General features: G+C 47.1%; 55 protein-coding genes (2 of these 55 only partly in view). 26 read left to right on the top strand and 29 right to left on the bottom strand.

Going from position 1 to position 57,352, the window contains the following annotated elements; translation table 11 throughout:
• Nucleotides 1-99 carry the 3' portion of an MOSC domain-containing protein gene (locus ABD031_RS10700; protein WP_343851216.1) on the top strand. The gene continues 537 nt to the left of window position 1, outside the view, so the window shows 99 of its 636 coding nt (coding positions 538-636); its start codon lies off the left edge, out of view; the stop codon is at nt 97-99.
• 84 nt (nt 100-183) lie between these two features.
• Here the strand turns inward: ABD031_RS10700 and ABD031_RS10695 are convergent, their stop codons facing one another.
• Nucleotides 184-933, bottom strand: coding sequence for an NIPSNAP family protein (locus ABD031_RS10695; RefSeq protein WP_343851214.1), 750 nt, complete (start codon nt 931-933; stop codon nt 184-186).
• Between the two features lie 30 nt (nt 934-963).
• On the bottom strand, nt 964-1,326 hold the full coding sequence (locus ABD031_RS10690) for a transmembrane 220 family protein (protein WP_343851212.1): 363 nt from the start codon (nt 1,324-1,326) through the stop codon (nt 964-966).
• 226 nt (nt 1,327-1,552) lie between these two features.
• Between ABD031_RS10690 and ABD031_RS10685 the strand changes: the two genes are divergently transcribed.
• Entirely contained in the window at nt 1,553-2,152 is a 600-nt protein-coding gene (locus ABD031_RS10685; protein WP_343851210.1) for a GNAT family N-acetyltransferase, read from the top strand.
• A gap of 346 nt (nt 2,153-2,498) precedes the next feature.
• Here the strand turns inward: ABD031_RS10685 and ABD031_RS10680 are convergent, their stop codons facing one another.
• A complete protein-coding gene (locus ABD031_RS10680; protein WP_343851208.1) occupies nt 2,499-3,947 on the bottom strand; it encodes an arylsulfatase in 1,449 nt (482 codons plus the stop codon).
• Between the two features lie 65 nt (nt 3,948-4,012).
• Here ABD031_RS10680 and ABD031_RS10675 point away from each other — a divergent pair, with 65 nt between their 5' ends.
• The 3 genes from ABD031_RS10675 (at nt 4,013) to ABD031_RS10665 (ending at nt 8,746) form a co-directional block, all read left to right on the top strand.
• A complete protein-coding gene (locus ABD031_RS10675) occupies nt 4,013-4,963 on the top strand; it encodes a nucleoside hydrolase-like domain-containing protein (RefSeq protein ID WP_343851206.1) in 951 nt (316 codons plus the stop codon).
• An 810-nt stretch (nt 4,964-5,773) separates the two neighbouring features.
• Nucleotides 5,774-7,093: a Gfo/Idh/MocA family protein gene (locus ABD031_RS10670; RefSeq protein ID WP_343851204.1), complete on the top strand. Its 1,320-nt coding sequence runs from the start codon at nt 5,774-5,776 to the stop codon at nt 7,091-7,093.
• A gap of 363 nt (nt 7,094-7,456) precedes the next feature.
• Nucleotides 7,457-8,746, top strand: a complete 1,290-nt coding sequence (locus ABD031_RS10665) for an IS110 family RNA-guided transposase (protein ID WP_343851202.1) — start codon at nt 7,457-7,459, stop codon at nt 8,744-8,746.
• 171 nt (nt 8,747-8,917) lie between these two features.
• Here ABD031_RS10665 and ABD031_RS10660 read toward each other — a convergent pair whose 3' ends face one another.
• Complete coding sequence (locus ABD031_RS10660; protein WP_343851200.1) at nt 8,918-9,940, bottom strand: SMP-30/gluconolactonase/LRE family protein; 1,023 nt, start codon at nt 9,938-9,940, stop codon at nt 8,918-8,920.
• Between the two features lie 39 nt (nt 9,941-9,979).
• Between ABD031_RS10660 and ABD031_RS10655 the strand changes: the two genes are divergently transcribed.
• Nucleotides 9,980-11,416 carry a sulfatase gene (locus ABD031_RS10655; protein ID WP_343851198.1) on the top strand — a complete coding sequence of 479 codons (1,437 nt, stop codon included), beginning with the start codon at nt 9,980-9,982 and terminating at the stop codon, nt 11,414-11,416.
• 248 nt (nt 11,417-11,664) lie between these two features.
• Here ABD031_RS10655 and ABD031_RS10650 read toward each other — a convergent pair whose 3' ends face one another.
• The 3 genes from ABD031_RS10650 to ABD031_RS10640 form a co-directional block, all read right to left on the bottom strand.
• Nucleotides 11,665-12,912 carry a sugar isomerase gene (locus tag ABD031_RS10650; protein ID WP_343851196.1) on the bottom strand — a complete coding sequence of 416 codons (1,248 nt, stop codon included), beginning with the start codon at nt 12,910-12,912 and terminating at the stop codon, nt 11,665-11,667.
• Between the two features lie 104 nt (nt 12,913-13,016).
• Nucleotides 13,017-13,214: a hypothetical protein gene (locus tag ABD031_RS10645; protein ID WP_343851194.1), complete on the bottom strand. Its 198-nt coding sequence runs from the start codon at nt 13,212-13,214 to the stop codon at nt 13,017-13,019.
• Complete coding sequence (locus ABD031_RS10640) at nt 13,211-14,614, bottom strand: purine-cytosine permease family protein (protein WP_343851192.1); 1,404 nt, start codon at nt 14,612-14,614, stop codon at nt 13,211-13,213. The genes ABD031_RS10645 and ABD031_RS10640 overlap by 4 nt, the downstream gene beginning before the upstream one ends.
• 269 nt (nt 14,615-14,883) lie before the next feature.
• Between ABD031_RS10640 and ABD031_RS10635 the strand changes: the two genes are divergently transcribed.
• The 6 genes from ABD031_RS10635 (at nt 14,884) to ABD031_RS10610 (ending at nt 22,369) form a co-directional block, all read left to right on the top strand.
• Nucleotides 14,884-17,004 (top strand): bifunctional aldolase/short-chain dehydrogenase, encoded by a 2,121-nt coding sequence (locus ABD031_RS10635; protein WP_343851190.1) that lies wholly within the window; start codon nt 14,884-14,886, stop codon nt 17,002-17,004.
• 51 nt (nt 17,005-17,055) lie between these two features.
• On the top strand, nt 17,056-18,093 hold the full coding sequence (locus ABD031_RS10630; RefSeq protein ID WP_343851187.1) for a GntR family transcriptional regulator: 1,038 nt from the start codon (nt 17,056-17,058) through the stop codon (nt 18,091-18,093).
• A gap of 261 nt (nt 18,094-18,354) precedes the next feature.
• Nucleotides 18,355-19,683: an FGGY-family carbohydrate kinase gene (locus tag ABD031_RS10625; protein WP_343851185.1), complete on the top strand. Its 1,329-nt coding sequence runs from the start codon at nt 18,355-18,357 to the stop codon at nt 19,681-19,683.
• Nucleotides 19,684-19,698: 15 nt separating this feature from the next.
• On the top strand, nt 19,699-20,457 hold the full coding sequence (locus ABD031_RS10620) for a (Fe-S)-binding protein (RefSeq protein WP_343851183.1): 759 nt from the start codon (nt 19,699-19,701) through the stop codon (nt 20,455-20,457).
• Nucleotides 20,454-21,812 (top strand): lactate utilization protein B, encoded by a 1,359-nt coding sequence (locus ABD031_RS10615; protein WP_343851181.1) that lies wholly within the window; start codon nt 20,454-20,456, stop codon nt 21,810-21,812. The genes ABD031_RS10620 and ABD031_RS10615 overlap by 4 nt, the downstream gene beginning before the upstream one ends.
• Nucleotides 21,809-22,369 (top strand): LutC/YkgG family protein, encoded by a 561-nt coding sequence (locus ABD031_RS10610; protein ID WP_343851179.1) that lies wholly within the window; start codon nt 21,809-21,811, stop codon nt 22,367-22,369. The genes ABD031_RS10615 and ABD031_RS10610 overlap by 4 nt, the downstream gene beginning before the upstream one ends.
• Before the next feature lie 141 nt (nt 22,370-22,510).
• Here the strand turns inward: ABD031_RS10610 and ABD031_RS10605 are convergent, their stop codons facing one another.
• From ABD031_RS10605 to ABD031_RS10595, 3 genes are all read right to left on the bottom strand, one after another.
• A complete protein-coding gene (locus tag ABD031_RS10605; protein ID WP_343851176.1) occupies nt 22,511-23,803 on the bottom strand; it encodes a sensor histidine kinase in 1,293 nt (430 codons plus the stop codon).
• Nucleotides 23,804-23,863: 60 nt separating this feature from the next.
• Nucleotides 23,864-24,244 carry a VOC family protein gene (locus tag ABD031_RS10600; RefSeq protein ID WP_343851174.1) on the bottom strand — a complete coding sequence of 127 codons (381 nt, stop codon included), beginning with the start codon at nt 24,242-24,244 and terminating at the stop codon, nt 23,864-23,866.
• Nucleotides 24,245-24,552: 308 nt separating this feature from the next.
• Nucleotides 24,553-25,542, bottom strand: coding sequence for an NHL repeat-containing protein (locus ABD031_RS10595; protein WP_343851172.1), 990 nt, complete (start codon nt 25,540-25,542; stop codon nt 24,553-24,555).
• 152 nt (nt 25,543-25,694) lie between these two features.
• On the opposite strand from ABD031_RS10595, the gene ABD031_RS10590 reads away from it, so the two are divergent.
• The 3 genes from ABD031_RS10590 (at nt 25,695) to ABD031_RS10580 (ending at nt 28,183) form a co-directional block, all read left to right on the top strand.
• Nucleotides 25,695-26,522: a sugar phosphate isomerase/epimerase family protein gene (locus tag ABD031_RS10590; protein ID WP_343851170.1), complete on the top strand. Its 828-nt coding sequence runs from the start codon at nt 25,695-25,697 to the stop codon at nt 26,520-26,522.
• A 107-nt stretch (nt 26,523-26,629) separates the two neighbouring features.
• Complete coding sequence (locus tag ABD031_RS10585; protein WP_343851168.1) at nt 26,630-27,463, top strand: OmpA family protein; 834 nt, start codon at nt 26,630-26,632, stop codon at nt 27,461-27,463.
• A gap of 126 nt (nt 27,464-27,589) precedes the next feature.
• On the top strand, nt 27,590-28,183 hold the full coding sequence (locus ABD031_RS10580) for a DUF2911 domain-containing protein (protein WP_343851166.1): 594 nt from the start codon (nt 27,590-27,592) through the stop codon (nt 28,181-28,183).
• A gap of 31 nt (nt 28,184-28,214) precedes the next feature.
• Here ABD031_RS10580 and ABD031_RS10575 read toward each other — a convergent pair whose 3' ends face one another.
• Entirely contained in the window at nt 28,215-28,427 is a 213-nt protein-coding gene (locus tag ABD031_RS10575) for a hypothetical protein (protein ID WP_343851164.1), read from the bottom strand.
• Here ABD031_RS10575 and ABD031_RS10570 point away from each other — a divergent pair.
• The 5 genes from ABD031_RS10570 (at nt 28,426) to ABD031_RS10550 (ending at nt 32,297) form a co-directional block, all read left to right on the top strand.
• Entirely contained in the window at nt 28,426-29,331 is a 906-nt protein-coding gene (locus ABD031_RS10570) for a DnaJ C-terminal domain-containing protein (RefSeq protein ID WP_343851162.1), read from the top strand. The two genes, ABD031_RS10575 and ABD031_RS10570, sit on opposite strands and share 2 nt — an antisense overlap.
• A gap of 1 nt (nt 29,332) precedes the next feature.
• A complete protein-coding gene (locus tag ABD031_RS10565; RefSeq protein ID WP_343851160.1) occupies nt 29,333-29,632 on the top strand; it encodes a chaperone modulator CbpM in 300 nt (99 codons plus the stop codon).
• A 108-nt stretch (nt 29,633-29,740) separates the two neighbouring features.
• Nucleotides 29,741-30,841: an acyltransferase family protein gene (locus ABD031_RS10560; protein WP_343851158.1), complete on the top strand. Its 1,101-nt coding sequence runs from the start codon at nt 29,741-29,743 to the stop codon at nt 30,839-30,841.
• A 165-nt stretch (nt 30,842-31,006) separates the two neighbouring features.
• Entirely contained in the window at nt 31,007-31,708 is a 702-nt protein-coding gene (locus ABD031_RS10555) for a hypothetical protein (RefSeq protein WP_343851156.1), read from the top strand.
• 154 nt (nt 31,709-31,862) lie between these two features.
• Nucleotides 31,863-32,297 (top strand): hypothetical protein, encoded by a 435-nt coding sequence (locus ABD031_RS10550; RefSeq protein ID WP_343851154.1) that lies wholly within the window; start codon nt 31,863-31,865, stop codon nt 32,295-32,297.
• Between the two features lie 35 nt (nt 32,298-32,332).
• Here the strand turns inward: ABD031_RS10550 and ABD031_RS10545 are convergent, their stop codons facing one another.
• Both ABD031_RS10545 and ABD031_RS10540 read right to left on the bottom strand, forming a co-directional pair.
• Nucleotides 32,333-32,959, bottom strand: coding sequence for a TVP38/TMEM64 family protein (locus tag ABD031_RS10545; RefSeq protein ID WP_343851152.1), 627 nt, complete (start codon nt 32,957-32,959; stop codon nt 32,333-32,335).
• A 391-nt stretch (nt 32,960-33,350) separates the two neighbouring features.
• Nucleotides 33,351-34,592 (bottom strand): PepSY-associated TM helix domain-containing protein, encoded by a 1,242-nt coding sequence (locus ABD031_RS10540; protein WP_343851150.1) that lies wholly within the window; start codon nt 34,590-34,592, stop codon nt 33,351-33,353.
• 246 nt (nt 34,593-34,838) lie between these two features.
• Between ABD031_RS10540 and ABD031_RS10535 the strand changes: the two genes are divergently transcribed.
• Nucleotides 34,839-35,615 carry a DUF6503 family protein gene (locus tag ABD031_RS10535; protein WP_343851148.1) on the top strand — a complete coding sequence of 259 codons (777 nt, stop codon included), beginning with the start codon at nt 34,839-34,841 and terminating at the stop codon, nt 35,613-35,615.
• Between the two features lie 6 nt (nt 35,616-35,621).
• Here ABD031_RS10535 and ABD031_RS10530 read toward each other — a convergent pair whose 3' ends face one another.
• The 4 genes from ABD031_RS10530 to ABD031_RS10515 all read right to left on the bottom strand — a co-directional run bounded on the left by ABD031_RS10530 (nt 35,622) and on the right by ABD031_RS10515 (nt 40,748).
• Nucleotides 35,622-36,485, bottom strand: a complete 864-nt coding sequence (locus tag ABD031_RS10530) for a transglutaminase family protein (RefSeq protein ID WP_343851146.1) — start codon at nt 36,483-36,485, stop codon at nt 35,622-35,624.
• 210 nt (nt 36,486-36,695) lie between these two features.
• On the bottom strand, nt 36,696-37,688 hold the full coding sequence (locus ABD031_RS10525) for an alpha-E domain-containing protein (RefSeq protein WP_343851144.1): 993 nt from the start codon (nt 37,686-37,688) through the stop codon (nt 36,696-36,698).
• 11 nt (nt 37,689-37,699) lie between these two features.
• Nucleotides 37,700-39,127, bottom strand: coding sequence for a circularly permuted type 2 ATP-grasp protein (locus ABD031_RS10520; RefSeq protein WP_343851142.1), 1,428 nt, complete (start codon nt 39,125-39,127; stop codon nt 37,700-37,702).
• A gap of 157 nt (nt 39,128-39,284) precedes the next feature.
• Nucleotides 39,285-40,748, bottom strand: a complete 1,464-nt coding sequence (locus ABD031_RS10515; protein ID WP_343851140.1) for a potassium/proton antiporter — start codon at nt 40,746-40,748, stop codon at nt 39,285-39,287.
• Between the two features lie 49 nt (nt 40,749-40,797).
• On the opposite strand from ABD031_RS10515, the gene ABD031_RS10510 reads away from it, so the two are divergent.
• The 3 genes from ABD031_RS10510 (at nt 40,798) to ABD031_RS10500 (ending at nt 42,884) form a co-directional block, all read left to right on the top strand.
• Nucleotides 40,798-41,760: a YitT family protein gene (locus ABD031_RS10510; protein ID WP_343851139.1), complete on the top strand. Its 963-nt coding sequence runs from the start codon at nt 40,798-40,800 to the stop codon at nt 41,758-41,760.
• A gap of 105 nt (nt 41,761-41,865) precedes the next feature.
• Nucleotides 41,866-42,486, top strand: coding sequence for an FMN-binding negative transcriptional regulator (locus tag ABD031_RS10505; protein WP_343851137.1), 621 nt, complete (start codon nt 41,866-41,868; stop codon nt 42,484-42,486).
• Between the two features lie 113 nt (nt 42,487-42,599).
• On the top strand, nt 42,600-42,884 hold the full coding sequence (locus ABD031_RS10500; RefSeq protein ID WP_343851135.1) for a sll1863 family stress response protein: 285 nt from the start codon (nt 42,600-42,602) through the stop codon (nt 42,882-42,884).
• A gap of 67 nt (nt 42,885-42,951) precedes the next feature.
• Here ABD031_RS10500 and ABD031_RS10495 read toward each other — a convergent pair whose 3' ends face one another.
• The gene (locus tag ABD031_RS10495) at nt 42,952-44,556 is read right to left on the bottom strand and encodes a hypothetical protein (protein ID WP_343851133.1); all 1,605 of its coding nucleotides are present in this window, start codon (nt 44,554-44,556) and stop codon (nt 42,952-42,954) included.
• A 212-nt stretch (nt 44,557-44,768) separates the two neighbouring features.
• Here ABD031_RS10495 and ABD031_RS10490 point away from each other — a divergent pair, with 212 nt between their 5' ends.
• Together ABD031_RS10490 and ABD031_RS10485 are read left to right on the top strand one after the other, a co-directional pair.
• The gene (locus ABD031_RS10490; protein ID WP_343851131.1) at nt 44,769-45,569 is read left to right on the top strand and encodes an endonuclease/exonuclease/phosphatase family protein; all 801 of its coding nucleotides are present in this window, start codon (nt 44,769-44,771) and stop codon (nt 45,567-45,569) included.
• Nucleotides 45,566-46,423, top strand: coding sequence for a 3-keto-disaccharide hydrolase (locus ABD031_RS10485; protein ID WP_343851129.1), 858 nt, complete (start codon nt 45,566-45,568; stop codon nt 46,421-46,423). Before ABD031_RS10490 ends, ABD031_RS10485 begins: the two co-directional genes overlap by 4 nt.
• Nucleotides 46,424-46,619: 196 nt before the next feature.
• Here the strand turns inward: ABD031_RS10485 and ABD031_RS10480 are convergent, their stop codons facing one another.
• The 11 genes from ABD031_RS10480 to ABD031_RS10430 all read right to left on the bottom strand — a co-directional run.
• On the bottom strand, nt 46,620-48,023 hold the full coding sequence (locus ABD031_RS10480) for a Gfo/Idh/MocA family protein (RefSeq protein WP_343851127.1): 1,404 nt from the start codon (nt 48,021-48,023) through the stop codon (nt 46,620-46,622).
• Nucleotides 48,024-48,283: 260 nt separating this feature from the next.
• The gene (locus ABD031_RS10475) at nt 48,284-48,391 is read right to left on the bottom strand and encodes a YgaP-like transmembrane domain (protein WP_343851125.1); all 108 of its coding nucleotides are present in this window, start codon (nt 48,389-48,391) and stop codon (nt 48,284-48,286) included.
• 107 nt (nt 48,392-48,498) lie between these two features.
• Nucleotides 48,499-49,536, bottom strand: coding sequence for a glycoside hydrolase family 113 (locus ABD031_RS10470; protein ID WP_343851123.1), 1,038 nt, complete (start codon nt 49,534-49,536; stop codon nt 48,499-48,501).
• A gap of 23 nt (nt 49,537-49,559) precedes the next feature.
• Nucleotides 49,560-50,309 carry a DUF6503 family protein gene (locus ABD031_RS10465; protein ID WP_343851121.1) on the bottom strand — a complete coding sequence of 250 codons (750 nt, stop codon included), beginning with the start codon at nt 50,307-50,309 and terminating at the stop codon, nt 49,560-49,562.
• A gap of 153 nt (nt 50,310-50,462) precedes the next feature.
• Nucleotides 50,463-51,191 carry a DUF6503 family protein gene (locus ABD031_RS10460; RefSeq protein WP_343851119.1) on the bottom strand — a complete coding sequence of 243 codons (729 nt, stop codon included), beginning with the start codon at nt 51,189-51,191 and terminating at the stop codon, nt 50,463-50,465.
• On the bottom strand, nt 51,188-52,492 hold the full coding sequence (locus ABD031_RS10455; RefSeq protein ID WP_343851117.1) for an MptA/MptB family glycosyltransferase: 1,305 nt from the start codon (nt 52,490-52,492) through the stop codon (nt 51,188-51,190). Before ABD031_RS10455 ends, ABD031_RS10460 begins: the two co-directional genes overlap by 4 nt.
• 29 nt (nt 52,493-52,521) lie before the next feature.
• Nucleotides 52,522-53,430, bottom strand: a complete 909-nt coding sequence (locus tag ABD031_RS10450; RefSeq protein WP_343851115.1) for a hypothetical protein — start codon at nt 53,428-53,430, stop codon at nt 52,522-52,524.
• Nucleotides 53,431-53,497: 67 nt separating this feature from the next.
• A complete protein-coding gene (locus ABD031_RS10445; RefSeq protein WP_343851113.1) occupies nt 53,498-54,190 on the bottom strand; it encodes a glycosyltransferase family 2 protein in 693 nt (230 codons plus the stop codon).
• Nucleotides 54,191-54,199: 9 nt separating this feature from the next.
• On the bottom strand, nt 54,200-55,669 hold the full coding sequence (locus ABD031_RS10440; RefSeq protein WP_343851111.1) for a cellulose synthase family protein: 1,470 nt from the start codon (nt 55,667-55,669) through the stop codon (nt 54,200-54,202).
• Nucleotides 55,670-57,214 (bottom strand): 4Fe-4S binding protein, encoded by a 1,545-nt coding sequence (locus ABD031_RS10435; RefSeq protein ID WP_343851109.1) that lies wholly within the window; start codon nt 57,212-57,214, stop codon nt 55,670-55,672.
• Nucleotides 57,211-57,352, bottom strand: partial view of an NAD(P)/FAD-dependent oxidoreductase gene (locus tag ABD031_RS10430; protein ID WP_343851107.1) — the 3' end only. Its footprint extends 1,214 nt past the window's final position; the window shows 142 of its 1,356 coding nt (coding positions 1,215-1,356); its start codon lies off the right edge, out of view; its stop codon occupies nt 57,211-57,213. The genes ABD031_RS10435 and ABD031_RS10430 overlap by 4 nt, the downstream gene beginning before the upstream one ends.

Here is a 57,352-nt window from a genome sequence, read left to right as displayed (position 1 = left end):
CATGCCAAGGAGAAGAACCCAGAATTGCTCAAAATCGCCGCCCGGAGTAAAGCCATTCCAGCTAAAAAGCGGATGTGGCTGGAGACCTTTCTCCCATAGAAAAAATTCAACCAAAAGAAAAAGGGAGTCGACACACCGTCGGACTCCCCAATTTTTCAATCTTTCAATCTTCTAATTTCTCTCTCATTTCATCGGAGAAAAAGGCAAAGTCTTGAAGAAAACGGCATCGACTTTCTCGACAATCTTGCCTGACTCTTCGGAAGCGTCACGGGCTTTGATCCAATCAGGATCTGCTCTGAATCGCTCAAAGGCGGCGTTGAAGGCATCCTCGGAATCATGGCCCAGCAGATAGACCAGCTTTGGCTGTGAGCCATCCTTCTCCACGGTCAGCCAATAGGGATAGTTTTTCAACCCCTGCTTTTTAAACAGATCCCGGGTATGGTCGCGGAATCGAGCTTGGATGTTTTCGATCTTGTCAGGAAAGCAATGGTAGGTTCGCATCTGAAAAATCCCGCTTCCGGTCGGAATCGGCGTATCATTGAGTTCGGGTGCCAAGACCATAAAGGTGGACTCCACCTTGGCCACCAGAGGACCATTGGCATGGGATGCCTCATATGCCTTTTTCCACTCAGGATCATTCATAAAAGAAGCCCACATAGTATCTCTTGCCTCTGCACTGGGATAGCCTAAAATATAGGTCATCGAATTGTCCGTGTTCTCATCCGGAACGAAATAGACGATGTTTTCCATCCCAGCTTTTTCAAACAACTTTAGGGTATGATCTTCAAAGCGCTTGAGCAAGTCAGGAAGCTTGTCGGGATGTGCATAGTACTTGCGAATTTCGAAATACTTGGATTTCGAGACTTTTGGCAGCTGGGCAAAAGCCCCCAATCCAATGGTCATAGCGAGCAGAAACAGGAAGATTTTTTGCATAGGTTAATGGGTTTGGTGTAGGTTTTGAATTTATTTTTTCCAGGCCTTGTACAAGGCCGGACTTAAAACGATGGCGACGATCGCAAGCCCGAAAGTTTCACGGTTTTCCTCCATCTGTTGGGTTTTCATGGTGAGGTCGTGTTGAGCAATCTCATCGGAGACCCATTGTCCTACTCCTCCTGGAAAGAAATAGATCGCTCCCAAGATGGCCAAGACTACGACAAGCGTCAACGGAATTTTGGGAAAAATTCCTCGAAAACCCAGCAGACAAAAAATCATCGCAACGCCATAGATGCTGATCCATACTTCGGGATCGGGGTCGTTGAACTGCCAATAGGCAAAAAGCGCGAAGAGAAAGAACCAGATTCCGAAATAGTACTTGTTAAAACTCATATGACAATAGATTTTTCTAACAGGCCATAGGTAATCTTGCAGCTTGAACAAGCATCCCAAATTGAGAAGCGATTCGTCATGCTCGATTTCATGGGCTATATGGGTTGACGCTTAAAACTAAGCAAAATTGGCTTGAAATCGTACCGCATGTGACAGAAGGCTGCACTTGGGAAAAACCGTGGGAAAACGGGCTTTTTTCGGCTAGCTTTCGCAAAACTTCCAACCCATGATCCAATTCAAACCGGCAGAATCACCGGAGGAACTGCAAGGCATCTTAGGTCTTCAGCATAGCAATCTACCGAAAAACATCTCAGCGACGGAAAAATCCGAGCAAGGCTTTGTCACGGTCAACCACAGCTATGAGCAGTTGCTGGAGATGAATGCAATCGCGCCTCATCTGATCGCAAAAGAGGACGGGCGGGTCATCGGCTATGTCTTGGCGATGACCAAAGCTTCCAAAGCCTTGGTGCCTGTACTGGTTCCAATGTTCAGGCAGTTTGACCGAGTAAATTTTGGAGGAAAATTGGTTGCAGACTTCGACTACATGGTGATCGGACAAATCTGTGTGGACAAAAATCACCGAGGTCAAGGGATCTTCGACCGAATGTATGAAGCCTATGGAGCGCTATTTTCAGAGCGCTTCGACTTTGCGATCACTGAGATTGCCGTATCGAATGTCCGCTCGATCAAAGCCCATCAGCGGGTGGGGTTTGAGGTCATTCACGAGTTTTCGGACGAAACCGAAGATTGGGTCATCGTGGCTTGGGATTGGAAAAATAAAACGAGCAGGTCAGAGAAGGACAGTTTGGATAGTAATAAGAAATAATTTCATCCTACTTATAGGGTAATAAGTAAATGATTGGGTAAGGGAACGGGGGCCATTGGCTCCCGTTTTTTCGTTTTAGCGAGTTGGCACCCAAGCTTGAAGTGTACCCAAATGGCTTGCGGAACTTCCAAATTTTCGGTTATCTCCATTGTTTGCGACACAAAACATCTCGCCTTTGCCGGTTGACCCCACTCATTTTCTTTAAGATTTTGAAAAAGAAACAAGTAACATCATAAGGGTAGTTAATAGCCAAATCTTGCGATTAGTAACACCACGTTATTACTTACACATCAAAATAATCGAGTCTCAAACCCAGTAATTTTTATAGGCCACTGGCTCCCGCTCTTTATTTATCAAAAAGGGTGAAGATCGGATTCGGCTTGTGCGACTTGGCGATCAGGGCCTCCAGTTCTTTTACTTTTTCGGGATTTTGGTCCGCCAGATCGTTTTGCTCTCCGGGATCCTTTGACAGATCAAAAAGCTCCAAGGTAGTTTTGGTTGAGTCGATCACCTGGTACTTGACCAGCTTCCAATCTCCTTGGCGCACCGCCTGCCGGCCTCCCAATTCATGAAACTCCCAATAGAGGTAGTCATGCGAAGTTTGTTCCTTGGAGCCAGTCAGGCTAGGCAAAAACGACACACCGTCGATCCCGTCCGGGGTTTTCTCCCCAAGGATATCGGCAAAAGTCGGCAACCAATCCCAGAATGCAGAGACATGGTCCGAAGTGCTTCCCGCATTCACTTTACCAGGCCACTTTACGATCATCGGCACATGGACGCCACCGTCATAAAGATCCCGCTTGTAGCCACGGAATGGCCCATTGGAATCGAAAAAGTCAGGATCTGCTCCCCCTTCCCGATGCGCTCCATTGTCTGAAGTAAAGACAATGATGGTGTTTTCTGCAAGTCCCAGTTCGTCCAGCTTGTCCAGCACTTCACCCACATACACGTCGATCCGCTCGACCATTGCCGCAAAAGCAGCATGTGGATTAGGGTGGGATTGATAGGCGGAGATCTTCATATCCGGCCCATAGTCTCCGCCCTCAGGTGCGACATGAGGTTTTTCGTCTCCAAACTTTGCCACGTATTTTTGCAAGATCTCGTCATCAGGTGCGGCCAATTCCGCATGGGGCGTGACGATCGGCATAAAGAGGAAGAAGGGCTTTTCCTTGTTTTGCTCGATGAATTCCAGGGTCTTTTCCTGTATCAAATCCGGCGCGTAAGTTGTCTTGGCAGTCCAATCGTTGCCCGGCATATCCACTTTCTGCCCATTTTCCCAGAGGTACGCAGGATAGTATCGGTGCGCATAGCGCTGGCAGAGGTAGCCGTAAAAGTCTGCAAATCCTTGATTCACCGGTTCGCCCGAGGTCTCATTCATCCCCAAGCCCCATTTTCCAAAAGCACCGGTGACATAGCCAGCCTGCTGAAAGATCTTACTCATGGTCTGAACAGAATCGGTCATCGGCATCTGTCCTTCAGGCTGCACTTCGGAATTACCCCGGATCGGCGTATGCCCCGTGTGCAGACCAGTCAACAGAGCAGATCGCGACGGCGCGCAGACCGGCGAACCGGAATAGTGCTGGGTAAAAAACATCCCTTCTTTTGCCAGGCGATCGATGTTGGGAGTCTCGATATATTGCTGTCCCAAAAAGCCCAAATCCCCGTAGCCAAGGTCATCGGCCAAGATAAAGACGACATTGGGTTGGGAGCGGTGTGAATCATCCTGCTTTTCTTCTGAACCGGAGCAACTCCAAAAAGCAAACGCAACAAAAAAGGATAAAAGCCAAGGTTTCATAAGAAGGGGATTGTTTTCAAAAACAAGAAAGTACCCCTAATTTGATTTTCCAAACCTGTCGTCAAATGAGGTCAAAAAAGCTCCTTCTAATCCTCCTGCTTCTTGGTGTCGGAGAACCTGTGTTTTCTCAGGAAAAAATTCCGGTCATCATCTCCACGGACATCGGGGGCGATGATCCAGACGACCACCAATCCCTGATACATTTTTTGGTGTATGCGGACCGGTTTGAGATCTTGGGTATTGTCTCTTCCCCTCCGGGTAAAGGGCGATTGAGCGATATTAAGGAAGTTTTGGAAGCTTATGAGAAAGATTTTCCAATGTTGAAAGCAAGCGGTTTGGATTACCCGATGCCCGATCGACTCAGAACAGTTTCCCGTCAGGGAGAAACAGAAATCCAAAAGACCGAAACTCCGGAGCGAATCAGTCCCGGAGCAGAATTCCTCGCCCAGCAGATCTTGGCCTATGGTAAACCAGTGTATATCCTAATCTGGGGCTCAATCACAGACTTGGCGCAAGCGGTGCATTTTTACCCAGAGATCAAGTCTTTCCTCCAAGTCTATTCCATCGGTTCGTGGAACACCCAACAAGATCAAAAGTCGAGAGATTTCCTTTGGTACAATCATCCGGACTTTTGGTGGATAGAAAGCAACACGACTTTTCGTGGGATGTATATGGGAGGAGTCCAGAATGACCCTTGGGGAAATAGCTCTTTTGTAGAGACCTCTGTCAAAGAATTCGGAGCTCTAGGAAAACTTTTCTTTGAAAAAAAATCCGATATCAAGATGGGAGACACACCGAGTGTGCTTTACCTGCTAAATGGCGATCCCGAGAATCCCGAAGGAGAAAGCTGGGGAGGATCGTTTCAAAAAAATCCAGACCGACCTCAGTATTGGACGGACCGGCAAGATCCAGAATTAATTGAAAATCAAAGGCCGGGTGCAAAAACCATAAATAAATTCCGGCTCGAATACCTTGACAACTGGAAAAACAGGATGAAGGCATTGAAGAAGCCGTAAAACAGAAACGGGAAGAATTTCTTGCGAAATCTTCCCGTTTGTCGAACTGAAAATCATAACCTTCAACTCGGCTCAAGCTACAGTTCATCGACTCTTTCCAGTTACCCAGTCAGAAATCCATTTTTTCAAGTCAACCCCCGAGGGGATTAGTCCCAAATTGAAGTACCACGATGACCGTTCTGCGGTTGCCCGTCTCAGACTTTCGTTGCCGAAAGCCCCTTTGTGTCTGGCTATCCGAAGATACCCAATGGCGTATTCTTTTTGAGCCGATCTGTTTTTGCACTTCTGCGGATGACCCGTTGCAAACGAAGCTGTGAAGCTGTCGTTCCTTTGTGCCGATGGCGTTCTCCCGAGGGAGGCAGCACGCTGACCTGATCTTTTTGACGCTTCTGGAGTTACCTCTTTCAACTCTTCGGCTTACGCTTTGGAGTCCTTTCTGTCAGATCATTTGCAATTCCCGAGGGAATCTTTGATCAACATCATCGTTGGTTGCACGTCTGCGGTAATCCGTCTCAGAAATCCATCCGTTGATGAACTCCCCTTTGTGCCCGATCTCAAACTTTCAAACTGGATCCGAAATCTTACTTTCGGTCTTTTATCTCTTACTTGATGAATCGAAGTTGCCTGATATTCAGCTCGATTCCAATTTTTTCCAAGCTTTTTTCCCCACTTTTTTTCCACCGATAAATAAGAGATTTCCACACCTTATAAACATTTTGATTGTTTTCGCCCATTGGAAAAATCTGAATTCCGCCTTTCTTCACTGGACTTTTGAACCTAATTTGGTAGACCCCACAACCCAAGACAACCATGTTTGATCGCAGAAACTTCCTGAAATCCTCAACACTTCTTGCAGGAGGACTTTGGCTCAGCCCAAATCTTATCCAAGCACGCAACAAAATCGCTCCCAGTGACAAAGTCAGGGTTGCGCTCTTCGGGGGCAAAAACATGGGGTTTAACATCCTAAAACATCACCTGGCCCTGCCCGAAGTCGAGTGCGTCGCTCTGTGCGACATAGACCAAAATATATTGGACAGTCGAATAAAGGAAGTGGAAGAAATCACCGGGAAAAAGCCGGATCGATTCACCGACTTTAGAAAACTGCTGGAAAGAACAGACATCGACGCCGTCATTATAGGCACGCCGGATCATTGGCATTGCCTGATTGCCGTCGCAGCTTGTCAAGCAGGAAAGGACGTCTACGTCGAAAAACCCATGGCCAACTCCATCGGAGAATGCGACCTCATGGCTCAGGCTGCGAGCAAATACGATAGAATCATGCAAGTCGGGCAGCAGCAGCGATCCGGGCAGACATTTATTGAGTCCCGGGATCTGGTGAAAAGCGGCTACTTGGGTAAAATCCGAAAAGTGAATATTTGGTCAAATTTTAACTATGGACTAGGCAACCTCATTGCGCCACCCACATCCGTCCCTACCGGAGTGGATTACGACTTTTGGCTGGGCCCAGCTCCGAAGCGGGATTTCAACCCCAACCGATTCCATGGCAGTTGGAGACATTTTTGGGATTATGGCGGAGGATTGATGTCAGATTGGGGAGTACACTTATTGGATATGGCGATCTGGGTCGAACAAAATCCCGTCGCCCCGGCGAAAGTGTTGACCTACGCAAACAATGTGGACATGGAAAATCGAGATCGGGACACCTTTGACACCATGAATGTCCTCTTTCCCAAAAAGGACTTTCTGATCAACTACGACATGAACGGAGGCCTACAAACCGGCCCCTATGGAAAGCCCTATGGGATCGCCTATGTCGGAGAACAGGGTACGCTGGTCGTCAACCGAAGCGGCTACGAAATCTATCCGGAATGGGATCCCGAAGCCAAAGCACCTAAGATCGAATCCAAAAAACTGGAAGGTGCGAAAGAGTCCCACAACCTCCACGTGGCTAATTTTGTGGACTGCATCAAAACCCGAAATCAACCTATCTGTCCTCCTGAAGCGGGGCGGATCGCGGCACTGCATGCGCACATTCCCAATATTGCAGCGAGAGTCGGTGCGGAAGAGCTGGTCTGGGATGATACCAAACGGGAATTTGTCGGCAATGCTGCCGCAAACGAGCTGATCTGGCCAAGCTATCGGGAACCTTGGGTCTTACCTAAGGTTTAGCCCATATTGCCAGAGGTAGTTTTCTCGTCAAAATCCAGAAGTAATCCGGTTACGCTGCTTCTGGAGAAGCAGCATAGCGTGGAGCAGCAAAACCGGAGAAGCAACACAACATGGCATTTATCTCACTCTTTGCGGCTCACCGTCTTTGCGAGTCGGAAAAATTTGGATTTACAAAAGAGAAATGACGGTATTAACTTGCGTTAACCTGAACAGTGTGGCCGTCTAGCTGTATAGAGCAATTGCCTGTCTGCGAGTTTGGTTCCAAGTGGTTGAGCATAAAAGAGTGGTACAGTTTTGAACTTGTCCGAATGGTAGGCTGCCAGATTTCATTTCCAGTTGGGTTCAGAGTTTCTAATTCAGAGTATGGAAAAGATACATCTTCATTCAGCAGGAATCGATATAGGCTCAAGGAGTATTTATATCGGTGTGGAAGGGAAACCGGTTAGGAGTTTTGGGACTTTTACTTCCGAGTTTCATCAAGCGGTCGACTATCTCCGTGAAAACGGAGTTCTAACTGTAGCCATGGAGGCGACAGGGAGTTACTGGATTATTCTTTATGATATTCTTAGAGCAGCAGGATTTGATGTTTGGTTGGTAGATGGAAGACAGACTAAACAGGTTCCGGGAAGGAAAACCGATGTAAAAGACTGTCAATGGATCAATCAGCTTCATTCGTTTGGTTTGTTGAACCGTTGTTATGTTGCCGAAGGATTGGTTAAAGAGCTTCGGGGGTATCAACGGTTAAGAGAGGATCACATCAGGAGTATGTCGATGTATATCAACCATATGCAAAAGGCCTTAATCGAGATGAATATCCGTCTTCCGGAGGTGCTCAGCCAGATTCAGGGTGCGAGCGGTCTAGCGATGATAGATGCGATTTTATCGGGTGTGCGAGATCCACATCAACTCGTTTCACTTTGTCACAGCAGTTTGATTAAGAACAAAGGTGAAGAGTTGGTCAAGGCTCTTGAAGGATTTTATACCCAGATCGGTCTGTTCAGCTTGGGACAAGCCCTTGAGGGATATAAGTTTTACAAAAAACAGATTCAGAACTGCGATGCCAAAATTGGGGAAGTCCTCAATGAATATCATGATACGCTCCCTGAAAATCCTTCCAAACAACCTAGAAAGCCGATTCGTCATAATAAACCTGACGTGAAAGGACTGGACCAATATCTATTGAAGATTTTTGACGGAAAAGATGCAACTGCACTTTCGGGAATTACCGATTACAACTGGCTTCAGATTTACACCGAAACAGGGGCAGATCTCTCCCGATGGCCAAGCGAAAAGCACTTTACCAGTTGGCTAGGACTTTCACCCGGACAGAATAATTCAGGAAAAAGACAGAAGAGTAAATCAAAAGGAAGGCCCAAGGCCGGCCATCTATTTAGAGTCACCGCGCAAAGTCTCCTACAAAGCAAGCATATTGCCTTAGGGGCATTTGGGAGGCGATTAAGAGCAAGAAAAGGACCTAGTATTGCAATAAAAGCTGTGGCTAGAAAACTTGCGGAGCAATACTGGAGATTAATGGTGAGAGGAAAAGAATATGTCGAAAAGGGAGTCGAACATTACATTCAACAGCTCAATCATCAAAAAATGAGACAACTTCAAAAGCTAGCAATTGAACTTGAGGTGGAACTGATCGCATAAAAAACCTACAAAGGGGTACTTAATAGGTAATACGTCATTGGTAGGGAACTGAAAGCAAACGTCTCAAAACAGATTTCTTCTTAAGAGAAAAATTTTCTCGCGAAATCACAAAGGAGAAATTGATCTTCTTAACCAACAAGAGTTTTCAGGAGCCAGGAAGAGAGTCAGGATCTATTCCGTCCCATTTAGCTTTATTCTCAAAAGGAAGCCGTCCGCAGTCATGTAGAGGTATTTTTCTTCGGAATCCAAGCCACAGTTGGCCGTTCCGTTTTCTGTCAGGATCGTACCTAAGTGCTTTCCCTCCGGGCTGATGACCAGCACCCCTCCTGGGCCTGTGGCAAAGAGAATCCCACTGGAATGCACCTTTAATCCATCAGGCAGGCCTTTTTTGCTTTCGCTTTGAAGCGAGGTAGCATCAAAAAGAACCTTACCGGCAAGCACATTTCCGTATTCATCGAGTTCAAATGAATAATACCTAGCCTTCTTTGGATCCGACTGGGCGATGTAGAGCGTCTTTTGGTCTGGGCTCAGGCCGATGCCATTGGGCCGACTGAGGGAGTCCAGCAGCAGCGACACCTTCCCGTCCGGATCCAGCCGATACACACCCTGCCAGTCCAACTCCTTTTCGTCCCAAGGATCCATGCCATAGGGCGGATCGGTGAAGAACAGCTGCCCCTTGGAATTGAAGACCAAATCATTCGGACTGTTGAAGCGCTTGCCCTCATATCCGGTTGCCAGCGCTTCATATTCTGCCTCCGGAGCCTCTGTAGAAGCTCGCATCTTCCCAATCTGCCGGTCGCCGTGCTGGCAAAGGATCAGATTTCCAGCAGCATCCAAAGCCAAGCCATTCGCCCCAGGCTCATTCTTGTCAGTTCGGTCGCCAAGATAGCCGGATGGTTCGAGGTACAAACCCAAGCTGTCTTGCTCCGTCCATTTCCAGATTTTATTCGTCGGAACATCAGTAAAAATCAGCGCCTGTTGATCCTCAAGCCACAACGGCCCCTCCGCCCATTCAAAGCCGGAAGCCAAGATTTCGATCTGCGCATCGCTAGACACCAAGGTCTCCATCGCTGGATCGAGTTGCTCTATGGAGCCGATGGATTGATATGAACTGCTTTCCAGACTCGCTTCTTCTTTGGGGGAAGCACAGGACAGTAAAATCAGGAAAACAAGGGATTTTGGGATAACTTTCATTTTTCTGGAGGTTCTTTTTACCCAATTTAATCTAAAGCGATGGAGACAGCTAGCTATTTGATTCGAAAATCCATTTGGAATCTGACTTTCACCTTGGTTCTTTTTTCTGGAGGGAAAGGCTATTCCCAGTCGGATGATCAAAGACCCAACATTCTTTTTATCCTCACGGATGACATGGGTTATACGGATCTACCGGCCTACGGAAATCCTTTTCAGGAGGCTCCCAACTTGGATTTCTTAGCCAAGAATGGCTTAAAGTTCACCGATGCCTATTCCTCCAGTCCCGTTTGCTCTCCTTCTCGGGCCGGATTCATCACGGGAATCCACAGCACCCGCTATCACCTGACCAATTTCATCGCAGGCAACCGAAAAGCAGATACGGTAGCTATTGATCCTGCAAAATGGAACCCATTCTTGGCAGGAAACCAAGTCACGGTGGCCGAACTCTTCAAAGAAAAAGGCTATCAAACAGCGATGATTGGCAAGTGGCACCTGGGAAATGCAGAAGATCAAACACCTTGGTCTCAAGGCTTCGATTTCAGCCGAATGATCGGCAAAAACGGTTTGGATTACTACAACTATAGCATCTTCGAGGATAGTTATAAGAATGTGTTTTTGGATTCGGGGAAGCATTACCTGACAGATCAGCTTACAGGATATGCTTTGGATTTTTTGGAGAAAAGACCAAACGAAAAACCCTTTTTCCTCTTTTTAAGCTATTCAGCCCCCCACGTCTTCATCGTCCCCAGAGGGGATAAAGTCAGCAAATATCTCCGGAAATACGAGCAGTTTGAAGGAAAGTACAACCCCTACTATGCCGCCATGATAGAATCCGTGGATGATGGAATTGGGCTGATTCTCGAAAAACTCAAATTCCAAGGCCTGGACAAAAATACGCTGATCGTCTTCACCTCCGACAATGGCGGCGTCGGCCTCCCGGAGCTCGGGCCTATCCCTGCTGACTTGGATCCTCTGCGAAAATGGAAAGGCCATCCCTATGAAGGCGGGATTCGGGTGCCGCTGCTCGCCTATTGGCCAGAGAAAATAAAGCCCGGAGTCACTTCTTTCGCTACTACCAATCTGGACTTTGCTCCCACTTTCGCCGAGATTGCTGGCCTTGCTCCCCAGAATGCATGGGACGGACAATCCTTGACTTCGGTGCTGTTTGGAAATCGCAGCGCTTCCCGCGAAGGCGCCATGTATTGGCACTATCCGCATTTCTCCAATCAACTGGGAAAACCCGCAGCGGCTGTCCGACAAGGAGTCTGGAAGCTCATCCTCCACTATGAAAACCAAGCGACCGAACTCTATAATTTGGATGAGGATATTTCCGAATCTATGGATCTGAAAGCAAAACATCCAGAGAAAGCGAAGGAGCTATATGAGCTGCTTTACCGATGGCTAAATGACACTGAGGCCAACCTTCCGATCGACAAGAAAACAGGGCAACCACTTGTCTTGGAACCCTCTTTGTAGCGGAATTGCTCTTCGATCCGCTCTAGACAAGTGCCCAACTTCACAAATTCAGCAAAATTCATGAAGTCGACTTCACAAATTTCAATGAATTTATGAAGATGGCGAGAAGCTCAACTATTGCGAGTCTTCAGATTCTCACTTGTAAATGCGGCTTTGAGCCGCCTACAAGTAAAAAAAGCAGCCCGAAGACTGCTTTAAATGGAGTCCAAATCTGAAGACATGAACTGTTCATAACCGTTTGGCTAAGCCTACAACCCACTAGCCGTCGCGTCTTTCCCCCGCTGAGCAATCAACTTTTCTCTGATTTTTTCTTTTCGGTAGAAAGCCAAAGGATCGGCCTCTCCCCCACTTTGGATCCGTGCTTCCCGCACCAAGGCCCGCACATCCGTCAAAAAGGCGTCTTGCAAGACTTCCTGTGCCCCGACCACATCGCCTTCCACCTGGCAGTGAGTGAGTTTGGCTCGATCAACCAAAAGTGCCTTGGCGTAGGCCTGCGAGATCGCTTCCAGCGCCTGAACCAAGTCTTCGATGGGATCTTTGGTATTATGGCTCGCATCGATCATCCAGGAGATCGACTCCCAAGTCTGGGCATTTTCTTCGGCTCCGCCGACCAGTTCGCAGAAGATCAGGAAGAGCTGGTAAGGCTTGATGCTCCCCGTGCTCAGATCATCGTCTCCAAACTTGCTATCGTTGAAGTGAAAGCCCGCCAGCATATTCTGATGCATCAGGGTCGCCACGATCTGCTCGATATTGGTATTGGGAAGGTGATGACCGAGATCTACCAGCACCTTGGCGCGGTCTCCGACTTGCTTGCAAAGCATTGCCGAAGTACCCCAGTCGGGAATCACCGTATGGTAAAAGTTCGGTTCGTAAGGCTTGTACTCCAGAAGCAGCTTCCAGTCCGCAGGCATTCCCGCATAAATATCCTGAAGGGATTCAGACGTTCCTTGCAGGGCTTTTCGGAAATGCGCCTGTCCGGGGAAGTTACTCCCATCCGCCAGCCAAACCGTCAAAGCTTTACTGCCCAAGCTTTTTCCAATCTCGATCACCTGAAGGTTATGCTCGACAGCTTGCTTGCGGATGTCCGCATTGGCATTGCTCAGCGAACCCATCTTGTAGGAAAGCGCCTGCCCGTAGTCCTGAAAGGTATTGCTGTTCATGGCATCAAAGCCTATACCCAAGTCAGCGGCTTTTTGACGGATAGCAGCGGCATCCTGGGGAATATCCCAGGGAATATGTAGGGAGACGGCATCTGTTCTTTTGGTAAGTTTGGCTAAAAGCCCGATATCGTCCAGCTTCTCTTCGAGATTTCGAGGTTCGCCCCCGATGGAAAAGCGTCCAAAACGCGTCCCTCCAGCACCTAGTGCCCAGCTAGGAACGGCGATCTGGAACGCGGAAATCTTGGAAATTAAGGATGATATGGATATTCCATTTTCACCGAGCTGATCCGCCAGCAGGGAAATGGACTTTTTGTGAAATTCTTGGGAATACTGCATGTGTTATATTGAATGATAGTCACTGATTGTTACTTGGTACTGGGGGGGGGGGGCTGGAGCTGCTCCTCATCGGTCATTCGACATCGGGCATCTCACCATCCGCTTCACACTTCCGTTTTAGATCTCCCTTCTTCCGTCTTTTCATTGATCCAAAACGGCGCGGTAAACAGCCACGCCACCATCCCGACTCCCATCCAAAGCTTCATTGAGTCAAGCTCCATTTTTCCCAAGAAAAGCAAAACGGGAGGGACAATCGACAGGGTCAATCCTGCAAGCGAAACGAGTTTGAGTAAAGTTTTCATGCGGCAAGGGATTTAGCAAGTGGATATTTGACTTTGGAGAGAATGACAAAGATGGCAACAGCCACAAACCAACCCGGCAGTCCGAGGAAGAAGATTTCTATTCCGTAGAAATAATTCAAGCCAAGGCAAAAAGCCAAGGTCAACACCCAACTCAGCAAAGCGGGAAGGCTGAAGTCAGACCCGGAATTTAGCGCTCCCTCCTCACGGAATCCCATTTTTTTGGAAAAGTAAAAATCGGCAAAGATCACCGCGCCCATTGGCATAAGCAGCAAGCCGTACAGGGCCACAAAATCCAGCAGCTTCATCACCAAAGCAGGAAAACAAGCCGCCAAACTGGTGATTCCACCTACAATCGCGGTGATCTTCCAGGTGGCTACTTTAGGAAAAATCCCCTGCAAGGCCAGTCCCGCTCGATAGATCGTTGGATTGGCGGTCGTCCAGCCGGCAACCACCACGCAAACTGCTCCGGCAATCCCCAAGGTTTGGTAGGCAATCGGCCCCGGCGCAAACTCCTGAGAGCCGGTATTTGCCTGCAAAAACACCGCATACAAAATACCCGAAGCGATCCAAGCAACAAAATGCCCCAGATAAACTCCGGCAAATACCGCAAAACCGGAAGTCCAGGATTTCGCATAGCGGAGAATTGTCAGATCCGACATCCCGATGTGCATGGCCATATTGCAAAACCAAGCGAAAAAGATCACGTGCCAGATCGAAAACCGAGACATACCCGGCAGCGGCACTCCATTCCAGATGACCTCTTGGGCAACTGAGACCAAGCTTTCGACCGAGCCAACACCTAGCTGCGAAAGACCGACGATAGCCGCTGAGAAAAAGATCAATATCATCCAAGGAGACATCACATTGGCAAATTTGGACACCTGATTGTATCCCTGTATCGCCACCATTGTAACCACAGCACCCAACAAAAGTACCGTCACAATCCAGCCGGGAGTCCTCGGCAGCCAATCCGTCAAAGTTGGCATCTCCAGATTAAAAGGAATACCGACTGCTGTCGCTGACACGGCAATCATCGATCCCGCGAGGAAGCAAAACATCAGGGCATTGACCAGATTATACCAGCGGACGACGTTTTTACCGGCGATTCGCTCCAGTTGATAATACAGTGTCATGCGCTTGGACGTGGCAATCGGTGCCGTGATCAGCGCCCAACTCAGCACCGCAAGCAGATTACCGATGAGCAAGCCCAAGACCAAATCTCCGGCTGCGACTCCATGAGCTACAAAAAGCGGCCCGATGACAAATTCTGTCCCTGCGGTATGTTCCCCGGCATACATACCAAGAAAACTCTTATTTCCTTTGAGACTCGCGGCGGGCACGGGAGTCCTTTCATATTCATTCGTACCGCCTACTATTTTCTTGAAAAACCTATTGGCCATTTGGGATTATTTTGAGCTGAATTAAACAAATCAACTCACCCGCCCTGTCCTGCACTGTCCGAAAGATTTTTCACCGTTTATCCTTTGTCTATTTTGGATTCCGCTATTTTCAAAGCAAATTTTCATGGTGGAAATTTCTAAATCAGAATTCTCTTTCCCCGAAGAAGAAAAAAAACCTCAAAAAACATCTATTGCTCAAGACACTACAGGACACCTTTTGAGGAGATTTCCGAGAAATTTATCCCCATACTGATAGACCTGTTAATCAAATGAACATACCGATTATGAGTTTCAAATATGTAAGCTACCTCTGGGATGAGGCCAAAGCCGCCGAATTGGAAGGCAATGAAGTTGATCTTTTGATCTATCGCTCCAATATTCTCGGTGCAGATCTAAGAATCACTAACTATGGAGGGGGAAATACCTCTTGCAAGACAACCGAACTGGATCCTCTGACCAAAGAGCCCGTGGAAGTCATGTGGATCAAAGGTTCCGGTGGAGACATTGGCACGATGAAGAGATCCGGCTTGGCTGGACTTTACGTGGACAAACTTCGCTCTCTGAAAGGAATCTATCGAGGCATCGAATTTGAAGACGAGATGGTAGGATTGTTCAACCACTGCATCTACGATTTGGACTCCAAAGCGCCTTCGATTGATACGCCACTTCACGGATTTTTGCCGTTCAAGCACATCGATCACCTTCATCCAGATGCGGCAATTGCCATTGCCGCTTCTAAGGATGGCGAAAAAATCACCCAAGAGCTCTGGAAAGGAGCCATCGCTTGGGTGCCTTGGCAACGTCCAGGTTTCGACCTTGGACTTCAGCTGAAAGAAGCATTGGACAACAACCCGGGAATTCGGGGCATCATGCTCGGCGGTCACGGCCTGTTCACTTGGGCAGATACAGCCTATGAGTGCTACATGAATAGCCTGGAGGTCATCGAGACCGCTTCTGCTTACTTGGCCGAAAACTACGGTAAAAAAAGACCGGTTTTCGGTGGCGAAAAAGTAACTTCTCTAGCTCCGGAGCAGCGCAAGGCTCAAGCAGGCAAGTTGGCTCCGATCTTGAGAGGCTTGGCTTCTTCGGAGAAAAAAATGGTCGGTACTTTCAGCGACAGCGACACCGTCCTGCAATTCATCAACAGCAATGACCTGAGCAAATTGGCTCCAATGGGCACCTCTTGCCCGGATCACTTCCTTCGCACCAAGATCAGTCCCCTTGTCCTTGACTTGGCAGCAGATGCAGATCTCAGCGATGTGAATTCGTTAAAAGAATCAATCGGCGCAGCATTCCAAGCTTACCGTGAGATGTACGCTGACTACTACGAAAAGCACAAGCATCCAAACAGCCCTGCGATGCGTGACCCAAATCCGGTCGTGATCCTATGGCCTGGAGTGGGATTGTTCAGCTACGCAAAAGACAAACAAACCAGTCGGGTTGCATCTGAATTCTACATCAACGCAATCAACGTGATGCGTGGTGCAGAGGCGGTTTCTGAATACGTTTCTCTTCCTCTTCAGGAGGCTTTTGACATCGAATATTGGCTCTTGGAGGAAGCAAAGCTCTCCCGTATGCCAAAAGAAAAACCCCTTTCCCGCAAGATTGCTTTGATCACAGGAAGTGCCGGCGGAATTGGAAAAGGTATCGCCGATAGATATGCACAGGAGGGCGCTTGCGTCGTACTGACAGATATCGACCAGTCGAGATTGGAAAGTGCTGTAGCTGAGTTTGAGAAAAAATATGGCAAGGATGCCGTCCTAGGTGTTCAGTTGGACGTGACAGACACCGCAACTTTGGCGAAAGCCATGGAAGCAACCTGCCTCAAGTTCGGAGGGATTGACATCGTAGTCAACAATGCCGGAATCTCGATCTCCAAAGCCTTCGAAGACCACACCGAACAGGACTGGAATCGCCTGAACGATATCCTCGTGATGGGACAGTATCACGTGTCCAAAGCGGGCGTTTCATTGATGAGACAACAAGGCTTAGGTGGTGATATTGTGAATATTGTGAGTAAAAATGGTTTGGTAGCTGGCGCAAAAAACGTAGCTTATGGTACAGCCAAAGCCGCGCAGATGCACATGTCCCGACTGATGGCAGCAGAACTGGCAGAGGATAAGATCCGCGTGAACGTGGTAAACCCCGATGCGGTGATCGAAAACTCCAACATCTGGGAAGGTGGATGGGGCGAAAACCGAGCGAAGGCGTATGGCATTGACGTAAAAGATCTTCCTCAGTACTATGCAAACAGAACCTTATTGAAAGAAAGTGTCAAAACAAGCGATATCGCAGATGCTGCTTTTGCATTCGTCGGCGGATTGCTTACCAAAACAACCGGAAATATGCTCAACGTGGATGGTGGCTTAGCCGCTGCTTTCCCTCGATAGAATCGACTCGCTATTACCCTTAATACCCTAACCCAATAGACCCAATACCCCATGCTTCTTGACAAATCCGAAAAAATCGCGGTGGAATCACGTACGCCGAAGTACCTCCAAGTGGTCAATCTGATCCTGGAAGACATTGAGAAGGGAAAGCTCAAAATTGGAGACCGCATACCTTCCATCAATGAGACCAGTTTTGACTTTTTGCTTTCAAGGGATACCGTGGAAAAAGCCTACAATGAGCTGCGGGACAGAGGAATCATTTCCTCTGTCCGCGGCAAGGGCTTTTACATTTCATCCACCAACATGGGGCATAAGTTGAAAGTATTGTTGCTTTTTAACAAACTGAGTTCGTATAAGAAGATCATCTACTATTCGATCATCGATACGCTCGGTGCGCAGGCCACGGTGGATCTTCAGATTCACCACTACAACCGGAATGTGCTGGAAGATCTGTTGGAAACGAATTTGGGCAACTACAATTACTACGTTTTGGCTCCCCATTTCTTTGACAGTCTCGGACATCCGGAGACCGCCTATGATTTGGTCAAGAGGATACCAAAGGATAAGCTCCTGATTATTGACCGTGGGGTGAAAGATCACGAAAATGAATTTCCTGGCGTCTATCAGGACTTTTCCAAGGATATCTTTGAGGTATTGGAATCAGGAATCTCTCACCTCAGAAAATACCAACGTTTGATCTTGGTATTTCCCAAAGGCGATCTCTACCCGGTTGAAATCATGGACGGCTTTAAGCGTTTTTGCTTTTTCCATGATTTCAAAAATCTCATCGTGGATGGCGTGGATGACGATGAACCCTTGGACGAAGGCGATTGCCACATCGTAATGGCGGAATCGGATTTGGTAAACATAGTGAAAAAATCGCGCGAGCAACTCCTGAGACTTGGTCGTGATGTGGGCGTGATTTCCTACAACGATACTCCGCTTAAGGAAATTCTTGCCGAGGGCATTACCACCATTTCCACTGATTTCCAAAACATGGGCAAGACCATCGCCGAGCAAATTATGGGCACCGAGGATCGCATTCCGATCAAGAATCCTTTTAGAATGACGCTTAGAAAGTCTTTGTAGGCTGGATTTTGAAAATTGGAAGATTGAAAAACTTGTCCGCTGTGGTGGATTGAAAGATTGGGCAGCAAGGTTGAAAGGTTTAGCTTCTTCGGCGTTCGATATTCGGTGTTCAAAGTTCTCTATTAAAAAACCCGGAGACTAGGAGATTTAAAATTGCTCATCGATTTCCAAGACATTGTATCCCGATTGCTATTGGAGTGTACGGCGTCAATCCCAATTCTTAAATCGTAAATCCAAGACTTCGTAAATATTACATCGTAAATGTCAAAAATCCCCGTTACCGCTGTCTTTGACATTGGGAAAACAAATAAAAAATTCTTCCTTTTTGACGAAAACCTGAAGGAAGTTCACAGTGCCTACACTCGCTTGGATGCCATCCCCGATGAGGATGGTTTCCCGAGCGAGCCTATTCTTCCACTTAGGAAATGGATGCTAGAAACATTTCGGGAAGCTTTGAATTTCGCCGATTTTGAAATCAAGAAACTCAATTTCTCCGGCCACGGTGCCTCCTTTGTCCACACCGACGAGGCTGGCGAACCTGTCACTCCACTCTACGATTACCTGAAGCCCTTTCCAGAAGAGCTGCTTGAGCGCTTTTATTCCGAAAACGAAGGGAAGATGGCATTTTGTCGGCAGACTTCCTCTCCTCCGCTGGCCATGTTGAATTCAGGTTTGCAGATCTATTTTCTGAAATATGCCAAGCCGAAATATTTCAAAAACGTCAAACACTGCCTCCATTTACCCCAATTCCTGAGCTTGATCTTCACCGGAGAGATGGTTTCGGACTACACCAGCATCGGGTGCCATACCGGGTTGTGGGATTTTGAAAAGATGGACTACCATGACTGGGTGAGAAAGGAAGGAATTGAGGCGCTTTTGCCGCCCATCCTTCCCGGAAATTCCCTCCTGAAAACCAAGCCTGAACTCGGAAGCATTCCCTGCGGCGTCGGTGTTCACGATTCCTCTGGAGCGTTACTGCCCTACCTAAAGCAGGAGACGGAGCCGTTTGCGCTTCTCTCCACCGGCACTTGGGCGATCAGCATCAACCCTTTCAACAAAACAGCGCTGTCGCCAGAAGAACTGGGCAAAGACTGTCTGCAGTTTCTCAGCATTTCCGGGCAACCCATCAAGATCTCCCGGCTATTCATCGGTGAAGAGCACAAGTTTCAGGTTGAGGAAATGTACTCGTTTTGGAAACTTCCCCTCGGGACCTACAAAAAGCTCCGATTCGACGAAGATATTTACGAAAAGGTAAGCCAACGTCCGACAAAACGGATCGGTTTTCAGTACCTTAAGCCAGCCGATTATGGCTTGGAAAAGGCTGGTTCCAGCGATTGGGGGAGTTTCACTGAGTTTACAGAAGCTTACTACACCTTCCTACACGAGCTCACCGACATTCAAGTCGCTTCGATTCAACTTGTCCTCGATGGCGCTCCGGTCAATCGACTTTTTGTCGACGGAGGCTTCAACGCCAATTACATCTTTCTCGAAATGCTTCGCAAAAAGCTTCCCGGAATGGAGGTCATTCCCAGCGATTTTCCCAATGGTTCCGCATTAGGCGCCGCGATGCTGGTGAATATGGGCTCCTGAGTTTAACTTCCCTCAATGAAATCCGAATCCTTCCATATTGCCTTGTTCATCCCGTGCTACGTCGATCAGTTCTATCCCAAAGTCGGAATAGCGACCTTGGAACTGCTCGAAAAGCTGGGCTGCAAAGTTACTTTCCCGCCCGGTCAAACCTGCTGCGGACAACCGCTCGCAAATGCAGGATACATGCGTGACACGATAGGGACGACCCAGCATTTCATCGAACTTTTCAAAGACTTCGACTACGTGGTGGCGCCTTCCGGCAGCTGTGTCTTGCACGTCAAAGAGCATTCTCCCATCATTCCTGGAATGGAAAAAGAACAGGCGGAACTCCATCACAAGGTCTTCGAACTGACCGAGTTCATTACCGATGTGCTAAAAATCGAAAAACTGGAAGGTAGCTTTCCACATCGGGTGGGCTTCCATTCTTCCTGCCACGGGCAGCGGGGATTGCGGCTTTCGTCCAGCTCCGAACTCAATCAAACTCCTTTCAACAAAGCCCGAAGACTGTTGGAAAACCTCAAAGGTCTGGAATGGGTGGAGCTCAGCCGCACTGACGAGTGCTGTGGCTTCGGGGGAACTTTCGCCGTGACTGAGGAAGCACTTTCTGTGCAAATGGGAAAAGACAGACTCGGAGATCACCTCGAACATCAAACCGAAATAGTAACGGGAGGCGACATGTCCTGCATCATGCATTTGCAGGGAATCGCCACCAGAAATAAGCAACCTTTGAAGTTTTTACATATTGCAGAAATCCTAAACCAAGCGATCTCATGAGTCATCCTGAGAATGCCACCGAATTTCTGAAGGACAAAGCCAAGTCCAAATGGCATGACGAAACCCTGTGGTTTGTGCGAGACAAGCGCGACCGCATCAGCAAGACCATCCCTGAATGGGAGGAATTGCGGAGTCTCGCCTCTGGGATCAAAGACAACGTATTGGCTAACTTGGACTCCTATCTTGAGGACTTTGAGCGGAATGCCCAGAAAAACGGAATCAAAGTCCATTGGGCCAAGGATGGAGAGGAGCACAACCAGATCGTGTTGGACATCCTGCAAAAGCAAAATTGCACGGCAATCGTCAAGAGCAAATCCATCTTGACGGAGGAGTGTCACCTGAATCCCTATCTGGAGAAAAATGGCATTGAAGTCGTGGACACCGACTTGGGCGAGCGAATCGTTCAATTGCTTCACCAGCCGCCGAGCCATATTGTCCTCCCAGCGATCCATCTAAAAAAGGGGGAGATCTCGCAGCTTTTTCACGAAAAACTCCAAACTGAAAAAGGCAACGAAGACCCGGCCTACTTGACCCACGCAGCACGGCTTCACCTGAGAGAAAAATTCCTTAAGGCGAAAGTGGCCCTGACCGGAGTCAATTTTGGCGTTGCCGAAACCGGGGAATTTGTCGTCTGCACCAACGAAGGAAATGCCGACATGGGCGTGCATTTGGCGGACGTACACATTGCCTGCATGGGCATCGAAAAAATCATCCCGAGGCGCAAAGACCTCGGAGTTTTCCTGAGACTGCTGGCAAGATCCGCGACCGGTCAGCCAGTCACTAACTACAACTCACATTTCCGAAGCCCAGCTCCGGAAAAGGAACTGCATATTATTCTGGTCGACAACGGCCGAACCGCTCAACTCGCCCGGGAAAAATTCAAAAACTCGCTCAAATGCATCCGCTGCGGTGCTTGTATGAATACCTGCCCTATCTACCGAAGAAGCGGGGGATTCAGCTACGGCAGTACCGTACCAGGGCCGATCGGGTCTATCCTTTCCCCTGGCTTGGATATGAAAAAGCACAGCACGCTGCCCTTTGCCTCCACCCTCTGCGGCAGTTGCTCGGATGTATGCCCAGTTAAGATCAACATCCACGAGCAACTCTTTGAGTGGCGGCAGGAAATCACAAAAACTCACGGAGAACTTGGAAAAGGTCTCTCGATGAAGCTTGCCAACGGCATCTTCAAAAGTCCACTGGCTTACAAAATTTCCGGAAACCTCATGCGTGCGGCACTCAAAACCCTGCCCAACAGCCTGATCTACCATCCGATCAATGCTTGGGGAAAAAGCAGAGACCTACCTGAAGCACCTAAGGAATCGTTTCAACAGTGGTATAAAAAAAACCGATCATGAGCAGCCGCGAAAACATTTTAGCAGCGATCAAGGGAATCTCGCTGGAGCCAAAATCACTTCCCGAGATTCCTGATTTTGGGGTTCCCGGAGAACCTGTGGAAACTTTTATAAATTCAATTTTAGGAAACAAAGGGGAAGTTTTGACCAAGACCGAGTTTGAATCTTGGCTTCCCAAGACGAAGTTTTCGAAGATCATTTCGCTTTCCTCGTCCTTTTCAGAAGTCTCCTCTCGAGGCCTTCCTAAAGACCCACACGAGTTGGAAGATTTGGAATTGGCCATCTTAGACGGTCAATTTGGGGTTGCCGAGAACGGAGCGATATGGCTGGAAGATGCCAATCTTGGACTTCGTGTACTGCCGTTTATAACCGAGCATTTGGTGATCGTCTTAGATCGAAAAAATCTGGTTGAGACGATGCACCAAGGTTATAACAGGATCGGTGGCGCCGCCTCAGGATTTGGGGTATTTATCGCAGGCCCTTCCAAAACTGCCGACATCGAGCAAAGTCTGGTCGTCGGTGCGCATGGAGCGAAAAGTTTGAGAGTGGTATTGGTGTAATTTATTCCCCTTCCTGAACTAAGGAGTAAGAGGTCTGTTGAAACCTCCCTTCGCTTCGCAGGCACAGTCTAGGGTGTCAAAATGCCCGATTTTTTGACCAACTTGACATAAATCCCAGAGTCATGAGAGAAAAAATCTAACTCAGTCCCAGTTTCGGCTGAGATAGAATACGTTTTTATTTTCCTTCAACTCATATCCGAGGTTCATGTTCAGCTTTTGTGCGATCTTTCTGCAGAGAGAAAGCCCTATGCCAGAGCCTTTTTCTTGATCTGTTCCGTAGCTGGGTTTAGCCTTGAACTCAAATAGACCTTGTTCGATCTGTGCAGATATTAACGTACCCGAGTTTCTTACTTCCCACCGCAGCCCCCGTTTTCCCACCAGCAATGCCAGCTCAATTTTTGCCCCCATCGGAGAAAACTTCACCGCATTTTCCAATAAATTTTTGAGGATAATTCGAATGTCATTGACCTCAAGATGAAGTTCTTGATCTGCCCCCACCATCTCCACTATAATCTCCTGCTGCTTTCGAGATGCCTGAATCTGTATAGCCATTCTCATCTCCTCAACAAAGCTACTGAGTCTAACCAGCACCCGCTCAGCAGGCCTGTCATCCATCTCTGCCGACACCCACTCAAGTGTATTGTCAAGTACATTGTTTAGATGAAAAGTCTGATCCTTGAGCCCCGAAAAAATAATTCCCAAATCTTCACGTTCCAAAATCTCCTGTTCCGCCAACTCTAGAGTGTTGGACAATGTGGCAATCGGATTGCGCAGATCATGAGACAGCAGAGCAATCAGCTGATTCTTTTTTTCATTAAGGGCAGTAAGGTCGGCAAGATGATTCTCATTTTCCTTCTTTAGCGCAAGCATCGAATGATGCTGCTTTTGATAATTTAGAATCACCAAATAGACTCCAATAAAGATAAAGAGGGCACTGACAGTCACGGAGAGCGCATTATCCCAAAACAAATCCATCGGAGAGTTATAATTGCTAACCACGGGAACAACACCACTTATACTCAGGTAAAATATCAATACATAAGAACCTATCGTGGCAACGAACCAGAAAATACTTTGATTTTTATTGAAAAATATGCCGATGGCCACGATAAGCACCAACAGATTGTAGATCGTGGGCCCAAGATATCCGTCATTGTAGAAAAAATTTAAGATCGAAAAAATCAAAATCAGCCCGACCATGAGGTTGGTGGCCAGCACAAAGCGCTTTTTCTTCACCATCAGGAAATAACACCCCAAAAAAAGTACGACATAAACTACCCGAACTTTCCCAACAAAAGGGTTGAGCCCCAACAGGTAATCCGAAACCCCGAAAAAGACGATCGAAACCAAGGTCAGCAATACGAATAGAACTGCAATCCGATATTGCAACTGGTCAAGATCACCGGGCTCACTCGGTGTATTAAACCACCTCATATGACAAGGCCCGTTAACTTAACAAATATTTTAATCGACATTTTATATTCTAAACTTGCGCTATTGCTTTGAATGAATGGCAATTCGATTCCCTTCGGAATCAATAAACACACCCATATATCCGATATCAGGCGCGATCATTCTTTTTTCAAACTGAACCTTTCCTCCGGCATCAACCACTCGGGCAAGTTCGATGGAGCAGTCCTCCGACGAGAAATAAATCAGTGCTCCTGCGTGACCGCTGGTTTCGTAAAACTGCTGGTGATACACCAGACTTCCACCTGCGCCTTTGCCAGAATCATCCCATGGAAACCAAGCCATCTGAAAATCACCCATGACCTGCTTATTCAGCTTGCATGCAAAAACTTTTTCGTAAAAAGAGATGGCCCGATCCATGTCGCTGACCGGAATTTCAAACCATCCTACTGTTACCTGTGCCATAGTGTTAGGGGTTAACTGTTATTGGGTTAAAAGTTATTGGTTCGTTAAGCCTATTAAATACTGAATTTCGCTACCGGCGGATCCGCAAGCAACCGTCTGATCTTACTAATTCTGTTTTTAAAATCCCCCCAGCCCCCTTGGTCAATGATAGTTTCCCAAAATCTTATTCGAAAATAAAGGGGTGTTTGTCAAAGCTCATTTCAATGCTAATCACTCAGCACTTACGGCTTGTCTTGGTTCTTGGCTCTCAATTCTTGACTCTAAATTTCGCCAATCTTGATACTTGTTACCAGCTACCTGACACTCTTTCAAACTCTTGTCAACTTAATCGGATACGTTTTTCCCGCATTCCATTGGCACACGTAGATGTTTTCGTCCTGATCGATACAGACGTCGTGGCAATGTTTGAATACGGGTTCCTTTTGTACCATAAGCTGTAGCTCGCCGTTGCGATACTCGGGGGCGGTGCCGCCTGGATTGGAGACGACTTTGTTGTTTTTGTCGAGGATGGTTACAAAGCCGGAGTTATCCGTCTGTTCGAGGTATCTCAATCGAGACCAGCAGACACCGGCGTAAAGATTTTCGCCATAGATCACCGGACGACAGACAAACGCTCCGGGAAGAAAGATGGTCTCCATGTATTCCCCATCCATTGTGAATCGCTTGAAGGAATTGTGGCCGCGGGAAGTACAGAGCAACGTTGGTGCATTCCCGCCTCGCTGGTCTATGGCAATGCCGTGAGCAGTGCTAAACTGGGCGTCTCCCTTTCCCCCACCTCCGAATTTCCGGATGAAATTGCCCTCTTTGTCATATTGCAGAAAAAACTGCGAACCGTATCCGTCTGCGATATATAAGTCACCATTTGGAGCGACGGCTGTCTCGGTCGGAACCCAAGGCATTTTTTCGGTATAAATCCCGTTGGTCAGTGGTGAGGGAATTTCAGTGACGACTTTCCCGTCCAGCGTAGTCTTGACCACTTTCCCGCCATTGTCCACGACCCAGAGGTATTCCGCATCGCCTTCATCGACGAGCGAAAGTCCGTGTGCGCGACCCAGATCCAGTGTCCAGGTGCTCAATAGTTTCCCCGACTGATCGTAAATGATGACGTTGTTTTTTGCCTCGTCTGTGACCATAATCATACGGCCTTTGCGGTCCATGACCATCTCATGACAGTTGACCACCGGAACCTTGGTCGGATCTAGATTTCCCCATTGGGTATCTACTTTATATTTGAAATCCCCGTGACCGAGGATCTGATCTTGGGCTGCCAAAAGGGTAAAATCAGGTTTAATGCTCATCGCTAATCCTAGTAAGGAGGTTTTTTGGATAAATTTTCTTCGAGAATTCATGGTATTGGGCTATCGGGTCAATTTAGGGAAAATGCCCCTAACATCTTTCCTTAGATTGTAAAAATCCATAGCTTAGACTCACACCAAAATACCCATCTACTATGAAATTCAAGTCCTTGTTTGTAGCCCTGCTCCTTACGGCTCCCCTTGGCTTGCAGGCTCAAGAAATCGCCCTTCAGTTGTACTCGCTCAGAAATGAGATGAAGATCGATCCTGTCAAATACCACGAAATGATCGCCGAATGGGGCATCAATGCACTGGAAGGCGGCGGTGGCTATGGCATGACTGAGGCGGAATACGCCAAACTACTCAAAGACAACAAGTTGAAAATCATCGGCGTGGGAGCAGACTACAACAAGCTCAAATCTGATCCTGCAGGAATCGTAGCTGAGGCTAAAAAATACGGTGCCAAGTACGCCACCTGCTACTGGATTCCTCACACTGAAGGACCAATCTCAATGGCAGACATGAAGGCTGCCACGGAACTGTTTAATAAAGCAGGTGCAATGTTTGCCAAAGAAGGCATCACGCTCACCTATCACCCACATGGCTATGAATTTGCAGATTCAGGCTCCGGCACACCAATGGACTACATGCTGGAAAATGCCAAAGACTTCCAATTCAACCTAGATGTCTATTGGGTCAAAATGGGCGGTGGCGATCCACTGGCCATCATGAAGGCCCATCCTGGGAAATTCCCTCAGCTTCATCTCAAAGACCGAAAGAAAGGAACACCGGGATCAGCCGATGGACATGGAGATGTGGAGACGAATGTGGTCTTAGGCACCGGAGATATCGACATCAAAGGGTTGATCGAAGAGGCTAAAAAACAAAAAACCAAATACCTAGTCATCGAAGACGAGAGCAGTAGGTCTGTAGAACAGATTCCAGTCAGTGCCGCCTTTATTCGTACAGTTTTAGACCAATAAGATTTGACAGGATTCTAGAATCATTGCTAGCTTTGAGGGCCGTTTCCCGACTCGCTTATACGCGGAAGGAACGGCCTCTTTTTTTGAAAAACCAACTCTTTTTATTCATGAAAAAATCCTTTTTTCTAGTCCTACTTTTTGCTGCTAGCTCTTGGACCGCATTTGCACAAGAAAGTACCAAATGTGCAAATCAAGAATTGTTCTCCGCCCTGCCAAATCATGCTGCTACAGATTGTGAACTGCGGGAATTTGATACCTTCACTTTTTATGAGGTCGACAATTCTGGCAATCGTACGCCCATCGATATAGAGGGAGAAAAATCTGTAATCTCTTACAAGTGGCTGGGTGATTGGGAGCAACGCCCTACAGCGGTAATGATCTACCGAAATTATCAAAATGCGGTAGAGAAAATCGGAGGCAAAATGCGCTATTCCGGCAGTGCCGCTTATTTTTCCTTCACTAAATCCGGTACAAATTACTGGATGGAAGTACTGACTGATGGAAGTGGATACTATAAAGTAACAACCATCAAAGAGGCTGAAATGAACCAATATGTAACTTTCACCGCCAATGAGATAGCCGAACAATTGAAAAGCGAAGGGCAGGTCACTTTCTACGGCATCTACTTTGACACGGACAAAGCAACCCTAAAGCCCGAGTCCAACACCACGATCGAGGAAATCGCCAAATTCCTAAAGTCGGCGCCTGAGACAAACGTCTACCTGGTAGGGCACACAGACAACACCGGAACTGCAGAGCACAACCTGCAGCTCTCTAAAAGCCGAGCACAAACAGTCGCAACGGAACTGATTGGCGTCTACCAGATTTCCCAAGCACAATTGCGCGCAGAGGGAGTCGGCGAGCTGAGCCCTGTGAGTACCAATGCGACCGATGAGGGCAAAGCGAGAAACCGCCGAGTAGTAATGATTCTTCGAAACTAGATCCCCTGCTGAATTGATCTGGAACATTCGATCAAAATCGCCCGTAGCGTTCAATCTATTGTAAGTCTTTCAAATTATCCTTTGATTTAATTTGGTTAGCTTTCGAATAAATAAACTGGTTTCTAAATGAAAAACACAAAACTCTTTTTACTGGCATTTGCCCTTGTTGCCGCTACTTCATTCTCCGCTTTTGCACAGTTGCAATCTCCGGCAGCAAGCCCCGCTGCCAGTGTATCTCAAGTGGTCGGTTTTACCAAGATCAGCATTGACTACTCCTCTCCTGCGGTGAAAGGCCGCAAGATCTTTGGCGAAATCGAAAAATATGGCGTAACCTGGAGAGCCGGTGCAAATGCTCAAACCGTCATCGAATTCTCTACTCCAATAAGCGTAGGAGGTAAAAATCTTCGAGCTGGTAAGTACTCTATCTTCATGACTCCTGCTGAGTCGGGTGAATGGACTGTACATTTGAACAGCAAAGCAGCGTCTGTCTTTACCTACATGAAAGATGGTAAGATCGACGAAGAAGCCGTCGCCAAAGATGACGCCGTGTCTTTTAAGGTAGCGCCTACAGCAGGCAATACCGAGCGACTGCAATACCACATCTCTGCCGAAAACAACAAAGTCGCAAAAGTGACCATGGCATGGGAGAAATACGTAGTTTCTTTCATGGTTGATACGCAAGTAGATCAAAAACTAGAACAGTTTAAAAGCCAGTTCTAATTCTCCCGTTTCCCATTCTAAATCCTGTCTGTTAATTCGGGCGGGATTTTTTTTTGACCACCGGCGAATTGCCTCCCCACACCCGAATCGTCGCAGCAAACATTTCGTATTCGTATAGTGTGCCTCGATTTTGCCCGACGAAGATGTGAATTTCACGAAACGGCAGGTCGCTTAACTTGACTGGATTCCATATATTAAGAGATCCGATTTTTACATTTCGTCCTAGCCCCTCAGAAACGACCATGGATTTTATCGACTACTACCAAACCCTTGGCATCGACAAGAACGCAACAGAAGCGGACATCAAAAAAGCCTATCGCAAATTGGCGAGAAAGTACCATCCGGATGTCAACCCCGGTGACAAGGACGCTGAGCAAAAATTCAAAGAGGTCAATGAGGCCAATGAAGTGCTCAGCAACGCCGAAAAACGGAAGCAATACGACAAGTATGGCAAAGACTGGAAGCACGCCGAGCAATTCGAAAAAGCGGGTGCCGGGGCCGGCCAAGGTTACTCGTATCGGCAAAGGGAAGACACAGGAGGCTTTGGCGAAGGCTTTTCCGGCAGCGACTATTCGGACTTTTTTGAATCCATGTTTGGCGGAAGTGCCGGAGGCTTTCGTCAAGGTCGCTCGGCCAAGTTTCGGGGGCAGGACTTTCACGCCGAGCTCGAACTGGACATTCGCGACGCCTACCAAACCCATCCCCAAGTACTCACCGTCAACGGGGAGAAAATCCGCTTGACTATCGCTGCGGGAATTGCCGACGGGCAGACGATCAAGATCAAAGGCAAAGGCGGGCCGGGGGCCAATGGAGGTCCCAACGGCGATCTCTACATCAAGTTCAATATCCGAAACGAAACCGGATTCCATCGCGAAGGAGACCAACTCTACGCCAATGTGGAGATTGACCTCTACACCGCAATCCTCGGTGGCGAAATCGTAGCCGAAACCTTTGATGGAAAGGTAAAACTCAAGGTAGCACCAGAAACGCAAGCAGGAACTAAAGTCCGGCTCAAGGGAAAAGGCTTTCCGGTTTACAAGAACGAGGGAGAGTTTGGGGATCTGATCCTCACCTACACGATAAAAAATCCAACCAACCTCAGTACGGAGGAAAAGAAACTGTTTGAACAACTGAAAACCCTACGATAAGATGGCTGTCACAAATCTGATTCTGATCGAAACACTTTGCACACATTACGAGGTGGAGGTTTCTTTTATCGATTCCCTGAGCGACCTCGGCCTAATCGAGGTACACACGGTCGAAGAAATCCGGTATCTACCTGAGGAAAAAGTCACGAATCTTGAAAAAATGATCCGTCTCCATCAGGAGCTGGAAGTCAATCCCGAGGGTATCGACGTGATCATGAATCTCCTGGAGAAGGTCGATCGGCTCAGTCAGGAACTCGCAGAAGCGAAAAACTCCCTGAGGCGAATGGGGTTCCCGGAGTAAAAACCGAAGCTGCCAAAATGATTTTTCAGGAGAAAGGCTCCCGTCGGATTTCTAAAAGAAAGTTTCGTTGCAATCGCTATCTATAATCCATTCCCAAAAACCCCTCAAATGACCCTCACTCCCTCGCCCACCCAAAGACTGGTGTCCTTGGATTTGTTTCGTGGCCTCACCATGTTTTTACTCGTTGCGGAGGCAGCTCACGTCTATGACGCCCTCCTTGATCTCTATCCGGAGGGAAGCGGATTGCATCCTTTTTTCCTCCAGTTTACGCACCACGAGTGGAACGGACTACGGTTTTGGGATCTGATTCAGCCCTTCTTCATGTTTATAGTCGGGGTCGCGATGCCTTTTTCGCTCAATAAACGATTGGCCCTTTCTGAAAATCGGGACTCCGTCACCAAGCATATCCTGAAGCGCTGCCTGCTGCTTTTCCTCTTCGGGACAGGCCTACACTGCATCTATTCCGGCAAACTGGTCTTCGAACTTTGGAATGTCCTGACACAGTTGTCTTTCACAGTTCTCGTTACCTATCTGCTGATCGACAAGGGCTGGAAAGTCCAGCTGGGCGTGTCTCTGGCACTTCTTCTTTTGACAGAACTCCTTTATCGTCTCTACAATCCCGAGGCGCCGTTTGTCCACGGAACGAACTTTGGCAACTACACTGACCAACTCCTCATGGGCAAGATCAACAACGGCGGCTGGGTAGCGATCAACTGCATCCCGACGGCCGCACACACGATCTGGGGCGCGATCTGCGGGAATCTACTGCTTTCGACGAAGGCTCCGTCCGAAAAAATCAAACTGATTGCAATCGCGGGAATCATCGGATTGATTGTCGGATTTGGCTTGGATCTGGCAGGAATCACGCCGATTGTGAAGCGGATCAGCACCACTGCATTTGCATTCGCTTCCGGCGGTTGGGCACTGTTGACTTTGGCCTTATCCTATTGGTTTGTGGATGTCCGGGACAACAAAAAATGGAGCTTCGCTTTCATCGTCGTCGGGATGAACTCGATCTTCATCTACCTCTTTGCCGAGATTCTCGCCCGCTGGCTCAACAAAACGCTGGGGATCTTCACGGTTGGTTTTCTATCCTGGACCGGCTTGGACGAACATGGACTGGCGCTGATCACCGCCTTGGCAACGCTGGCAGCACTGTGGGGGTTGTGTTACTTTCTGTATCGAAAGGGGATATTTTTTAGGATATAGCGGGATTAAGATCGAAAAAACAAACAAAAGTCTGCTTTCAATTACACGTTAGAAACAAGTACCTTGATGTAAAATTAAAATTGACTATTATAAATGATATTAAATACAATTGTGTCAATCTGCACGATATTGACTTTTGTAGTCATATGGGCAACATTAAGAGAAATGAAAGTTCAAAGATATAAGATATTTGAACCCCAAATTTTTCCAACGAGCTTTGATTTGTATTTTACATCTAACACAGATAAAATACTCCCTATCGATATTTCATACGATTCAGAAAATAAAAATAAAGTTAAGCCAAATAGTCTTTTTCTAGAATTGAAAAATATAGGACAAGGAACAGCTCGAGAAGTTTTAACAAATTTAAATATTGAAGTGGATTATCAGACACTATTTTCTGATGTAAAAGAAAAACTCCTGAAAACTGGTGAAGAAATTGACTTGGAGATAGGAGATAATTCGTGTTGGCTTCAGTCTTCTGAATCTTCTAGAGTTTTCATAGGTGGTAATTTCCCTTTTGTGAAAAAATTTTCGAACAAATTTGATTACCTGCTACCGGTTAACAATAAAAATGAATCGATAAAAATTGAGTTGCCGGGAACAATAATTTTGCTTTTATCTTTAGTAATTGTCGCCTTAGAAATGATGAACACTTCTGAGCAAAAGGAATATATTGAACTCATTGAAGAAAGCATTTTAATTATTATAAAAATTTATTATTTAGATAATCTTGATAAAGCTTTTGAAAGTAATTATAAAATGAAAATCACAATACCTTCGATTGTGGTACAGAGCAACGGTAAAGCCAGTTATAAGTTGAGCTTTGAAAGACAGAGAAATCACGAAGTGCAACAATGGCAATAGAAAATTTGCTAGAGTGAGCAAGCCGAATAATTTGTATTCTTAAAAAAAAATCTCCAGTTAGATTCCACTTCAAAAACCAAATTTTCTTTAGTTCAACTGCTCGACATCGAAAAACTAATTTCTAGGCAAAACCAACTGCCAAAATATTCATTCAGTGAATAAAATATCTTCAACTCCTTTCAATCGCCTACTTGGAGTCTGGAAGACATCCGGGCAAATCCTGTCTAGTAACCAAACTTTGACTCTGAGTGGAACCGACAGCTACGAACTAATCCTTGACGGGAATTACATCCTGCACAGGGCTGATGTCCTCATGGGAAACGAGAAGAGTGAGACGTTTGAGATCATTGGAATCCCCAAATCTTCCACCAAAACGGAAATGAGGTATTTCAACTCAAGCGGAGAGAGCGGCGTCATGACAGGCCAGATCGAGGGCAATGATTTCCTGATCGGAGGAGACGGGATAAAGTTCGTTGGAGAGATCAATGATGCAAACACCGAGGTCGTCGGTAAATGGTTCCGGCAGTCGGAAGAGAGTACTTGGAGTGAGTTCATCAAATTGAGGCTGGAAAAGCAAAATGATCTCTGACTAAATCCATCTGTCAATACGCGAACATCAATACGTTAAGAGGCTTTTTTCTTCTTTTTGTCCCACCAGATATACACCCCGAAGATCACCATACTTGCCAGCGAGCCCCAGAGCAACCCGCTCTTCAGTGAATCGGTATTTGATCCGGTAAGGGCGAGTAGAAGTACGACGGGTGCAATACCGAGTAGAGTAGCCAGAATAAATTTCCAGTACTGCATCTGCACCATGCCTGCCACAAAGCTGATTGCGTCATTGGACAGAAATGGGTTGAGGCGGGTGATTCCTACCGCCCAGAAACCATAATCTTGAACGAATGAGCTTACATTCTTCTCCGTTTTCTCTCCCAAAAGACGTGTTATAAATCTGGACCCGACAAATCTCCCGATAAAATACCCAACCGTAGCAGCAGTCAGCACGGCGAAAAAACTGATCACCGAGCCCCATACCGGCCCGTAAGCAAGCACGGCTACGATCATGATCAACGTCGTGGGGATAACTAACAGAAACATTTGCATGACCATGGCGAGAACCAGCGAAATCGGCCCGAACCAACCGAAGCCTTCTACCCACGCCTTGATGCGTGCTTCATCATCGCTCGTAAGTACGCTCCAGGCATCTTTGAAAAAATGATTGACAGATGGGATCGTAAAATAACATACCACTAATCCTGCGATTAAGAGAAGGGAAAGATAAATCGGTAAGTTGCTTTTTTGGGGGGTAGTATCGGGACTTAATCCTTTCATATTTTGGCATCAATGTGGATCTCCGTACGCTGCGTTTTAAACTGGGTGACTGAGTGAGATTTTGTCTATCCTCAGTAGTCTGCTGTTCTGCTGATTAATTACCTTCGAAAGGTACTTGGTTACCTTATTCCGCCACCTTTTCCCTCGAAAGATTGAGAATCAACTTCTTCAGATCGCTATCAACTTTATCGGGCTTTGATTGACGTTTTCACCTAACGATATTTTCTCTGAAATATCGTATGGCCTAACCCTCCGAAACAGTATATCCACCAATAAAAAAGCGGGTGAAAACACCCGCTTTGTAAAAAGATCAGGCCATCTCGACCTGGGTATTTTTGGACTGTTTGGATCGACTTGGTTTTTTCTTTTTTCGCTTGTTCCACCAGATCAGCGTGCCGGTGATCGGCAGTGAGGTGGCAATGAGACAGGCCACAAACCATATAAACTTAGAAAATTGCCCGAAGATCTCTCCGGTATGCAGGGACTTGACAGAACGACCGATTTGCTGGCGAACGGGGAGATCGGAAAACAGCTTCGCTTCCTTTACTTCCAGACTCGCCGGATCGAGTGTCAACTGATCTGAACCGGATTTTGCGAAAAACCCCGTCCGTGCTTTGCTCACAGAAACATCTCCTTTTGGCTTATTAGGCAATGAGATCCTCAGATTCCCCTCGTAGGATAGCGTAGAATTACTAGCTGCAACCACCTCATCAAAGGATATAATTTCTTTTGCGACAGGCTCTTCCTCTGCGGCTTTTTCCACTTCATTGCCCCCACGGCCTTCTGGTCTTCCACCGGCATTTCCGTTAGGACCAGACTGAGCTTGATAGATATCCCAGGTTTTTTGCCAACCTGTTCTGTACCACTCGTAGGACCAGAATGGTCCCGTGACTGCCATTACAAACAAAATAATCAGGGAATAGAACGCCAAGGTATTATGCAGGTCATGGTTGACGCGCTTCCAGTTGCCAGACCATTTGATTTTCAAACCCTGTTTCCAGCTTTTCACTTTTTGCGGAACCCAGATAAACATTCCGCTCATCACGCCAAATAAAAACAGCAAAGTAGCGACTCCATTGATGAATCTGCCAAGATCTCGGTTGCCCATAGACTCCAGTATGGGCTCCTCGATCCGATCCAAAAGTAGCCAACGATGGAGGGAAAACATATAGCCCATAAATTCTTCCGCGGAGGTTTTCTCTGGACTGATGGTGAGGATTTCTGCGGTGTAAGGATTGACATAATAGGTCGCCGGACGCTCAGCCCCTTCTTCCTTCACCTGAAACTGCACCGTTCTGTCATCGTCTTGATATACATTGGCGCCGACGACTTCGGCAGATAGCTCGGTTTCGACGACGGTCTTCAGTTCATCCAACGATTTTTTTTGCCCAGTAACCTCTACAAAATAGCGCTCAGAATCAGCCCACTCCCGGATTTCTGTATTGTAAACGTAGATGGTGCCACTTAGGCAGACCGCAATCACAATCAACCCACAGGTAAGGCCGGCATATAGATGAAGATCTACTAAAAAATTTCTGATTGATTTCCACATAGCACACTATTTTAAATTGGAACAAATCTAAACAACAGTTTTATTTATTTAGATTCGATCTAATAAAAATTTCAACGCAGACCGAAAATCTTTTCTTGCTATCCTGTGTTTTTCCTTCGCAGCCCCTTTTGAAAAGCTTCAAGCCCATGCAATTCCGATGTTTTCCAATGCTTCGGACGACTTCCGATTCGGGTTTACTGGCGAATCTCCTCCGTTTTGGTATCTTTCTTGTCTAAAATCACCCAAATGAGAACCACCCGAGGCTACCTCCTTATTCTATTGGCTTTTGCATTTGCCTGTGGGCAGGAAAAAAACACAGCCCCAGATCCTAGATTGGATCAGCCGGCAGCATTCCAACAACTGCTGAATTCCCATGGTGATTGGAGCAAATGGATCGATGCCAGGGCTTTTTCTTTTGCAATGGTCCATGAGACCAACCTGGACTGGGAAAATCACTACATCAACCTGGCTGAGCGCAAAGTGAGGATCGATGCCGACACCTGGCAAATCGGAAATGACGGAGAAAAAGTCTGGATCAGCCCAAACCGTCAGGCTTTTCAAGGGCGATCCGTCCGATTCTATCACAACCTCTATTTTTATTTCTTCTCTATTCCGTACGTCTTTACTGATCCGGGGGTCAAAGTCGAAAAAACCGAAAACAAGCTGGTCGACGGACAGTCATACGGGGCATTCCAGGTAAGTTTTGAGGATAATGTCGGAGATAGTTCCGGAGACATCTACTATATGCTAATCGATGAGGATACCGGCAGACTGGCTTGGGTGCTGTACACCGTTACATTTTTTGACAAAAGCAATACCCGGATGAATGCACTGAAATACGAGGACTATCGAGATGCCGGAGGTTTGGTTTTCCCAAGAGTCATGACCGGCTATCAGTTTGAAAATGACTCAACCAAGAAAATCAGCTACCAGGTGAGTTTCTCAGACGTCCTTCTAGTAGATGAGCCGATGGACGACGACCTTTTTGCAATGCCTGAAAAAAACGCCGTTGTAGCCAACTAGAGCCGATTATCTGCCCTGATGGAGGAGCTTCATTTCTACTCGGGTAATCAACGCTGAACCCGAATCGCCCAAGAAAGTACCCTGCACTGGCATGGCTCGCGCGGGATCGGGATGCGAGGCCAACGGAATATAGCAATGGTCTGTCAGCAATCCCAAGCTAGGATCAAGCCCCACCCAACCCGCTCCAGGAAGAAATACCTCTAGCCAAGCATGAAGCTCATGGCCTGTAGCCAAATCCGGATTAAACGCATACCCGCTCACAAATCGAGTCGCCAGCCCCAGTTCTCGGAGCATTTCCATCTGCATTACAGCCAGGTCTCGACAGGAGCCCTCTCTCTCAGCGAAGGTAAATTCGGCACGCCAGATGTTCTGCTCCAAGCGGACCAGATACTTCCATCCCAAATTAATTTCTTTGGTCAGCGTAACCAGAAAATCGATAAGGCCAAGCGACTGGTTTTTAATTCCCAGTAGAAAATCCCTAAACACCGCGTCTCCCTTGTCAGACAAAAATGGGATAAGGAATGCGGTCTTCTCCTCGTAGCTAAACTCAAACTGCGCATTACTCCAGCCCTTTTCCTCAAATTCCTTGTCAATGATAAACCCAAAGGGATTGAAACTCTGAAGCTTGAATATCCACTCTCCTGTAATCTCCAGTCCAGATGTATTGCCGGTAAACCAGCATTGTTTGTACCAGTTACCGGCTAGATCCTGGCGAAAATTATTTCCTTCAGGTTCAGGATTAACCTGAAACTTTTGATGCTCAATTCTGAAAAAGGGACGGTGCTGGGGAATCAGGTATAGCTTGTGGATTCCGAGAAAAACTTCCGAACTGTATTCGTACTTAGAATGGTGCCAAATCTGGATCAGCATGCTTCAGGAATCATCGTGTACTCTTTTAAAAGGTTTACTAGTTAGGCTTGCAATGGATAAAGATTCATCCAGGCCTGCTCTGCTGTTTTTCAAATCGTCTATTCTGCGAACTTTTCAACGCATCGTCTAGATTCCAAACGAACCCGGTAACTAGAAAGAATCGAATATTGATGGGCATCCGGTTTTTTGGTTTTCTCCCATGCCTGAATTTCAGGACTGCGATTGAGACTGTGTCTCGGGCTTGTAGACGTTTTCCTCTTTGGCCCTAAAATAGTTGACGTCAATAAGGTCAGAAATATGGTTAATTTTTAGTTGTACTGTATCCAAAAATTCATGAAGGCCCAACACTATTATATCATCGACCTCTGCGTACTCTAAGCGGGAGCGCAACTCACCAATTGATTTTTCGACAACAGTGATTGCTCCATCCGACGTATTGCCGGAGATGCAGCGTAAGCATCGCTCGGCCTCCTTGAGGCAATAGAAAATTGATCGGGGAAAATACTTGTTCAGAAGCATAAACTCCACCACTCCCGAGGGGTCAATATTGCCGTACAATCTACGGTAAGTATTGAAACCAGTCACTGACTTGAGCAACGCCATCCAATGGAGAAAGTCCAGTGGAGAACCCACTTCGTAGGTCGACGGAAGCAGAATGTGATATTTCACATCAAGAATCCTCGAAGTCTTGTCAGCCCGCTCCAGCAACTGTCCCAGCTGCCTAAAATGCCAGCCCTCCGTTCTGGCTACCGTGGCATCTGCCAATCCATATAGGAGCAAAATCTGGTTTTTCACAGTCTCAAAAAACTGCCTTGGGTCTTCTTTTTTCCAAATTTTCTTTTCGAGTCCCTCTCTCAGCATGTAATAGAGCTCGTTGCACTTTTCCCAAGTCTCTTTGCTGAGATTCTCGCGGATGATCCTCGCGTTTTCGCGGGCCAAGGTCACCGAGCAAAGCATCGAGTTCGGATTGTCCTCGTCAAAAGTCAGGAAGTACATTACCTGATTTCGCTCGAAACCTTCATATTTTTTTTTGTACAAATCCAGATCTCCTGTGGCTGCTACCAAAGGAGCCCACTGCTCCTTCAAATCCATGGGGAGATCCTGCATCAGATTGAAATTGACATCGATGAAGCGGGCGTAGTTTTCCGCTCTTTCCAAATATCTTCCCAACCAATAAATGTGATTAGCTACACGACTTAGCATATGTTTTCAGATTAATTGTATAGTACCCAAGTATCTTTACTTCCTCCGCCTTGGGAGCTATTTACAACCAAGGAGCCTTTCTTCAGTGCCACTCGAGTTAATGCTCCAGGGATCACTTCGATATCTCTGCCATAAAGGATATATGGCCGCAGGTCAACGTGTCGACCTGTGACTCCCTCATCAGTCAGGCAGGGTACGGTAGAGAGCGAGAGGGTCGGCTGCGCAATATAATTGTCCGGATTGCTTCGAATGAGTTGCCGGAATTTATCGTGCTCTTCGGTGGACGCTTTAGGGCCGATGAGCATTCCGTAGCCACCAGCTGCATTGGTCTCCTTTACCACCAGCTCGTCAATGTGATCCAGCACGTACTTTCTATCCTCTTCTTCGCGACAGAGATAAGTCGGTACATTATTCAAAATCGGTTCCTCATCCAGGTAGTACTTGATGATCCGGGGCACATAGGCATAGACCGCCTTGTCATCTGCGACCCCTGTACCCGGGGCATTGGCGAGACCGATGTTGCCGGCCTTATAGGCTTCAAACAACCCCGGGACACCCAGCATAGACTTGGCGTTGAAAGTGAGCGGATCTAGGAAGGAATCGTCAATGCGGCGGTAAAGCACATCGATCTGTTCCAATCCCTTGGTAGTTTGCATGTACACCTTCTTATTCTGCACGACCAGATCCACGCCGTTGACCAGTTCGACCCCCATCTGCAGTGCCAGATAGGAATGTTCAAAATAAGCCGAATTGTAGATTCCGGGCGTCAATACTCCCACCACAGGTTTCGGTTTGTTGGACAGGAATTGAAGCATCTTAAGCAGCTTCATTGGGTAGTCAGACACCGGCATCACTCCTTCGTCATTGAACAACTGCGGGTAGGCGCGCTTGATGATCTCGCGACTTTCGAGCATATAGGAGACTCCAGACGGACAGCGAAGATTATCCTCCAGGATGTAATATTCGCCATTTTTGTCCCGCACCAGATCGGTTCCGGTAATGTGACACCAAATCCCTTTGGGGGGCGTGAGGCCGATACAGGGCTTGAGATAGTCTTTGGAACCCAAGATCAATTCCGAAGGAACAACGCCATCCTTCAGTATTTTTTTCTCATTATAGATATCTTGGAGAAAAAGGTTGAGCGCGTGAATCCGTTGTTTCAGGCCTGCCTCTAGTTTTTTCCACTCCGAATTGGGAATGATTCTGGGAATGATATCCAGATGAAGGATCTTTTCGAGTCCCTGATTATCGTGGTAGACATTAAAGGTCATCCCCATAGACTTCTGTGTCTTGTTGGCAGAAAACTGAAGCTGATTCATCTTCTTCGGAGACGCTTTACTCAAGTAATTATAAAACTCTGAGTAGTGGCTTCGTATGTTGCCATCTGGAGTGAACATCTCATCATAGTGTTCGCTGCTGGCGTATCCTTCTGTCTTCATAAGCTTGGAATTAATTCTACAGTAAGATAAAAAAGAAACTGGAAAATCAAATATTTTCAAAAAAATCTGATTTTTCTATTCATTTATAACTTCAATAAACCGATTTGATATAATATTCCCAAAAATTCAGGCAAATATTAACCTAATACGCAAAAAGTCACTCCAAAGCGAGGGCATGCCTAACCAGTGACTCTTCCGAACCTGAATTGATCATGATCATAAGTTTGTCTCCAGACTTCAGTTCAGTACCACCGTTGGGAGTGATGAATTTATCGTTTCTGTTGACCAAAACAATCAGGGAAGTCTTGGGGAAATTCAATTCAAGGATTTTCTTGCCGTCCACCAGTGATCCTGGAGGAAGTATCACCTCGACTAAGGCATTTTTAAAATCCTCAGAAAGTTCCAAGTCCAACAGACTTTTTCTCTTCAACCCCTCTGGGACGGCCAAGTGAAGCCATCCTGCAACCTTGGCAAGCGTAGTCGCCTGCAGTGCTACTGAGGTAATGACAATGAAAAAGACAATGTTAAAGATCAGATTGCTCTGTTCCACTCCTGCAATTAAGGGGAAAGTAGCAAAAACAATTGGAACCGCCCCCCTCAGTCCTACCCAGCTGACAAATAGCTTTTCCCGGTTTTTGTAGTTAAAAAAAGACAAGGAGACCCATACGCCGAGGGGTCTTGCGACAAACATCAGAAAAACCGCGATAACGAAACCGATGCCGACCACAGGTAAGATCTGAGAGGGAAACACCAGCAGCCCAAGAGTCAAAAACATGACAATCTGCATCAGCCACGCGATTCCGTCAAAAAACCTGATGAGACTTTTGTGGTGGAGCATCCGGCTTTGGTTCATGGTAATAGCACTCAGATAGACTGCCAAAAAACCATTGCCTCCGATCAAATCTGTCAATGTATAGACCGACACCACCAAGCCCAGCATCAAAACCGGATATAAGCCTTCGTATTCCAAATTGATCTTGTTGATCAGAAAGACGATTCCTTTTCCAAGCAAATAACCTGCTGCAGCTCCAAAAAACATCTGCTTCAAAAACATTGGAATCAAATCCACCGGGCTAAACCCCTCCAAACTCAGCCAGGAAGTCAATCCAATCGTGAGGAAAAATGCCATAGGGTCATTGCTTCCCGACTCAAACTCCAACATCGGTCGCAGGTTACCTTTGAGGCCAATACTTTTGCTTCGCAAAATGGAAAAAACAGCTGCTGCATCTGTAGAAGAGACGATCGCGCCGAGCAGCAAACCTTCTTTCCAGCTCAAGCCAGCCACCAAACTTGCGAACAGCCCCACTGAAACCGCCGTAAGCAAAACTCCGAGAGTGGAGAGCAGCAGCCCAGGCTTCAATACTGGCTTGATCGACTCCCATTTGGTGTCCAGACCTCCGGAAAACAAAATATAAGTAAGTGACAATATTCCCAGAAACTGGGTAATTCCTGGGTCGTCAAAGGCGATCTTTCCAACTCCATCCGTACCGGCCAGCATTCCGACCCCCAAGAACAGCAGCAGGACTGGAATCCCCGCTCTTCCGGCGGTTTTGCTGGCCAAAATGCTGAAGATCAGCAGGAGTGAGCCAATCAAAAGAATATTTTCAATAGTGATTTGCATCAAAAAGTTCGGGTTAAGGGGAACTATAAAGAAGGATCAATTGCAAGAAGTGAAAAAAATCGCAAAGAAATTGGTTCCGAAAACCTATTGGAATAAGTTACTTTTGAACATGCCAAAAAGACTGTTAGAAATAAAAAATGCATCCTGGGTAAAGAGAATTACAATCTGGAGACAGATCAAGGACGCGTTGTTCATCGGCCTTGGGGTCGTGATGGCGAGCATAGGTCTGAAAAGTTTTTTATTGCCCAACAATTTCTTTGACGGAGGCGCCATGGGTATGTCGCTGCTGTTGGAAATCCTGACCCCACTGGATCTCTCCATTCTGATCCTGTTGGTCAATTTACCGTTCATCTACCTCGGTTATCGGCAGTTGTCTCTAGGCTTTGCAATCAAAAGCACCATGGCAATTCTGGCCTTGGCACTCTTGGTTCATTTCATCGAAATGCCGGTAATTACGGCCGATAAATTGTTGATCGCGGTGTTTGGTGGATTTTTTCTTGGTGCGGGCATCGGCTTTGCCATTCGTGGCGGAGCAGTGATAGACGGCACAGAAGTCTTGGCTATCTCAGTTTCGCGCAAATCAAGCCTCACGGTTGGAGACTTTATCACGGTGTTCAACGTCTTCCTGTTTATCGTAGCAGCGATAATGGTGAATCTGGAGACGGCGATGTATTCCATGTTGACCTATTTTTCGGCTTCCCGCACGGTTGATTTTTTGATCAACGGGGTCGAAGAATACATCGGGGTTATGATCATTTCGGATTTTTCTGATGAGATCAAGACCAAAATCACGTATGATCTAGGCCGAGGCGTGACGGCATTTAAAGCCGATGGAGGATTTGGGGAAAAAGCTAAAAACCCGGATAGAAACGTACTCTTTTGCGTCGTGACGCGACTGGAGATTACCAAGATTCAAACTGAAATCGACAAGATCGACCCGAGAGCTTTTGTGATCCAATACCCGATCAAGGACACCAAAGGCGGCATGATTAAAAAGCGCCCACTACATTGAGCCAGTTGTTTGTGGATCAGAAACGTTTTTTTCACTTCAGGCAGCCAAAATTCTCGAATCACCGAAAGAAACCCGGACGTTCTTATAACTCAAATTACCACTCCCATGTACATCCATCCGATCAACACTTGGCAAAACGAACCTGAAATCATCGAGTTCATTCAAAAGAATGCGTTTGCTACTCTTGTGAGTCAAGTAAACGGGCGACCCTGGGCTACGCATATTCCATTCGTTTTTGGCCAAAACGCCGAAGGAAACCCGACATTGGGCTCCCATATCGCCAAAGCGAATCCGCAATGGAAGTCAATCATGAACCAAGACGAGGTTTTGGTGATCTTCCAAGGACCTCATGCTTACATCTCCTCTTCGTGGTATAATCACGAAAACGTCCCAACTTGGAACTACCTGGCCGTTCATGTTTATGGCAAAGTCCGAATCATCGAAGGCGGGGAACTGATGGCGCATCTGAAGTCGCTGGTAGACGTGTATGAAGCCGGCCGGCCAAACCGAGTCAGCGTCGAAACCCTGTCAGCCGACTACGTACAAAAGCAAGTTCGCGCTTTGGTGGGTTTTGAGATCACGATCGAAGAAGTACAGGCCAACGCCAAACTTTCACAAAACCGAGACGATGTCAACTACCAAAATATCGTTGCCAAACTGGAAGAATGTCCTTTTCCGATGGAAAAAGAAGTAGCGGCAGAGATGCGAAAAATCAGAAAATTGTAGCTAGTCTATCTTTCGTCAACTAGTTGCAAAAGAACACGATCAGTGATAAGTGATTGAAAAACGAGCTGAAATTATCGCTAACTTTTAGACATCATTTTTAACTCATTTTTACCATGACAAAAGAAGAAATAAAAGCCAAAGCAGCTGAAGCACTTGCCGATGCGAAGTCAAAAATCAAGGAGCTTGATGCAAAGAAAGACGATCTCTCCGCTGAGCTGAAAGAGGAGTTTCAGGAAAAAGTCGATGCACTGAAGGCAAAGAAGGATGCGCTCGAAGCCAAGATTGACGGCATCGAAGATGACGCTGAGGACAAATGGGAGGAAATAAAAGACGTCCTCGGAGATTCGCTCAAATCATTTAAGGAAGGATTCGCCAATCTCGGAAGGCTATTTGACTGAAAAATCGTTTCAAGGAATCAACCCAATTAGCTCAGACTCTAAGCGAAAGCCAGGTTTTCCTGGCTTTTTACTTTTTCGCAGGATTGAGAATAGTCTGAGCCGCGCCTCCAGGTATCGTCAGCAACATTCCTTCCTTGGTGCCATTCCAGATCAAATGAAACGGTCCACGAAGTCGGTTACGCTCTGTACTATACTCAGGCAGGGTGTAGTTGTTTTCACCGGGCATATTCGACTCTTTCAACAGGATATTGGCGACAGTCGACATAACCTTGTTTTTCTCCTGAGACTCTTTCTTGAAAAGATTGAATTTCAGGTCGGTGTAGTCAAAGACAAATTTATTGGTGGCTTTCATCGAATCCGCCTGCATGTGGAGAGATAGCCGATGCAGATCTCCGGATATTATCTCCCCGTTCATAATCGGGTTTAGGATTTCGTTGATTTTGGAGAGCGGAAAATCAGTGAGTTCGACATTGAGATCAAATTCATCTCTGCTATAGGGAATGTCAAAATCTATTACCATCGATCCGGCACCGTTTATTTTCGCAGTAAAATCCCCTTCGAAAAGGTTTAATCTGGACTGGTATTCGGGAATAGAGGTGATGTTGACAAACTGTCCATTCAGATGATCCAAGTGAAACTCCCAAATCTCATCCGAATCCGGCACGGCTTCGCTGTAAATAACGCTGCTATGCAAGACACTCAAAGTGTCTAGTTTTAGCGGGAAAGGGATTTTCATGACCATTCCCTGAAACAGTGGCTTGATATCGTCATGCGGTCTCGGGAGATTTTTATCCCTAAAGTCTTTTAAAACCAACCCCGAAAGCTCTAGCTTCCCTGCCCTGACATCCGGATCTGAATACAGGTTGCTATTGGCCTCGAGACCTGAAAATCTCATCGAATCCAGCTCAAATTCGATCAAATCAATCTGATACTCCATTTGACTCGAGGCAGCTTTGAACCCGTCCGGAAACTTCAAGGACAATCCTACAAGCGTCAGCTCCTGAGTCCTCGTATCAAACTCCACCTTTCCGACCGAAAAGCGCTGCGAATTGGGCAACTCGTGATCCATGCCGTCAATCGAAATAAAAATCCTCCCGTAATCAAACGGAATAGGCTTTTCCCACTTCAGTGAGTCTGTTTCAAGCTCCGAAGCGAGAATATTTAAATTATTCAGAGTTCCGATTTGATCCCCGTTCTTCATCAGCTGGACACTGGCTTGGCCAAGTTCAAAATTTTCAATCTTCCCGCGCGAAAGGATATCACCAAAAAGGTTCTTGAGTCCTTCACCGGCTCTTTCTTTATCGGGATTTTCCTCAGGGACGTAGACCACGAGTAGAGGCTCCACAAAAACGAGCTCTTCCAGCACCAACTCTTGATGAAGAAAAAGTCTCCATAGGTTGAGCTTGTTCAATGCCACCTGCTCAACCCGCCCATCTACAAAAACCCCTTTTTTTCCACCGACAGGACTGATTTTTACCTCTTCGATAAAAATCACCCGACGGATATAGTTAAAGTCCACCTCTTCGAAGTTGATATCGTAGGTACGGTCTGGATTAGCGTTAATCAGTGATTCTAGGTTTTCGTTGACCCAGTTTACTCCTACATAGACCGCCATTCCTGCTAGGGCTAAAAGTGACCCAAAAACGATCGCGGCTATTTTTAAGATCTTCATTTCAGCCCGGCTTTGTTAAAAACTCGGCAAAAAGATTCAAATCGAACTGTTTTCGGTGATTGTTTTTCCATTTCAAAAATTCTGTTTTTGCTGTTTAGCGATGAGTTTACTTTGCAATAAATTTTCAGGAATCCACACCAACAAACTATCTATTTCTTGTTGCTTTATGATTTATGGCGGCAGGAGTAAAACACTATTTTATACATTTGGCTATGAAGCAATTTCTTTTCGTCTTGACCCTAAGCTCCCTGCTTGCATTTCCACTTTCCGCTCAGGAGATCAAAATCTTAACCTATAACATCCTCCATGGGGAGCGAGCCGACCGTCCCTCAGTCTCCAATTTAGAAGAAATTTCCAATCTCCTCATTCAATTGCAGCCAGAAGTCATTGCGCTGCAGGAGGTCGACAGCATGACAGCGAGGTCGTCGCGGTTCAATGAAAAGCCGATTGACTATGTCAGCCAACTGGGTGAGCGCAGCGGATATCAAAGTTATTTTGGCAAAGCAATGGACTATGACGGAGGCGGATACGGAGAAGGAATCTTGGCAAAAAGCGGAACCAATTACCATACCATCAATCTGCCCATCCCGGCTGGCGGTGAACCTCGGGCGATGGCATGGGTAAAATCAATGGCCAAAAACAATCTGGAGTTTTATTTCGGTGCTACCCATCTATGCCATCAATTTGAGGAAAACAGAATAGCCCAGGTGGATTCAATAATCGCGTATGCAGACTCGCTGGACAAGCCGGTGATCTGGGTTGGGGACTTGAATTTCACCCCTGATTCTCCGGAATATCAGCGAATCCCGGAGCACTGGAAAGAAGCCGGTGCTGAGGCGGGAAATCCTCAAAACACTTACGGAACACCAGAAAATGGTGGAAGAATCGACTACATTTGGTATGATTCCCGCAAGTTTGAATTAGTTGATTACAAAGTACTGGATCAAATTTCTTTCTCAGATCACTATCCCGTCTGGGCTGTACTCAGACCAATCAAAAATCCCAAGCAATGAATAAATCAAAAACTTACCTCCCAATTGTAGCTTTGTTGCTCCTGCTCGTAGCCGGCTTCACGGCTCTTAGCGCAAATAGACCTACCAAAACCAAATGGATTTCACTATTCAACGGAAAAGACATTAAGGACTGGTCGATTAAAATCCGCACCCACGATTTGGACGAAAATTTTGCAAATACCTTTCGGGTAGAAGATGGCTTGATAAAAGTGCGGTATGACGGATATACCCAGTTTGAGCAACAGTACGGGCATATTTTCTACAAAAAACCATTTTCCTACTACTTGCTGCAGGTTGAATATCGCTTCGTCGGTGAGCAATGTCCGGGAGGCGAAGGTTGGGCTTTGAGAAACAGCGGTGCAATGCTACATTCTCAAGATCCAAAGACGATGCTTAAAGATCAAAATTTCCCGATCTCCATCGAAGCGCAGTTTCTTGGCGGCAACGGGAAAGATCCGCGAACGACCTGCAACCTCTGCACCCCCGGCACAAACGTCGTGATGGCAGACACACTTTTCACCCCGCATTGCATCAACTCCAGCTCGCAGACCTACCATGGCGATCAGTGGGTGACGGCAAATTTCATCGTTTTGGGAGATGAAGAAGTCCATCATCTGGTCGGTGTCGATACCGTTTTCAGCTATTTCAAACCACAAATCGGCGGAGGCAACGTAAGCCCAGTCGATCCTGCGGTAAAAATTGACGGCATGCTGTTGAAAGAAGGCTACATCTCACTCCAAAGCGAAAGTCATCCGGTCGATTTTAGACGGGTAGCAGTCGTGGACTTAAGCGGGATGAAAGGAGATCGGAAAAAGATGAGTGAGGCAGTCGCCGTTGCTTTGTCAGAAAAGTAAAGTTATCCTGCTTCTCCAGAAGCAGGATTTTTCAAAGTGGGGATTAGCACCACCGCGGTGAATCGTCCAAAACAATAAAGCCACAGATACACTGATTAAAGCCGTGTATCTGTGGCAATTATCTATTCAGATCCTGGTTAACCCATCGCTGGCTTTTACTACCAAGTCATAAATCCGCCAGATCAGACCTTAGCTATTACACTCTAACTTTGGTTGTACCGCCGCCTTCCAGCGTGATGGGCACAGGCTTGTTGGTTTTCCAGCTTCCACCTGTGAAATCAGGAATGTCAATCGAATTGGAGCGATTGGCTACTGACCACTCACTCATCGGCGTGATGCAGCTCCAAGTGGCGGCATCGTACACGTCCTGATCCAGTGGCAAACCATTTCTCAGGCAATCGATCAGCCTCCAGTCCATCATAAAGTCCATGCCTCCGTGACCGCCGATCTGCTTTGCGAGCTCACCGACTTTCTGCACGATCTCCGGCGTGTACTTCGCCTGCAATTCCTTCATTTCATCGTCCTTCAGCCAACCATGGCCTTTGGCTACTTTTTGATCGGGATACTTTTGGGCGTAGCCCTCCGTGCCGCTGACCACATGCAATCGGGAATAGGGTCTCGGCGAAGTGACATCGTGCTGAATCATAATCGACTTGCCGTGGTTCGTCTTCACCACGGTGGTATTCATATTTCCCCGGAAAGACTTGGAAGCATAAGATCCAAAAAACGGATCGGTCGCAGCCAATTCCTCCGCCTTGGCTTTCATCTGGAAATCATTCGTGGACAGAGACGTCAGGTAGTCCATCTTGTCTCCTCTGTTGATGTTCAAAATCTGGCAGATCGGACCCAAGCCGTGGGTTGGATAGAGGTTGCCGTTTCTGAAGTTTTCCTTCAGTCTCCACATATCCTGATAGCCGTCTTTGTTAAAATTCAGGGCCAGCAAATCGTGGATATAGGCCCCTTCCACATGCAGAACTTCTCCGAAATACCCCTCGCGGGCCATTCTCAGCGTCATCAACTCGAAAAAATCATAGCAGCAATTTTCCAACTGCATGCAGTGTTTTTTGGTGCGTTCGGATGTTTCGACCAGTTGCCAGCATTCTTCCAAAGTACGGGCAGCAGGCACCTCTACAGCCGTGTGTTTGCCTGCTTCCATGGCATAGACAGCCATCGGCACGTGCCAATCCCAAGGTGTTGCGATGTAGATCAAGTCCAAGTCCGGACGGTCAAACATCTTCTTCCAGGAATAGACGTTTCCTGAATAAAGCTCGGGATTATGAGGGGTACCTTCCAGAGACTTTTTGGCTTTTTCGGCCTTTTCAGGACGCAGATCACACAGCGCTTTGATCTCAACTCCTTCAATCTTACTGAGACGATCCACCGCTCCAGGACCTCTTTGCCCCAAGCCTACAATCCCAATGCGAACAGTTTCGATTTTTGGTGCAGCAAAGCCACACATGTTAAAGGATTGGACCCTGGAGGCGCCATATTTCGCCTCCATGGGCAGGGTTTGAAAATCACCGGCCAATGCGCTACCGGCCCCGAACAAGCCTAAACCTGCCAAACCGGTGGACTTCAAAAATTCTCTTCTACGATTCATAGCTATCTGTATTTTTTTTGGTTTTGCGAAGGCTATTTAACAAAAAAATAAATGAAGTTCGTACCTATGCGCAGAAAGCACATAAAAAAACCGGAAGCAAATGCTCCTGTTTTCAAGGACACCCGTCACCAAAGCCTTTCAACTTTCTACTTGAACTCAGACAATCGTGCCTTTCGATGCAGTGTAAAAGCCCAATACGCTGTAAAGCCGGCAATTGCACACCATGCTAATTAACACCATAGTTCCGACGAAAACCAAGGTCACAATCTCCCAAAGCCGGTGACGACTCCGGAAAAGTAAATGCTGTTCAGGACGGAGGCGATCAACAAGCGAACGGATCTATCTATCCTTCCCATGTTTATCTTCATGATTTCTCTGTGTGAACTGGTGAAAAAGCAAATTCAATTAGATACCGACAATTCTAGATTTGAATAGGTTTCCGATCTGCGACAAAAGCCACACAGAACTTTGATTTTCAACTGGATGTGAAGTACTCCTTCATTACCTTTTCGGCGGCTTTACCCTGAGGAGTGAAATCAGGTTCTCGATCGTGTTTTTCAGGAAACCATTTCCAAAAAAACACACCAGCCAGCCATTCCTTTTTCCAAGCTGTTTCAAAAAATGCTTCATAACACAACGCCTGAACATCCTCGGAAAATTCGATTCCTTTGCGTTCGCTCGGCCAAACCCAGGGTTCGATTGCCGCATCAGCCGTATTGCAATAGCCAATCTCCGTAAACAAAACGGTTTTTTTAAATTTCCTCACTACTCTCTCCACCTTCGGCAGGTGAGCTTCCCAAGAGTCTTTTAATTCTTCCAAACTTGGATGATGGCCTTTGGCCAAAGGAAAATAAGCCTGCACGCCAATGTAGTCCAGCGCGTCCCAGAATTTCACCTTTTCAAATTCCGTGAAATTTGCGGCATAGGTGATCTTGCCGGAATAAACCTTCCTGACTTCTGCGATCACATTTCTCCAGTCTTGCTCCCGCGTCGAGGTCTTCTCCAACTCAGTACCAACGCACAGCATCGGCATTTTCAACTCTTCTGCGAGTCGGGCGTAGTCCAAGATGAAATTCTGGTAATTGGCAAACCAAGTCTTCCAATCCTCCTCCGACTCCATCTCAATCTCTCCCACCCAGCCACTTCGGACCCAGAGGTGTGGCTTCAGCATATTTTTGATGCCGTAGCTGGCTGATGAATCCAGCGTCACCTGAATCCCACGAGGAGTCTCACCCCACCAGCGCTTGTCGTTACTCAAGTCCCAATTGATCTGGGGGTTATTTTTTTCACTTTGCCAGCCGAAGGGAGTCTGGGAGAGAGCATTTGCACCAGTAGCGCTCAGTGCCAAAAATTCACCTCCCCGAAGTGCTTGCCTACTGCCGACCCAGCACACGCCTTTCCATTTTTCGGTGGCGACCACCAAGCTTTCGACAGGGATGAAAAACCACACCAAAAAACTCAAAGCGATCAAGCCGACGGTACTGAAAAGATATTTACTAGACCAAGGCTTCATCGGATGGGGTTTGGGTTCTTGTCTTAGTTAGGTAGCGGTTGGACGGTGATATTTTCGAGATTGATCTCGGACAGTACCTCCAGCTTTCCTGCAAGGTAAAGTTCTTGCATCATTTCCACAGGAATTTTTTCATCAGCAGGCTTGAGGTTCAGGTAGTTTTGAAAAATAATCCCGCCGACCTCCGATTTCCCGCTGACCTCCCGCATTCGCAAGCCCCCTCCGTCGGTATGGTAGCTGTACGCCATGTATTCCATAAGCGAGTCCTCGGTGCCAAACCAATAGAGAAACTCATCTTCGAAATGTTCTCCCCCGCCTTGCTGCGCAAAAGTCACTTTTACCATATTGTACTTTTTGCCCTTGATCTCAGTTTCGCCTAGAAATGTCTTGACCGCCGCGTCGTCATTGAGTCCGTAAGGCAAAAAGGCAAAATAGGCGACTGAATTGACAGATCGGGAGAAAGCGCCGATTCGTTCTTCGGTCAGTGTATCGATTTTCACGCCGTTGACGGTGCGGACAAAGCCGGCGTTGTTCAGCACATCTTTGACCGTACCGGTTGAGTCGCTAAACTCGCGGATGTATTCGAAAGCTGAAGGTGTCTTGTGGATCGTGTAGTGTTTGTCCCGGAAATCAAACTCGATCTGTGAGCCTGCAAAGTTCTCGCCGCCATGCGCTTCAATGGATGCATCGACGATTTTCTGGGCGTCTGATCGATGATCACAGGCGGTGAACTGAAGGGCTAAAAGAAAGAAAAAGAAGTAGAAGGGTAGTTTCATAGGGAAAGAAAGCTTGAGACTCAAGATAGTAGACTTAAGAAATCGCTGATCAAAGATTGGTCGGCAGTTGTCAAAAGTCGGGATTTATCTGGCAAAACGATTAAAGTTCGATAGAGACCTGTCGTCCGTGGTCTGTCGACTGTTGGCCTAAAATCAATCGGCAATGACATAGTCAGTATAGCTATACTCCGCTCTGAGGAAAACCTTTTTGCCGTTTTCGTCGACTCGCCAGCTTTCACGGATCCCCTGAAGTCGTAGCCCATCGGCCTCCACGAAGCTCAGGTTATAGATTAGACTTCGATGATCGTTCGTCTGCACTTCGTTGGCTACCAGCATGGCAGAATTGGGATCAAAGTAAAAGTACCAAACATCCGTGCCCGGCCCATAATCGACTCGGATGACTTCCACCAGCTTCCCGTTTTCCAAGGTCTTTTGACCTTCATAGGTCAATTTAGCCGACTCATCCATCAGTTTCCAAGGTTGTGCCACCGCATAAAATGCAGCGTCTAGGTCTTTCTTTTTCGAAGCCAAAAAACTTGGGTTTTTCACTTCATTCGCTCCCATTAGGTAGTGCATTAGCGATCCATCCCAAGTCACGACATGCACCAGGCTATCCTTTGTCCAGGTCATTTTGCCTTCAAAATAAGGCTTGAACCGAAACTCCATCTGCTGAGTAATTTCGCTTTCGACCGACCCATCTTCATTGATCAACTTTGTCCATTTGCGAAATTTCAGACTGCTCATTTCCTCCCACTTGTCTGCTCCGCCATGGGCTTCCATTGATTTTTGAAGCAGCGCATGGGCTTGTTTTTCGGGATTATCCCCGCAGGAAAATTGCGTCAACAGCACGACGCCTACCAAAAGACGAATCAGCGATTTCATGACTTTAAATTAAGCTTTGATTTTGGGAGAAAATAATCCAGACAGATGCCTCCAAGTACTAAAAGGTACTCAATCGTGAGAAAAAGCGGACCTTCTGCTACAATCGCACCGCTATAAGCTCGATACGAAAAGATCGCCGCAAAAGACCATATCACAAAAGTACTCCGGCCTGTCAACATGCTCAAACCAAAAGCGGGAATCAGGTACCAAGGATGCACCACTGGCTGCAAAACCAAGTAAACGAGGTAGATTAATACCCACAGGTCCACCAGTTCGGGAAGGGTGCTCGGTTTCTTTTTCCAAGAAAAATAAACCACCAATCCCAAGGTCAACACACTCAGCATTTTGCTCAACATACCGATAGTATTGTAATCATAGATCCAAAATCCGACCTCCCGAAGCAGGTAATACACCGAGGCATTGAACTCAAATTTACCCTGGTACAAAGTCAAACTCTGGAAGAAATTCATCCAGGAAGAATCCAGCAGCAGCCAAAAGAAGCTGACTAAAACCGCGACTAAACTCCCAAACCAGAACAGCGTGTTCTTTTTAGTCTCAGGGAAAAAGACAAATGTCGGAAGCAAGAGTAGTGGCAATAATTTAACTCCGATTGCCAGCCCCCAAAAGCTCCCCGCAGTAGAGGGTTGCTCGTTTTTCAGCGCCAACACGGTCGCCAAAAGCAGGAGCAAAACTAAACCCTCGAAATGAAGGTTTGCCGTGATTTCCAAGATCACGAGCGGATTGAGCCAGTATAGCCAAAGGAGTTTTTGCGGTAGTTGGAAGGCAGTCAACAGTTTAAGAAACAGCATAAAAACACCGATCTCCCCCAAAAGCAACAGCAACCGAAGACTGATGATCCCGTTGGCAAGCAAGCCATTGGCAGCTTTGGCAGAAAGCCAAAATATACCCTGATTTAAGGGCGGATAGACGGAATAGTACTCCGGAGAGTTGAGTAGCGGAAAGAGCTGCTTGAGGATCGGTGAGGATTCCAGGGGGTGATTTTGAAGGAATTCTGCAGGTGTTTCAGCATACGGATTTTCGTTGAGCCGAAGGATTTCTCCGTCCCAAAGGAAGCGCGCATAGTCTTCAGACCACTGCGGAATGGCCAGGAAAAGCGAAAACCGTAGCAAAAGTCCAGCGATGAAAATAAAGAACCAGGGAGTTTTTTCTTCAGAAAGCCCGAAGATCAAAAACATCAACCCAAAAAGAATCACAAAAAGCCCCAAGGTGGATCGAAAGTCGGTTCGTGGTATCAGGTTCCCCAAAAAATACACACCTGCCAGCATCAAAATGACTAGCATAACCTGAACGGCAAGCTTCATCGTCGGTCTCAAAGTCCCAGCTCGTTTCTCAGTGGTTCGAAGACTTTTTCATTTTGATTCCAATAATCGAGCATTTTCATTTGGGTACGGGTTGCTGTGGTGATTTCGGTTTTGCCGTTTTCCTTTGTCCAAGCTTCCTCAAAAGAGATAATTTCAAACGGAAAAAACTGTTGGTATCGGATGGTGAGTTTTCGGCCAATGCCGGCATATTCGACTAGGATTTCTGCTTGATTGGAACCTGCGTCGCGCTTTGATATTTCTGCGTTTTCAGGCTTTAAAGGAAGGTGTGAGAAACGCTGGAAAATCAAACTTGGGATAAGCAATTGGTTGCCGGAAACTACCAAATCCGGGTTGAGCCGGATTCTGTTGAACAGTTCATCTTCTGGCATGGCGTTGATCTTCGATTCCAAATCCCCCTCCGACTCAAAGTAGGAAAATTGCTTTACTTGATACCCCCCGCTTTTGAAGTTGAGTTGTGTAAACGACTGTCCGCACCATTCAGTCATCGAAGCGGTGATTTTGGGAGAATAGGCCTCGTCATACACCGGTGTAAAAACCGACAGCATCGTATGGTAGGGATAGACACCCGTCACGAATTCACGGGTCATATTAAGCTTCATCACCTTTTGCGCATCCGATGCGTTGTCCTGCGGGTTGTCGAGCTTAACCTGTTTTTTCTTCGAAAAATCCTCCGTCACAAAGATCATCACGGCCTTTCCCGGACGATTCTCCCCATAGCGGCTTTGCTGAAGATCAAAGACATTGATCTCGGCTTTTCCCTGATACCAGTACTTGGCAAACTGCTCCTCCTCCACCCCATCTCTGCTGGAGGTGCTGCAGGAAAACAAAAGCATGGAGACAAACGAAAAGGGTAGAAGAGATTGAATAAGTCCGTATTTGGAAAGGGCAATTTTCATGTTTCTATTGCAAATCTATCGATCATCGTGTAGCAAAGCCTACTGTGACTGACTACTGCCAACTGATTTACCAATATCTAAATATCGTCAAAATAATCTTATACCCCGCTCCAAATACGCCTTTGACTGTCCCGCTGACCTTGGATACGCCGATTCGCTTGCGGTAATTGACCGGCACCTCGGTGTAGCGCAGGCCAGCTTTGTGGGCCTTGATCTGCATCTCAATGGTCCAGCCGTAGTTTTGGTCTACCATGCTAAGACCAAGAAGTTTGCTCCAAACGATGGCGCGGAACGGCCCAAGATCCGTGAACTTGGCTCCCTGCATGTATCGCATCATGGTCGTCGCCAGCCAGTTGCCAAAGACCTGCGGCAAAGTCATCGAGCCGCTTTCCCGTTGTCCCAAAGCTCTCGAACCAATTACCATATCCGAGCTTCCATTCAAGATCGGCTGGATCAACTCCTTCATTTCCTCCGGATAGTCACTGTAATCGCCGTCCAAAAACACCACGATATCGGGCTGGATCTCCTGCTTTTTGATCCAGTCCATTGCAGTTAGACAGGCTTTTCCATACCCTTTTTTAGCTTCGAAAACCACAGCTGCGCCAGCTGCGTCCGCTACTTCACCCGTCCTATCCGTGGAATTATTGTTGGCCACAACGATGTGCCGGACGAAGTCCGGGATTTCGGCGATTACTTTTGGAATGGATTTCTCCTCGTTATACGCGGGGATAATCACATCAATAATAGGAGAATTGGACATCTGATTAGGCTAGCGGCCGAGGCCGTAGGAATTAAACGATTTGACAAAAACCAGACTATAGCCGACTGCGAGCATCGCATGAAAGGGGAGAAACAGGAAATTGCCAGTAACAAAAGCCAACACCACCATCCCCCAAAAAAGCACAGCCAAAACACCCTCCAGCCAGGTTGTGACGGGCATGCGATGAATGAGGTATCTATTGAGCGAAAGCCGCTCTTTGCCGGACTCCAGATTGAATTTTGGTGTTCGGATGAAAGGAGATTTCTTACCGGAAAGCCCTTCCCAAACTGCCTGTGCGTTGTGCAGCGCCAAACCCATCGACACAGAAAGAAAGAGTGGCAATTGCCAAATGGCACTCCATGCCGACTTCAGAAATGAGCGCCCCTCAAAGAAAAAAGATACCAAATAGGTGCCCGCGATCAGTGCAAAGCCGACGAGAAAAACGCCCGAAATCTGAACCCAATTTGACGGAATCAGGCCTTGCTCACCCGCCCACCAAACTCCGATACTACTGAGACTTGTCACCAGCACCGCGATGAAGATGACCGAGTTGAAGAGGTGCGCAAAGGAGTGAAATTTGACGCGGAATGGGAGATTTTCCTGACGCACTTTTCCGAAATGTTTCATGGCACATTCTGCCCCGCCTTTAGTCCAGCGAAACTGCTGTGATTTCACCGCGGACATGATCGGAGGAAGCTCCGCCGGAGACTCGATCTCTGGACGATAGACAAACTGCCAGCCTTTGCGTTGAGCCCGATAGCTTAAGTCCAGATCTTCCGTCAGTGTGTCGTCGTGCCAGTTGCCGGCGTCGTAAATGCAGCTTTTTCGCCAGATTCCGCCTGTGCCGTTGAAGTTGATAAAAGCACCCTGATTATTTCGCCCAGTCTGCTCAATCAGAAAATGGGTATCTAAGGCCAGCGCCTGTAGGCGTGTCAAGACAGAATAATTACGGTTGAGATGAGTCCATCGGGTCTGTACCATCCCGATCTTTTCCGAAGAAAAATACGGGATCGTACTCAGCAAGAAATTTGGATCTGGGACAAAATCCGCATCGAAAATAGCGATGAATTCTCCGGTGGCTTTCTCCATGCCTTCACGCAGCGCTCCGGCTTTGAAGCCAACCCTATCTGTTCGATGAATGTATTGAAAGTCAATTTCGGGAAACTCTTTTAGCTTTTCATTGACCAAGTCTACCGTCTGATCCGTACTGTCATCCAAGAGCTGGATCTGCAGCAATTCCCTGGGATAATTCAGCTTTGCTATCGCGTCAATCAAGCGCTCGACGACATAGAGTTCGTTGAAAATAGGAAGCTGAACCGTGACTTTTGGCCAAGTCTTTGGTGCCTTTGGCGGCGACAGGCTGTGGTTTTTTTTTGATTTTAGAAAATGAAGCAACAAGTGTCCCTGCGCAAGGCTGTAAATGAAAATAAACAGCATTCCCAAGCCATAGAGCACACACAGGAAATAGATAAAAATCATTTAGAGCTTGATCTTGATGGAGTCATTGCCAATGATAATTGGCAGTTCGTTGATTCGGTTTTCCTCCGGGCCATTTTCCAATTTTAGCACGCCTCGTGGACAAACCGCCGAGCATACACCACAGCCGACGCAGGAGGAACGAACGATCTCTTGGCCGCGCTGCGCATACCAGCGGACGTCAATTCCCATTTCACAGTAGGTCGAGCAATTTCCGCAGGAGATGCACTGTCCGCCGTTGGTCGTGATGCGAAAGCGCGACTTGAAGCGCTGTACGATCCCAAGGTAGGCCGCCAAAGGACATCCGAAACGGCACCAAACCCGATTTCCCATAAAGGGATAGAAGCCCGTTCCGACCACGCCTGCGAAGACTGACCCGATTGCAAAGCCGTAAAACGAATGTAGCTGGTTGGTCACGTTTCCCAATAAAGCAAAGCCGGAAAAATAGTTGGCGATAGTGACAACGGTCATCACTACGGCCAAAACCAACACCGAGTGAATGATCCATCGCTCGTATTTCCAAGCTTTTACCGACTTGTCAGAAAGCTGCCGATACGGATCTCCCACCGTCTCAGCCAGACCTCCACAGCCACAAACCCAGGAGCAATACCAGCGCTTTCCAAAGAAATAAGTGAATACCGGTACTCCGACGATGATCAGCAAGATTCCCCAAATGAGCATGAACATACCGACTCCTCCACTCGACAGGAAGGTGTCGATCTGGTAATCGTAGAAGAAATCGTAGTCGAGCGGCCAGATGTTTTTGAAATCGAAATACGGCTGATTGAGCAAAACCAAGATCTCCGGAATCAGGAAGGCAAAGGCCGTCTGGAAAAACATCACCGATGCGGTGCGTAGCTGCTGGTATTTGTTGCCGCGATACTTGCGAAACATGCGGACGCCCATCACCAATATCGCCAGCGTGTAGATCAGTCCGTACAGAAACCACTGACTCGCAGGCCCGCCGGAAAGCCACTCCGAAATAGGATTAACCATCCAGACCAGATTCACCAAATAAGCCGGAAACCAGTATAACACGATGTAAAACAGGATCAGCAGCGAGCCAGTCAGCATCCCGAGAAGCCCTCGGTTTTTCATGGAAGAGTGGAAAATTCCGTTGTTTTTGACCCCGGCAGGTTCATCCGCGTGCTGACGAAAGTTGTACAAAAACCCGCCCAAAGCGGCCAATCCAAGGGATACTCCAAAGAACAGCCAAGGATTATCCCGAACCGGACTTTGCAGGGCAGCTTTGGCCAAAGGGAAGGAGTAATCGTCCCAAATGACTTGATCCCAGACTTGCTCGGATTTCAGTTGGTCGTTGTACGAATTGAAATTTTCGCGAAAAGCGGACAGAAAAGAGAAGTTGGAACCATATTCCTTGCCATACATCGGGGCTAGGAGTTCCGCCATTTTCTCTTGGTGAATGTCTTTGGTGTTTTCCCAAACCTGTTCTTCCAAGAGCGTATAGCTTCCCAAAAACGGAATCACCAGAAATGCGATCAACCCGATCAAAAACAAACCCAGTCCTACTTTTTCGATCATCTTCATGCCTTGGCTCCGAATAGTTTTTGGACAAATGTTTTCTTGGCGGGCCGGAAACTTCCGCCGAATTGGGCCAAAAAGGCCTTTTGGATCTCGATGTAGTATGGCGCGAAAAACTCGGGGTCGAAATTGGCTTTCTGCAGC

Source organism: Algoriphagus jejuensis (assembly GCF_039523455.1).
Lineage (GTDB): Bacteria > Bacteroidota > Bacteroidia > Cytophagales > Cyclobacteriaceae > Algoriphagus > Algoriphagus jejuensis.
Note: the sequence above shows the minus strand (reverse complement) of the source record. Positions and strands in the feature narration are given on the sequence as shown.

Excerpts from the sequence above, each read along its gene's own strand:
- ABD031_RS10695 (WP_343851214.1), bottom strand. The coding sequence starts at position 933 with ATGCAAAAAATCTTCCTGTTTCTGCTCGCTATGACCATTGGATTGGGG.
- ABD031_RS10690 (WP_343851212.1), bottom strand. The coding sequence starts at position 1,326 with ATGAGTTTTAACAAGTACTATTTCGGAATCTGGTTCTTTCTCTTCGCG.
- ABD031_RS10685 (WP_343851210.1), top strand. The coding sequence starts at position 1,553 with ATGATCCAATTCAAACCGGCAGAATCACCGGAGGAACTGCAAGGCATC.
- ABD031_RS10680 (WP_343851208.1), bottom strand. The coding sequence starts at position 3,947 with ATGAAACCTTGGCTTTTATCCTTTTTTGTTGCGTTTGCTTTTTGGAGT.
- ABD031_RS10675 (WP_343851206.1), top strand. The coding sequence starts at position 4,013 with ATGAGGTCAAAAAAGCTCCTTCTAATCCTCCTGCTTCTTGGTGTCGGA.
- ABD031_RS10670 (WP_343851204.1), top strand. The coding sequence starts at position 5,774 with ATGTTTGATCGCAGAAACTTCCTGAAATCCTCAACACTTCTTGCAGGA.
- ABD031_RS10665 (WP_343851202.1), top strand. The coding sequence starts at position 7,457 with ATGGAAAAGATACATCTTCATTCAGCAGGAATCGATATAGGCTCAAGG.
- ABD031_RS10660 (WP_343851200.1), bottom strand. The coding sequence starts at position 9,940 with ATGAAAGTTATCCCAAAATCCCTTGTTTTCCTGATTTTACTGTCCTGT.
- ABD031_RS10655 (WP_343851198.1), top strand. The coding sequence starts at position 9,980 with ATGGAGACAGCTAGCTATTTGATTCGAAAATCCATTTGGAATCTGACT.
- ABD031_RS10650 (WP_343851196.1), bottom strand. The coding sequence starts at position 12,912 with ATGCAGTATTCCCAAGAATTTCACAAAAAGTCCATTTCCCTGCTGGCG.
- ABD031_RS10645 (WP_343851194.1), bottom strand. The coding sequence starts at position 13,214 with ATGAAAACTTTACTCAAACTCGTTTCGCTTGCAGGATTGACCCTGTCG.
- ABD031_RS10640 (WP_343851192.1), bottom strand. The coding sequence starts at position 14,614 with ATGGCCAATAGGTTTTTCAAGAAAATAGTAGGCGGTACGAATGAATAT.
- ABD031_RS10635 (WP_343851190.1), top strand. The coding sequence starts at position 14,884 with ATGAACATACCGATTATGAGTTTCAAATATGTAAGCTACCTCTGGGAT.
- ABD031_RS10630 (WP_343851187.1), top strand. The coding sequence starts at position 17,056 with ATGCTTCTTGACAAATCCGAAAAAATCGCGGTGGAATCACGTACGCCG.
- ABD031_RS10625 (WP_343851185.1), top strand. The coding sequence starts at position 18,355 with ATGTCAAAAATCCCCGTTACCGCTGTCTTTGACATTGGGAAAACAAAT.
- ABD031_RS10620 (WP_343851183.1), top strand. The coding sequence starts at position 19,699 with ATGAAATCCGAATCCTTCCATATTGCCTTGTTCATCCCGTGCTACGTC.
- ABD031_RS10615 (WP_343851181.1), top strand. The coding sequence starts at position 20,454 with ATGAGTCATCCTGAGAATGCCACCGAATTTCTGAAGGACAAAGCCAAG.
- ABD031_RS10610 (WP_343851179.1), top strand. The coding sequence starts at position 21,809 with ATGAGCAGCCGCGAAAACATTTTAGCAGCGATCAAGGGAATCTCGCTG.
- ABD031_RS10605 (WP_343851176.1), bottom strand. The coding sequence starts at position 23,803 with ATGAGGTGGTTTAATACACCGAGTGAGCCCGGTGATCTTGACCAGTTG.
- ABD031_RS10600 (WP_343851174.1), bottom strand. The coding sequence starts at position 24,244 with ATGGCACAGGTAACAGTAGGATGGTTTGAAATTCCGGTCAGCGACATG.
- ABD031_RS10595 (WP_343851172.1), bottom strand. The coding sequence starts at position 25,542 with ATGAGCATTAAACCTGATTTTACCCTTTTGGCAGCCCAAGATCAGATC.
- ABD031_RS10590 (WP_343851170.1), top strand. The coding sequence starts at position 25,695 with ATGAAATTCAAGTCCTTGTTTGTAGCCCTGCTCCTTACGGCTCCCCTT.
- ABD031_RS10585 (WP_343851168.1), top strand. The coding sequence starts at position 26,630 with ATGAAAAAATCCTTTTTTCTAGTCCTACTTTTTGCTGCTAGCTCTTGG.
- ABD031_RS10580 (WP_343851166.1), top strand. The coding sequence starts at position 27,590 with ATGAAAAACACAAAACTCTTTTTACTGGCATTTGCCCTTGTTGCCGCT.
- ABD031_RS10570 (WP_343851162.1), top strand. The coding sequence starts at position 28,426 with ATGGATTTTATCGACTACTACCAAACCCTTGGCATCGACAAGAACGCA.
- ABD031_RS10575 (WP_343851164.1), bottom strand. The coding sequence starts at position 28,427 with ATGGTCGTTTCTGAGGGGCTAGGACGAAATGTAAAAATCGGATCTCTT.
- ABD031_RS10565 (WP_343851160.1), top strand. The coding sequence starts at position 29,333 with ATGGCTGTCACAAATCTGATTCTGATCGAAACACTTTGCACACATTAC.
- ABD031_RS10560 (WP_343851158.1), top strand. The coding sequence starts at position 29,741 with ATGACCCTCACTCCCTCGCCCACCCAAAGACTGGTGTCCTTGGATTTG.
- ABD031_RS10555 (WP_343851156.1), top strand. The coding sequence starts at position 31,007 with ATGAAAGTTCAAAGATATAAGATATTTGAACCCCAAATTTTTCCAACG.
- ABD031_RS10540 (WP_343851150.1), bottom strand. The coding sequence starts at position 34,592 with ATGTGGAAATCAATCAGAAATTTTTTAGTAGATCTTCATCTATATGCC.
- ABD031_RS10535 (WP_343851148.1), top strand. The coding sequence starts at position 34,839 with ATGAGAACCACCCGAGGCTACCTCCTTATTCTATTGGCTTTTGCATTT.
- ABD031_RS10530 (WP_343851146.1), bottom strand. The coding sequence starts at position 36,485 with ATGCTGATCCAGATTTGGCACCATTCTAAGTACGAATACAGTTCGGAA.
- ABD031_RS10525 (WP_343851144.1), bottom strand. The coding sequence starts at position 37,688 with ATGCTAAGTCGTGTAGCTAATCACATTTATTGGTTGGGAAGATATTTG.
- ABD031_RS10520 (WP_343851142.1), bottom strand. The coding sequence starts at position 39,127 with ATGAAGACAGAAGGATACGCCAGCAGCGAACACTATGATGAGATGTTC.
- ABD031_RS10515 (WP_343851140.1), bottom strand. The coding sequence starts at position 40,748 with ATGCAAATCACTATTGAAAATATTCTTTTGATTGGCTCACTCCTGCTG.
- ABD031_RS10505 (WP_343851137.1), top strand. The coding sequence starts at position 41,866 with ATGTACATCCATCCGATCAACACTTGGCAAAACGAACCTGAAATCATC.
- ABD031_RS10500 (WP_343851135.1), top strand. The coding sequence starts at position 42,600 with ATGACAAAAGAAGAAATAAAAGCCAAAGCAGCTGAAGCACTTGCCGAT.
- ABD031_RS10495 (WP_343851133.1), bottom strand. The coding sequence starts at position 44,556 with ATGAAGATCTTAAAAATAGCCGCGATCGTTTTTGGGTCACTTTTAGCC.
- ABD031_RS10490 (WP_343851131.1), top strand. The coding sequence starts at position 44,769 with ATGAAGCAATTTCTTTTCGTCTTGACCCTAAGCTCCCTGCTTGCATTT.
- ABD031_RS10485 (WP_343851129.1), top strand. The coding sequence starts at position 45,566 with ATGAATAAATCAAAAACTTACCTCCCAATTGTAGCTTTGTTGCTCCTG.
- ABD031_RS10480 (WP_343851127.1), bottom strand. The coding sequence starts at position 48,023 with ATGAATCGTAGAAGAGAATTTTTGAAGTCCACCGGTTTGGCAGGTTTA.
- ABD031_RS10475 (WP_343851125.1), bottom strand. The coding sequence starts at position 48,391 with ATGAAGATAAACATGGGAAGGATAGATAGATCCGTTCGCTTGTTGATC.
- ABD031_RS10470 (WP_343851123.1), bottom strand. The coding sequence starts at position 49,536 with ATGAAGCCTTGGTCTAGTAAATATCTTTTCAGTACCGTCGGCTTGATC.
- ABD031_RS10465 (WP_343851121.1), bottom strand. The coding sequence starts at position 50,309 with ATGAAACTACCCTTCTACTTCTTTTTCTTTCTTTTAGCCCTTCAGTTC.
- ABD031_RS10460 (WP_343851119.1), bottom strand. The coding sequence starts at position 51,191 with ATGAAATCGCTGATTCGTCTTTTGGTAGGCGTCGTGCTGTTGACGCAA.
- ABD031_RS10455 (WP_343851117.1), bottom strand. The coding sequence starts at position 52,492 with ATGCTAGTCATTTTGATGCTGGCAGGTGTGTATTTTTTGGGGAACCTG.
- ABD031_RS10450 (WP_343851115.1), bottom strand. The coding sequence starts at position 53,430 with ATGAAAATTGCCCTTTCCAAATACGGACTTATTCAATCTCTTCTACCC.
- ABD031_RS10445 (WP_343851113.1), bottom strand. The coding sequence starts at position 54,190 with ATGTCCAATTCTCCTATTATTGATGTGATTATCCCCGCGTATAACGAG.
- ABD031_RS10440 (WP_343851111.1), bottom strand. The coding sequence starts at position 55,669 with ATGATTTTTATCTATTTCCTGTGTGTGCTCTATGGCTTGGGAATGCTG.
- ABD031_RS10435 (WP_343851109.1), bottom strand. The coding sequence starts at position 57,214 with ATGAAGATGATCGAAAAAGTAGGACTGGGTTTGTTTTTGATCGGGTTG.